The organism is Thauera sp. 2A1 (assembly GCF_009469595.2).
In the GTDB taxonomy this organism is placed as follows: Bacteria; Pseudomonadota; Gammaproteobacteria; order Burkholderiales; family Rhodocyclaceae; genus Thauera.
Window position 1 is genome coordinate 1 of the sequence record NZ_SSXV01000030.1, and the last position, 55,868, is coordinate 55,868.

The 55,868-nt window shown below is 67.9% G+C and carries 53 protein-coding genes and 1 tRNA gene (1 of these 54 running past the window's edge); 27 read left to right on the top strand and 27 right to left on the bottom strand.

All coding sequences use genetic code 11. From position 1 onward, the window contains the following. A partial coding sequence (locus GH664_RS20060) for an LUD domain-containing protein (protein ID WP_194270452.1) occupies positions 1-168 on the top strand: 168 nt, incomplete at its 5' end. A 60-nt stretch (positions 169-228) separates the two neighbouring features. Here GH664_RS20060 and GH664_RS20065 read toward each other — a convergent pair. The 4 genes from GH664_RS20065 to GH664_RS20080 form a co-directional block, all read right to left on the bottom strand. Next, a complete protein-coding gene (locus tag GH664_RS20065) occupies positions 229-1,809 on the bottom strand; it encodes a potassium transporter Kup (protein WP_153169890.1) in 1,581 nt (526 codons plus the stop codon). 693 nt (positions 1,810-2,502) lie between these two features. Next, positions 2,503-3,552 carry a nitronate monooxygenase family protein gene (locus GH664_RS20070; protein ID WP_153169891.1) on the bottom strand — a complete coding sequence of 350 codons (1,050 nt, stop codon included), beginning with the start codon at positions 3,550-3,552 and terminating at the stop codon, positions 2,503-2,505. A gap of 50 nt (positions 3,553-3,602) precedes the next feature. Then, positions 3,603-4,028, bottom strand: coding sequence for a VOC family protein (locus GH664_RS20075; protein WP_153169892.1), 426 nt, complete (start codon positions 4,026-4,028; stop codon positions 3,603-3,605). Positions 4,029-4,324: 296 nt separating this feature from the next. After that, entirely contained in the window at positions 4,325-4,855 is a 531-nt protein-coding gene (locus GH664_RS20080; RefSeq protein ID WP_153169893.1) for a M48 family metallopeptidase, read from the bottom strand. Positions 4,856-4,957: 102 nt separating this feature from the next. On the opposite strand from GH664_RS20080, the gene def reads away from it, so the two are divergent. Together def and GH664_RS20090 are read left to right on the top strand one after the other, a co-directional pair. Then, positions 4,958-5,494 (top strand): peptide deformylase, encoded by a 537-nt coding sequence (def, locus tag GH664_RS20085; protein ID WP_153169894.1) that lies wholly within the window; start codon positions 4,958-4,960, stop codon positions 5,492-5,494. An 81-nt stretch (positions 5,495-5,575) separates the two neighbouring features. Beyond that, complete coding sequence (locus tag GH664_RS20090; protein ID WP_153169895.1) at positions 5,576-6,775, top strand: CaiB/BaiF CoA-transferase family protein; 1,200 nt, start codon at positions 5,576-5,578, stop codon at positions 6,773-6,775. A gap of 72 nt (positions 6,776-6,847) precedes the next feature. On the opposite strand, the gene GH664_RS20095 is transcribed toward GH664_RS20090, so the two are convergent. The 9 genes from GH664_RS20095 to ftsY all read right to left on the bottom strand — a co-directional run bounded on the left by GH664_RS20095 (position 6,848) and on the right by ftsY (position 16,899). After that, positions 6,848-7,762, bottom strand: a complete 915-nt coding sequence (locus GH664_RS20095; RefSeq protein WP_153169896.1) for a toll/interleukin-1 receptor domain-containing protein — start codon at positions 7,760-7,762, stop codon at positions 6,848-6,850. A gap of 1 nt (position 7,763) precedes the next feature. Then, positions 7,764-8,666 carry a hypothetical protein gene (locus GH664_RS20100; RefSeq protein WP_153169897.1) on the bottom strand — a complete coding sequence of 301 codons (903 nt, stop codon included), beginning with the start codon at positions 8,664-8,666 and terminating at the stop codon, positions 7,764-7,766. Positions 8,667-8,748: 82 nt separating this feature from the next. Next, positions 8,749-9,429 carry a histidine phosphatase family protein gene (locus GH664_RS20105; RefSeq protein WP_153169898.1) on the bottom strand — a complete coding sequence of 227 codons (681 nt, stop codon included), beginning with the start codon at positions 9,427-9,429 and terminating at the stop codon, positions 8,749-8,751. Between the two features lie 227 nt (positions 9,430-9,656). Further along, complete coding sequence (locus GH664_RS20110; protein ID WP_194270453.1) at positions 9,657-11,549, bottom strand: ABC transporter ATP-binding protein; 1,893 nt, start codon at positions 11,547-11,549, stop codon at positions 9,657-9,659. A gap of 10 nt (positions 11,550-11,559) precedes the next feature. Further along, entirely contained in the window at positions 11,560-13,314 is a 1,755-nt protein-coding gene (locus GH664_RS20115; RefSeq protein WP_153169900.1) for a diguanylate cyclase, read from the bottom strand. 111 nt (positions 13,315-13,425) lie between these two features. Then, complete coding sequence (gene ahpC, locus GH664_RS20120) at positions 13,426-13,989, bottom strand: alkyl hydroperoxide reductase subunit C (RefSeq protein ID WP_153169901.1); 564 nt, start codon at positions 13,987-13,989, stop codon at positions 13,426-13,428. A 182-nt stretch (positions 13,990-14,171) separates the two neighbouring features. After that, positions 14,172-15,068, bottom strand: a complete 897-nt coding sequence (gene ftsX, locus GH664_RS20125) for a permease-like cell division protein FtsX (RefSeq protein ID WP_153169902.1) — start codon at positions 15,066-15,068, stop codon at positions 14,172-14,174. Next, positions 15,065-15,745: a cell division ATP-binding protein FtsE gene (locus GH664_RS20130; protein ID WP_153169903.1), complete on the bottom strand. Its 681-nt coding sequence runs from the start codon at positions 15,743-15,745 to the stop codon at positions 15,065-15,067. The genes ftsX and GH664_RS20130 overlap by 4 nt, the downstream gene beginning before the upstream one ends. Then, the gene (gene ftsY, locus GH664_RS20135; RefSeq protein WP_153169904.1) at positions 15,742-16,899 is read right to left on the bottom strand and encodes a signal recognition particle-docking protein FtsY; all 1,158 of its coding nucleotides are present in this window, start codon (positions 16,897-16,899) and stop codon (positions 15,742-15,744) included. Before ftsY ends, GH664_RS20130 begins: the two co-directional genes overlap by 4 nt. A gap of 164 nt (positions 16,900-17,063) precedes the next feature. Between ftsY and GH664_RS20140 the strand changes: the two genes are divergently transcribed. From GH664_RS20140 to GH664_RS20160, 5 genes are read left to right on the top strand one after another with little or no spacing between them, the layout of a single operon-like run. Further along, positions 17,064-18,443 (top strand): pitrilysin family protein, encoded by a 1,380-nt coding sequence (locus GH664_RS20140; protein WP_153169905.1) that lies wholly within the window; start codon positions 17,064-17,066, stop codon positions 18,441-18,443. A gap of 40 nt (positions 18,444-18,483) precedes the next feature. Next, on the top strand, positions 18,484-19,890 hold the full coding sequence (locus GH664_RS20145) for a pitrilysin family protein (RefSeq protein WP_153169906.1): 1,407 nt from the start codon (positions 18,484-18,486) through the stop codon (positions 19,888-19,890). A gap of 7 nt (positions 19,891-19,897) precedes the next feature. Next, positions 19,898-20,437: a 16S rRNA (guanine(966)-N(2))-methyltransferase RsmD gene (gene rsmD, locus GH664_RS20150; RefSeq protein ID WP_153169907.1), complete on the top strand. Its 540-nt coding sequence runs from the start codon at positions 19,898-19,900 to the stop codon at positions 20,435-20,437. Continuing rightward, positions 20,434-20,925: a pantetheine-phosphate adenylyltransferase gene (gene coaD / locus GH664_RS20155; RefSeq protein WP_153169908.1), complete on the top strand. Its 492-nt coding sequence runs from the start codon at positions 20,434-20,436 to the stop codon at positions 20,923-20,925. The genes rsmD and coaD overlap by 4 nt, the downstream gene beginning before the upstream one ends. A gap of 32 nt (positions 20,926-20,957) precedes the next feature. Continuing rightward, on the top strand, positions 20,958-21,209 hold the full coding sequence (locus tag GH664_RS20160; RefSeq protein ID WP_153169909.1) for a YfhL family 4Fe-4S dicluster ferredoxin: 252 nt from the start codon (positions 20,958-20,960) through the stop codon (positions 21,207-21,209). Positions 21,210-21,296: 87 nt separating this feature from the next. On the opposite strand, the gene GH664_RS20165 is transcribed toward GH664_RS20160, so the two are convergent. Next, positions 21,297-23,270, bottom strand: coding sequence for a dynamin family protein (locus tag GH664_RS20165; RefSeq protein WP_228111640.1), 1,974 nt, complete (start codon positions 23,268-23,270; stop codon positions 21,297-21,299). A gap of 172 nt (positions 23,271-23,442) precedes the next feature. Next, entirely contained in the window at positions 23,443-24,261 is an 819-nt protein-coding gene (gene mutM / locus GH664_RS20170) for a bifunctional DNA-formamidopyrimidine glycosylase/DNA-(apurinic or apyrimidinic site) lyase (RefSeq protein WP_153169910.1), read from the bottom strand. A 217-nt stretch (positions 24,262-24,478) separates the two neighbouring features. On the opposite strand from mutM, the gene GH664_RS20175 reads away from it, so the two are divergent. From GH664_RS20175 to pth, 7 genes are all read left to right on the top strand, one after another. Beyond that, a complete protein-coding gene (locus tag GH664_RS20175) occupies positions 24,479-26,188 on the top strand; it encodes a tetratricopeptide repeat protein (RefSeq protein ID WP_153169911.1) in 1,710 nt (569 codons plus the stop codon). Further along, positions 26,185-26,796 (top strand): lipoprotein insertase outer membrane protein LolB, encoded by a 612-nt coding sequence (lolB, locus tag GH664_RS20180; protein WP_153169912.1) that lies wholly within the window; start codon positions 26,185-26,187, stop codon positions 26,794-26,796. Before GH664_RS20175 ends, lolB begins: the two co-directional genes overlap by 4 nt. 8 nt (positions 26,797-26,804) lie before the next feature. After that, positions 26,805-27,695, top strand: a complete 891-nt coding sequence (gene ispE / locus GH664_RS20185) for a 4-(cytidine 5'-diphospho)-2-C-methyl-D-erythritol kinase (RefSeq protein WP_153169913.1) — start codon at positions 26,805-26,807, stop codon at positions 27,693-27,695. A 46-nt stretch (positions 27,696-27,741) separates the two neighbouring features. Further along, positions 27,742-27,818, top strand: a tRNA-Gln gene (locus GH664_RS20190). An 86-nt stretch (positions 27,819-27,904) separates the two neighbouring features. Then, entirely contained in the window at positions 27,905-28,855 is a 951-nt protein-coding gene (locus tag GH664_RS20195; protein WP_153169914.1) for a ribose-phosphate pyrophosphokinase, read from the top strand. 87 nt (positions 28,856-28,942) lie between these two features. Continuing rightward, a complete protein-coding gene (locus GH664_RS20200) occupies positions 28,943-29,548 on the top strand; it encodes a 50S ribosomal protein L25/general stress protein Ctc (protein WP_153169915.1) in 606 nt (201 codons plus the stop codon). Positions 29,549-29,589: 41 nt separating this feature from the next. Further along, entirely contained in the window at positions 29,590-30,237 is a 648-nt protein-coding gene (pth, locus tag GH664_RS20205) for an aminoacyl-tRNA hydrolase (protein WP_153169916.1), read from the top strand. A 13-nt stretch (positions 30,238-30,250) separates the two neighbouring features. On the opposite strand, the gene GH664_RS20210 is transcribed toward pth, so the two are convergent. Continuing rightward, a complete protein-coding gene (locus tag GH664_RS20210; RefSeq protein WP_153169917.1) occupies positions 30,251-31,120 on the bottom strand; it encodes a phosphorylase in 870 nt (289 codons plus the stop codon). Between the two features lie 191 nt (positions 31,121-31,311). Between GH664_RS20210 and ychF the strand changes: the two genes are divergently transcribed. The 3 genes from ychF (at position 31,312) to fae (ending at position 33,754) form a co-directional block, all read left to right on the top strand. Beyond that, complete coding sequence (gene ychF / locus GH664_RS20215; RefSeq protein WP_153169918.1) at positions 31,312-32,403, top strand: redox-regulated ATPase YchF; 1,092 nt, start codon at positions 31,312-31,314, stop codon at positions 32,401-32,403. A gap of 357 nt (positions 32,404-32,760) precedes the next feature. Beyond that, positions 32,761-33,168 (top strand): glyoxalase/bleomycin resistance/extradiol dioxygenase family protein, encoded by a 408-nt coding sequence (locus GH664_RS20220; RefSeq protein ID WP_153169919.1) that lies wholly within the window; start codon positions 32,761-32,763, stop codon positions 33,166-33,168. Positions 33,169-33,205: 37 nt separating this feature from the next. Next, positions 33,206-33,754, top strand: a complete 549-nt coding sequence (gene fae / locus GH664_RS20225) for a formaldehyde-activating enzyme (RefSeq protein WP_153169920.1) — start codon at positions 33,206-33,208, stop codon at positions 33,752-33,754. On the opposite strand, the gene GH664_RS20230 is transcribed toward fae, so the two are convergent. Beyond that, the gene (locus GH664_RS20230) at positions 33,642-34,121 is read right to left on the bottom strand and encodes an HD domain-containing protein (RefSeq protein WP_228111641.1); all 480 of its coding nucleotides are present in this window, start codon (positions 34,119-34,121) and stop codon (positions 33,642-33,644) included. The two genes, fae and GH664_RS20230, sit on opposite strands and share 113 nt — an antisense overlap. On the opposite strand from GH664_RS20230, the gene GH664_RS20235 reads away from it, so the two are divergent. Both GH664_RS20235 and GH664_RS20240 read left to right on the top strand, forming a co-directional pair. Next, a complete protein-coding gene (locus GH664_RS20235; protein ID WP_194270457.1) occupies positions 34,012-34,299 on the top strand; it encodes a hypothetical protein in 288 nt (95 codons plus the stop codon). The two genes, GH664_RS20230 and GH664_RS20235, sit on opposite strands and share 110 nt — an antisense overlap. A 134-nt stretch (positions 34,300-34,433) precedes the next feature. Further along, positions 34,434-35,174, top strand: coding sequence for a hypothetical protein (locus GH664_RS20240; protein ID WP_153169922.1), 741 nt, complete (start codon positions 34,434-34,436; stop codon positions 35,172-35,174). 33 nt (positions 35,175-35,207) lie between these two features. Here the strand turns inward: GH664_RS20240 and GH664_RS20245 are convergent, their stop codons facing one another. The 4 genes from GH664_RS20245 to GH664_RS20260 form a co-directional block, all read right to left on the bottom strand. Further along, positions 35,208-35,903 carry a succinate dehydrogenase iron-sulfur subunit gene (locus GH664_RS20245; protein ID WP_153169923.1) on the bottom strand — a complete coding sequence of 232 codons (696 nt, stop codon included), beginning with the start codon at positions 35,901-35,903 and terminating at the stop codon, positions 35,208-35,210. Between the two features lie 18 nt (positions 35,904-35,921). Next, on the bottom strand, positions 35,922-36,263 hold the full coding sequence (gene sdhD, locus GH664_RS20250; RefSeq protein ID WP_153169924.1) for a succinate dehydrogenase, hydrophobic membrane anchor protein: 342 nt from the start codon (positions 36,261-36,263) through the stop codon (positions 35,922-35,924). Beyond that, on the bottom strand, positions 36,260-36,646 hold the full coding sequence (sdhC, locus tag GH664_RS20255) for a succinate dehydrogenase, cytochrome b556 subunit (RefSeq protein ID WP_153169925.1): 387 nt from the start codon (positions 36,644-36,646) through the stop codon (positions 36,260-36,262). The genes sdhD and sdhC overlap by 4 nt, the downstream gene beginning before the upstream one ends. A 105-nt stretch (positions 36,647-36,751) precedes the next feature. Beyond that, entirely contained in the window at positions 36,752-37,864 is a 1,113-nt protein-coding gene (locus GH664_RS20260) for a hypothetical protein (protein ID WP_153169926.1), read from the bottom strand. Between the two features lie 275 nt (positions 37,865-38,139). Here GH664_RS20260 and GH664_RS20265 point away from each other — a divergent pair, with 275 nt between their 5' ends. Continuing rightward, complete coding sequence (locus GH664_RS20265; RefSeq protein ID WP_153169927.1) at positions 38,140-41,871, top strand: choice-of-anchor L domain-containing protein; 3,732 nt, start codon at positions 38,140-38,142, stop codon at positions 41,869-41,871. A 52-nt stretch (positions 41,872-41,923) separates the two neighbouring features. On the opposite strand, the gene GH664_RS20270 is transcribed toward GH664_RS20265, so the two are convergent. The 6 genes from GH664_RS20270 to GH664_RS20295 form a co-directional block, all read right to left on the bottom strand. Next, positions 41,924-43,216, bottom strand: a complete 1,293-nt coding sequence (locus GH664_RS20270) for a sensor histidine kinase KdpD (protein ID WP_153169928.1) — start codon at positions 43,214-43,216, stop codon at positions 41,924-41,926. 18 nt (positions 43,217-43,234) lie between these two features. Beyond that, positions 43,235-43,888, bottom strand: coding sequence for a response regulator transcription factor (locus GH664_RS20275; RefSeq protein WP_153169929.1), 654 nt, complete (start codon positions 43,886-43,888; stop codon positions 43,235-43,237). A gap of 121 nt (positions 43,889-44,009) precedes the next feature. Beyond that, a complete protein-coding gene (locus tag GH664_RS20280; protein ID WP_153169930.1) occupies positions 44,010-45,338 on the bottom strand; it encodes a ferric reductase-like transmembrane domain-containing protein in 1,329 nt (442 codons plus the stop codon). Between the two features lie 151 nt (positions 45,339-45,489). Next, entirely contained in the window at positions 45,490-46,395 is a 906-nt protein-coding gene (locus tag GH664_RS20285) for a DMT family transporter (protein ID WP_153169931.1), read from the bottom strand. Next, positions 46,392-46,943 carry a response regulator transcription factor gene (locus GH664_RS20290; RefSeq protein ID WP_153169932.1) on the bottom strand — a complete coding sequence of 184 codons (552 nt, stop codon included), beginning with the start codon at positions 46,941-46,943 and terminating at the stop codon, positions 46,392-46,394. Before GH664_RS20290 ends, GH664_RS20285 begins: the two co-directional genes overlap by 4 nt. After that, a complete protein-coding gene (locus GH664_RS20295) occupies positions 46,944-48,224 on the bottom strand; it encodes a sensor histidine kinase KdpD (protein WP_228111642.1) in 1,281 nt (426 codons plus the stop codon). A 282-nt stretch (positions 48,225-48,506) separates the two neighbouring features. On the opposite strand from GH664_RS20295, the gene nosZ reads away from it, so the two are divergent. The 6 genes from nosZ to GH664_RS20325 form a co-directional block, all read left to right on the top strand. Beyond that, positions 48,507-50,477 (top strand): TAT-dependent nitrous-oxide reductase, encoded by a 1,971-nt coding sequence (gene nosZ, locus GH664_RS20300; protein ID WP_153169934.1) that lies wholly within the window; start codon positions 48,507-48,509, stop codon positions 50,475-50,477. Between the two features lie 180 nt (positions 50,478-50,657). Beyond that, on the top strand, positions 50,658-52,832 hold the full coding sequence (locus GH664_RS20305) for a NosR/NirI family protein (protein WP_153169935.1): 2,175 nt from the start codon (positions 50,658-50,660) through the stop codon (positions 52,830-52,832). Positions 52,833-52,860: 28 nt separating this feature from the next. Beyond that, a complete protein-coding gene (locus GH664_RS20310) occupies positions 52,861-53,289 on the top strand; it encodes a transcription regulator (RefSeq protein WP_153169936.1) in 429 nt (142 codons plus the stop codon). Positions 53,290-53,431: 142 nt separating this feature from the next. Then, positions 53,432-54,718: a nitrous oxide reductase family maturation protein NosD gene (locus GH664_RS20315; RefSeq protein ID WP_153169937.1), complete on the top strand. Its 1,287-nt coding sequence runs from the start codon at positions 53,432-53,434 to the stop codon at positions 54,716-54,718. A gap of 25 nt (positions 54,719-54,743) precedes the next feature. Further along, entirely contained in the window at positions 54,744-55,658 is a 915-nt protein-coding gene (locus GH664_RS20320; protein WP_153169950.1) for an ABC transporter ATP-binding protein, read from the top strand. A 10-nt stretch (positions 55,659-55,668) separates the two neighbouring features. Then, on the top strand, positions 55,669-55,868 hold the 5' end (the start) of the coding sequence (locus GH664_RS20325) for an ABC transporter permease (protein ID WP_153169938.1). 616 nt of this gene lie beyond the right edge of the window; only the first 200 of its 816 coding nucleotides appear in the window; the start codon lies at positions 55,669-55,671; its stop codon lies off the right edge, out of view.

Below are 55,868 nucleotides of genomic sequence, written 5' to 3' on the forward strand. Positions count from 1 at the left end.
GCCACCGCCGGCCAGCGCCCGCCGCGCAACGTCAACATCATCACCGGCGCCAGCGGCACCACCGACATCGAGGGCAGCCTGGTCCTCGGCGCCCATGGCCCCCGCTACCTGCACGTCGTCATCGTCGATGAACGTTCGCGCATGGGCAAAGCGCAGATGTCTGCATGAGCCGAGTGGATCCGGGCCCTCCACGCGGACCAGGTCGATCGCACCGCGGACGCGGCAAGCTCAGATCACGAGCTGCGTCCCCAGCTCGACGACGCGGTTGTTCGGAATCTTGAAGAAGTCGGTGGCGTTGGTCGCGTTCTTCGCCATGAAGACGAACAGGCGCGCGCGCAGCCAGTGCATGCGGCGCTGACGTATCGTCGGGATGATCGTTTCACGGGACAGGTAGAAGGTCGTGTCCATCGGGTCGAAGCGCTCGCCGAAACGGCAGCACTGCTCGAGCGCGCCGGGGATGTCCGGATCCTCCATGAAGCCGTAGCGGATGATGATGCGCATGAAGCCCTCCTTCATGCGGTGAAGGCACAGGCGCTCCATGTCGTTCACATAGGGCGTATCTGCCGTGGTCACCGTCACCAGCATGACGCGCTCGTGCAGCACCTCGTTGTGCTTGAGGTTGTGCAGCAGCGCCGACGGCACGCCTTCCTTGTTGCTGGTCATGAACACCGCCGTGCCGTTGACGCGGTGAACGTCGCCGATCATGTCGAGGAAGGCATGCACGGGGATGCTCTGCTTGACGAGTTCGTCCTCCACCAGCCGCCGACCGCGCTTCCAGGTCGTCAGCACCGTAAACGCGATCAGAGCCATGGCGATCGGAAACCAGCCCCCCTGCGGAATCTTGATCGCATTGGCGGCGAAAAAGGCGATATCGACCAGCAACAGCGCGCCGACGATCGCGCCCGTCCTGACCCAGCTCCACCGCCACAGCAGCACCATCACGAAGCCGATCAGGATGCTGTCGATCAGCATCGTGCCGGTGACGGCGATGCCATAGGCCGCCGCGAGATTCGACGAATTCTTGAAACCGACGACCAGCGCGACCACCGCGAGATAGGGCGTCAGGTTGGTGAAGGGGATATAGATCTGCCCCTGTTCCTTGCCGGAGGTGTGGACGATCAGCATGCGCGGCAACAGGCCCATCTGCACGGCCTGCCGCACCACCGAGAACGCGCCGGAGATCACGGCCTGCGACGCGATCACGGTGGCCACGGTCGCGAAGACCACCATCGGGATCAACGCCCACTTCGGGCCGAGGTGGAAGAACGGGCTCTCCATCGACGCCGGTTCGTTGAGCAGCAGCGCGCCCTGGCCGAAATAGTTCAGCACCTGCGCCGGCAACACGAAGCCGAACCATGCGAGGCGGATCGGCTGTCGCCCGAAGTGCCCCAAGTCCGTGTAGAGCGCCTCCCCGCCGGTGACCGAGAGCACCACCGACCCCAGCGCCAGAAAGGCCAGCGTGGGATCATGGCGGATGAAGTCGGTTGCATGCAGCGGACTGATCGCAGCCAGCACCTGCGGATGCCGGACGATCTCGACGATGCCGAGCACGCCCAGGATCGCGAACCAGCCGATCATGACGGGCCCGAAAAGCAGTCCGACCGCGCCGGTGCCCTTGCGCTGGATGAAGAACAGGCCGCTCAGCACGAGCAGCGTGATCGGGATGATGTAGGGATCGAAGGCGGGGGTGACGATCCCCAGGCCCTCGACGGCCGCCAGCACGGAGATCGCCGGCGTGATCATGCTGTCGCCGAAGACGACACCGATGGCACCGACGGTCAGGGCCGACAGGGCTTGGCGCGAAGTCATTTGGTCATCTCATCCTTGGTCTTGCAGGCCGCGAGCGTTCCGGACCGAAGGACACGTCGATCCGATTGCGGCAAATGCACAGGCGTCGGTCCGCCTTTCAGGCAATTGTGGACAAGGAAGGAAGCGAGGTCATGACATGACTCGCCCCTCGATCCGTGAGCAGCGCGAAAGATCATCGTGTTCGCGTCGGCATCCATCGCTCCGTCACTGTCGATCCGAAGGCGAACCCGGGACAAGGGCATCGACGATGGATGCGACCGGAACCGGACGGCCGGGACGGAAGGGGACGGAATCGCAGCGCCCCCCGGCGCACGAGAGCCGTCCGACGATGCCCCGCCGGCTGCCTTCGAACTGAGCACCGACGGTTTCCCCATGTCCGACAAGGCAGCGGCCGGCTTATCCACAGGATCACCCACAGGCCTGTCCCCACCGGCTGGGGAAAACGCGTGGCGCTCCCCGCTCGCCCCCTCCCGACCGCCGACCGCACGCGTACCATCGTGAGCAACGACAACCCGCGTCGGAGGCGCCATGGCGCGACGCCCGCTACGCCCGCTACGAACTGGTGATCGCGCGCGCGGAAAGCGTGGCGCCGGGGCCGATCGTCTATCGGCGAACGGACCTGCCGCGCCCGGAGCATGTGCTGGCCGTGCCGGCGGACAGGGCGAGGTTCGTCGGGGCGTCGGGCGCACCCCGTCATCGCGTCACCGACAGTCCGGCAGCCAGTTCGCGCGTCAGCGCACCGGCCGGCATCTCGCGGCAGCCGCTGGTGTTCTGCCCGGCCCACAGCGGCGAGAAGTCGGCGCTGCCGAGGGATTCGGCCTTTGCCCGCAGCGGCGCGATGGCCGCCGTCGCCAGCGGGAAGGCGGGTACGGCGGCGCTGAGCAGCCCCAGCTCGCGCATGATGCGATTGACGATGCCGCGCGCCGGCCGCCCGGTGAACAGGTTGGTGAGCGCGGTGACCCGCCCCGCCTCGCTCTTCAGCGCGGCACGATGCAGCGCACCGGTGGTGGCCTCCGGGCACAGCAGATAGGCCGTGCCGACCTGTACGCCGGCTGCACCGAGCGCCATCGCCGCGGCGACACCGCGTGCATCGGCAATGCCACCGGCGGCGATGACGGGGACGCTCACCGCCCGCGCGATCTGCGGCAGCAGCGCGAAGGTCCCCATCTGGGTGGCCATGTCGTCCGCCAGGAAGTGGCCGCGATGGCCGCCCGCCTCCAGCCCCTGCGCGATGACCGCATCGACGCCGTGCGCCTCGAGCCAGCGCGCCTCCTCGACGGTGGTCGCCGACGACAGGATGCGCGCGCCCCAGCTCCGCACCCGCGCCAGCAGCGCGGGCGCCGGCAGGCCGAAGTGGAAACTCACCACCGGCGGCCGGAAGGCCTCCAGCACGTCGGCGGCCTCGGCGCTGAAGGGCAGCCGCGCCGGGCCGGCTGGGATCGCGCCGCCATCGATCCCCTGCTCGGCGTAGTACGGCGCCAGCGCCGCCCGCCAGCCCGCCTCGCGCGCCGGATCGGGCCGGGGCGCGGCATGGCAGAAGAAATTCACGTTGAACGGCTTCGAAGTCTGCGCGCGGATGGCCGCCAGTTCCTGGCGCAGGGCCTCCATGCCAAGCATCGCGCAGGGCAGCGAACCCAGGCCGCCGGCCTCGCTCACCGCCACCGCCAGCGCGCTGCCCTGCACGCCGGCCATCGGCGCCTGGATGATGGTGAGTTCGATGCCGAGGAGCTGCTGCAGCGTCATGATGGAAACCTCGTTACGGTAGTGCTCGGTGCAGCCGCGCGGTATCGGACTCAGTCACCCTCGCCGGGGAGCCATTGCGGGTTCCACACCACCTCCCACAGATGGCCGTCGGGGTCCTGGAAATAGCCGGCATAGCCGCCCCAGAAAGTCGCCTGCGCCGGCTTGACGATCGTCGCGCCGGCCCGTGCCGCCTGCGCTACGACCACATCGACTTCGGCGCGCGAGGCGACATTGTGCCCCAGCGTGAAGGCCGCAGCGGGCTCGCCTGACGGCAGGCCGGTGTCGTGGGCGATGCTGGCGCGCGGCCACAGCGCCAGCCTCAGCCCGGCCTGCAGATCGAAGAAGGCGACTGCGCCATGCTCGAATTCCTCGCCGACGATGCCGTCGGTCGCCAGTCCAAGTCCGTCGCGGTAGAAACGCAGCGCCCGCTCGAGGTCGGCGACGCCGAGGGTGATGACGCTGATGCGCGGTTTCATGATGCCGCCTCCTTCAAAATGACAGCAGCCGTGCCGCATGCGCCCGCTCGAACACGCGACCAGCCCATCCTGCATCAAGATCGAGCACCGGCCGGCAGCCCTCAGCGGACAAGGCCTGCGCGCGCTTATCCACAGCCTCGCGCACAGGACTGTCCCCAAGGGATGGGGACAATCCGCGGCAACCGGCGTGTGTCCCTGACCAGGCCCTCGCCCGCTCGTCCAGCGGCCTGCGGCCGCGGCATCCCAGCCGCCCGCGAGGCCGCCAACGGACCGATGGCACGGTCCAGACCCGCCGCCTACCGCGGCACACCCTGCCACAGCGCCTCCCCCGTCGCGTCGCGCCACGTCAGATAGGCGCGCAGGTCGAACTCGTACTGGTGGTAATGCGGCTCCATGTGCAGGCACAACTGGTAGAACGCCTTGTCGTGATCGCGCTCGCGCAGATGGGCCAGCTCGTGCACGGCGATCATGCGCAGGAATTCCTCGGGCACGTCGCGAAAAACAGGGGCGATGTGGATCTCGCGCTTGGCCGTCAGCTTGGCGCCCTGCACCCGCGAGATCGTGGTGTGGGTGCCGAGCGCGTTGCGGATGACATGGATCCTGCTGTCGTAGCAGACCTTGCTGATCGGCGCGGCGTTGCGCAGGTGGGCAGCCTTGAGGTCCTGCACGTAGTCGTAAAGGGCGGCGTCGCTGCGCACCGCGTGCGGCCGCGGGTAGCGGCGGCGCAGCACCTCGGCGAAGCGGCCCTGGTCGATGAGGTCCTGCACCTGCTGGCGCAGCGCCGGCGGGTAGCCGGCGAGGTAGTCGGTGGGCGGGCGGGGTTTCATCGTTCGACGACAATCAGGATCCACATGAGGCCAGGCATTATGGCCGGCGGCTTGCGGGCTGACATAATTGCGCTCGTCCCCGCCCGATTTCGAACCGCTCCAATGACCGTCCGCACCCTCCTCCGCATGGGCGATCCGCGCCTGCTGCAGCCCGCTGCCCCCGTCACGGCCTTCGGCACGCCCGAGCTCGACACGCTGATCGCCGACATGTTCGACACCATGGCCGCAGCCGGCGGCGTGGGGCTGGCGGCGCCGCAGATCGGCGTCGGCCTGCAAGTGGCGATCTTCGGCTTCGAGCGCAGCGAACGCTACCCGGACGCGCCGGCGGTGCCGCGGACCATCCTGCTGAACCCGGTGATCACGCCGCTGGACGACGAGATGGAGGACGGCTGGGAAGGCTGCCTGTCGGTGCCCGACCTGCGCGGCGTGGTGCCGCGCCAACGCCGCATCCGCTACCGGGGCGTCGATCCGCAGGGCGCGCCGATCGACCGCGTCGCCGAGGGCTTCCATGCGCGCGTGGTGCAGCACGAGTGCGACCACCTGATCGGCATGCTGTACCCGATGCGGGTGCGCGACTTCAGCCGTTTCGGCTTCACCGACGTGCTGTTCCCCGAGCTGGCCGGCGTGCCGGACGACTGATCCGGCCGCCGCCTGCAGCCCGCCGACAGCAGCCTCCTGCGCCGCCCCCACGACGACACCCCGAACCGGAAAGCACTGCCCATGACCGACACCGCAAAACCCCTCGCCGGCCTGAAGGTGATCGAGCTCGGCACGCTGATCGCCGGCCCCTTCGCCAGCCGCATCATGGCCGAGTTCGGCGCCGAGGTGATCAAGGTCGAAGCGCCCGACGGCGGCGACCCGCTGCGCAAGTGGCGCAAGCTGTACGAAGGCACCTCGCTGTGGTGGTACGTGCAGGCGCGCAACAAGAAGTCGGTGACGCTGAACCTCAAGCATGAGGCGGGCCGCGAGGTGTTGCGCCGGCTGGTGGCGGGCGCCGACATCGTGGTGGAGAACTTCCGCCCCGGCGTGCTGGAAAAACTCGGCCTGGGCTGGGACGCGCTGTCGGCGCTGAACCCGGGGCTGGTGATGGTGCGCCTGTCGGGCTTCGGCCAGACCGGGCCGATGGCGGCGCAGCCGGGCTTCGGCGCGATCGGCGAATCGATGGGCGGGCTGCGCTACGTGACCGGTTTTCCCGACCGGCCGCCGGTGAAGACCGGCATCTCGATCGGCGACTCGATCGCGGCGCTGTGGGGGGTGATCGGCGCGCTGATGGCGCTGCGCCACAAGGAAGTGAACGGCGGCAGGGGCCAGGTGGTGGACGTGGCGCTGTACGAGGCGGTGTTCGCGATGATGGAGTCGCTCGTGCCGGAATTCGACGTGTTCGGCTTCGTGCGCGAGCGCACCGGCAACATCATGCCCGGCATCACGCCGTCGAACACCCACACCACTCGCGACGGCAAGCATGTGGCAGTCGGCGCCAACGGCGACGCTATCTTCCGGCGGCTGATGCAGACCATGGGCCGCGCGGATCTCGCCGACGACCCCGCGCTGGCGGACAACGCCGGCCGCGATGCGCGGCGCGATGAGCTGTACGCGGCGATCGGCGCCTGGGTGGCGGCGCATGACGAGACCGAGGTGCTGGCGGCGCTGGCCGCCGCCGACGTGCCGGCCTCGCGCATCTACTCGGTGGCCGACATGTTCGCCGATCCGCAATTCCTCGCCCGCGGCATGATCGAGATGGTGAAACTTCCCGACGGCCGCGACTGCCGCGTCCCGGGCATCGTGCCCAAGCTGTCGGACACGCCCGGCGGCACCGAATGGATCGGACCGGCGCTGGGCGAGCACAACGAGGCGGTGCTCGGCGGACTCGGCTACTCGTCGGATGAGATCGCCGCCTTGCGCGCGGTCGGCGCAATTTGAGGGCTGCGCGCGCCAGCCGCGGCCGGGCGAAATGGCTGCTGAGGTGGCGCCGAGCCGCGTCTCGCGCCCGGCTCAGGCGGTGCCGGGCATGGCCGCTTCCGCGTCGGCGCCTGCCGGCTCCTCGCCCAGCAACGCCGCCACCAGACGCTCCATGTCGGGCCGGAAATCGGGATCGGGACGCACCGGCAATGCGCTGAGGAAGCTCAGCGGACGCAGCGACCGCGGCAGTGCGTCCTCGCCCGGCATCGCCGCGCCCTGCACCAGCACCGGGATCACGCGCAGGCGGCGCGCAAGCGCGGTCTCGATCTCGATGCGCACCATGTCGTCCGCGTCGTCCAGGCGACGCAGGCCGCCGGGGTCGGCGATCGTCAGCCAGCGCATGCCGATCACCACCAGCACCACGTCGGCCTGCTGAAGCGCGCGGCCGATCACCACCCGGTAATCCTCGCCGGCGGCCTGGCGATCGACGTCGAGGAAGATCCTCTGCTCGTCGAAACCTTCGCGCAGATGGTCGTGGATGCGGCCGACCGTCTCGCGGCTGTCGTCGCGGCGGTAGGAGATGAAGATGCCCAGTTCCGCCTTCGGCTCGTCCCGCACGGCGGCCGGCCAGCGCACCAGGCGGTGGGCGGCGAACGCCGCGTAGGCGAGCAGCACCAGCGTCCACCCGACGAAGGCCGCGGCGGATTCGGGCACCGCGACCGCCAGCAGGCCGAACAGCAGCGCGGCGATGAAGGCCATGGCCACGAGGAAGAAGCCCAGCCGCCTTGCACGCGGCTTGCGCAGGCTGATCATGACGCCGAAGGCAAAGGCGGACGCGCCGACCAGCAGCCCCACGCCGACGACAATGCCCTGCCCCGAGCTGGCGGCATAGGGCAGCAGCATCAACGCCGCCGCGGTGGCGAGCAGGCTGGCGACCGCGAACAGCAGGGAGACCTGCGCCAGCCGGCGCAGGGCGGTCACGCCGTCGGCGGAAAGCTGGGCGCCCATGTCATTGCGCCGCCAGCGCCTGCCACAAGCCGGCGCGCTCGAGGTGCGTGCGGCCCTGCGAGTCGCTCGGCAGGCGCAGGCTCGCCTCCGGCTGGTCTGCGCGGCGCTCGAACTCGTAGATCAGCGCGGTGGTGTAGTGCTGCGCCGAGTACGGCAGCGCGCCGAGTTCCGCCGGCAGGCGCAGCGCACCACCCGATGCCCAGCGCCGGGCATCGGCCTCGGTCGGCGGCTCCTCGCGCGCGGCGAAGTCGCGGTCGGTCACCGCGAACACGATCACGCGGTAGTAACCCGGCGGCGCGTTGAACAGCGCACGGATGATGTCGATGAGGCCCTCGCGCATCGGCGGCGTCGCCACCGTCCAGCGATCCGGCGGCGCAAACGGGGACGCGTCGGCGCGGATCTGCTCGATGCGCGAGGCGAGCGCGAAGCCGCCGGGAATGCGGTAATAGCTGCGCTCGCCGTAGCCGGCGGCATCGAAGGCGCGCTCCAGCCTGGCCGCCGCGGAGCCCAGCGTGGCGCCGGCTGCCGGCGCGACCCATTCGCGCTCGATGCTGGAGAACGCGGAATAGCGCGGCGGCGGCCACGGGAAGGAGGGCAGCGTCGGCGCGCTGTGGCCGTCGCCTGACACGGGATGCCCGTTTCGTGAAGGCGGACGCACATCGGGCGCGGGGGCCGGTGTCGGAGCCGGCGCGGGAGCAGCCACGGACGGGGGCGGCGGAGGTTGCGGCATTGGCGTTGGCGACGGCGGCGCAGGTGCGGTAGCGGGCGGAGGCGCCTCCTGCTTGAGGCCGCACGCCCCCAGCATCGTCGCCAGCAAGGTGATGAGCACCAGGACCAGCGAACGCAGCCTTGCGGGGACCATGCCCGCGTCCGCCTCGATCGGGCTCGAGCGAGTGCACCCCATGCCATGTCTCCCCTCTTGGGCCGTGGCGCGACTTGCGCCTCTGTCATTCATGCTAGATCAAAGCGGAAAGCACCGCAGCAACTCAGACGCGCGATGGATCGGCCAGGCCGGGGCGGGATGCATCGCGGTAAGCGGCGGTGAGCCCCGCCTCGTCGCGCCAGAAGAATGCGCCTTCGAGATAGCGCGGCCAGGGCTCCGGCCCACGGGGCGGTCCGAGGAAACGCGCGGCGGTGGCAGCGAGCAGGATGTCGTGGGTGACGAAGACATGCAGGCCCGGCGCATCGGCCGCGACATCCAGCATGTGCCGCACCAGCTTGCGCGCGCCGACGTCGGGATGTTCCGTGCCCGGCAACGGATCGTCGCGGAACGCGAGGTGCGCCATGATGCCGCGGCTGCCCATGGCCAGCCAGTTGCGGCCGGCGAGTTGGCGGTCGATCACGTAGGCGCCGGGATCCCCAAGCATGCGGTCGGGCACGGTATCGAACGCGGCACCGGCCGCCTCGCCGATCAGCGCCGCCGTCTCGACGCAACGGCTCACCGGGCTGCTGCGCAGGCTGCGCACACGTCCGCGCATCGCCGCGCCAAGGCTGCGGGCAAGGCGCACGCCCAAAGGGTTGAGCGGTAGCTCGTAGCCGATGTCGTCGTGTGGCAACTCGTCGCGCACCGAATGCCGCACCAGCAGCGCCACCGGTCGGTCGGCAGGCACTTCGGAAATCCAGCGGAACATCGCCGGCGGGACGGCATCCTGGGCGGGGTCGTTCATGAGGCAACGGGCCTGAAATGAGCCGCCACGGGCGTCGTCTCGCTCCCGCACGGCATGCTCGGCTTGATCCAAATCAATTTGATTGCATCTAGCAACAGTTTCTACTTGCAACTTAATGGCCGCACCGATATAGTTGCATCCGTCTCCTCCTCTCGAACCCCTCGAGATGGTTCAAGCCTCGTGGCAACACGAGGCTTTTTTTTGCCTGCACCGAGCTGCCGCCCCCTTCAGGCCGACGTCGCGAGGCGGTCTTGCGGCAGTTCTCCCGCGTCTTCGTCCTCCGCCTCCTCGCCGAGGAAGCCACCACTCTGATGCGCCCACAGGCGGGCGTACAAGCCGCCCTTCGCCAGCAGGCTGCGGTGGTCGCCCTCCTCGACAATGCGTCCCCTGTCCATCACCACCAGCCGGTCCATCGCGGCGATGGTCGACAGCCGGTGCGCGATCGCCACCACCGTCTTGCCTTCCATGAGCCGGTACAGGCTGGCCTGGATCGCCACTTCCACCTCGGAGTCGAGTGCGCTGGTGGCCTCGTCGAGCAGCAGGATGGGGGCGTCCTTCAACATCACGCGGGCGATGGCGATGCGCTGGCGCTGGCCACCAGACAATTTCACGCCGCGCTCGCCGACATGCGCGTCGTAGCCCTGGCGGCCCCTGGGGTCGGTCAGCGTCTGGATGAAGTCGTGCGCTTCGGCGCGCTTGGCGGCGACGATCATCTCGGCGTCGCTGGCGTCCGGCCGACCGTACAGGATGTTGTCACGCACCGAGCGGTGCAGCAGCGAAGTGTCCTGCGTCACCATGCCGACCTGCGCGCGCAGGCTGTCCTGGGTGACGTGGGCGATGTCCTGGCCGTCGATCAGGATGCGCCCTTGCTCGATGTCGTAGAAGCGCAGCAGCAGGTTCACCAGCGTGGATTTTCCGGCACCCGAGCGCCCGACCACGCCGATCTTCTCGCCGGGGCGGATCACCAGCGAGAAGTCGTCGATGACCTTGCGCGCCTGCGCGCCGGTGGCGCCGTAGGCGAAGCTGAGGTTCTCGAAGCGGATCTCGCCCTGGCGCACCACCAGCGGCTTCGCCTCCGGCCGGTCGCGCACCAACTGGTGGCGCGACAGCGTGTTGATGCCGTCCTGCACGGTGCCGACATGCTCGAACAGCGAGGCCATCTCCCACATCACCCAGTGCGACATGCCGTTCAGGCGCAGCGCCATCGCGGTGGCCGCCGCCACCGCCCCCACGCCCACCTCGCCGCGCGTCCACAGCCACAGCGCGACGCCGGCGGTCGACAGGATCAGCAACATGCTCAAGGTGTGGTTGACGACCTCGATGCCGCTCACCAGCCGCATCTGGCCATGCACCGTGACCATGAACTCCTTCATCGCCGAACGCGCATAGGCGGCCTCGCGGCCCGCGTGCGAGAACAGCTTCACCGTGGCGATGTTGGTATAGGCGTCGGTAATGCGCCCGGTCATCAGCGAGCGCGCATCGGCCTGCGCGCGCGACACGCGCGACAGCCGCGGCACGAACCAGCGCAAGGCGATGACGTAGAGGCCCAGCCAGCCGAGGAAGGGCAGCAGCAGCCAGCCGGCGAAACTGCCCACGACCGCGGCGATGGTGACGAAGTAGATCACCACGAAGACCAGGATGTCGGTCAGGATCATCACCGTGTCGCGCACCGCCAGCGCGGTCTGCATGACTTTCGCCGCCACCCGGCCGGCGAACTCGTCCTGGTAGAAGCTCATGCTCTGGCCGAGCATGACGCGGTGGAAGTTCCAGCGCAGCCGCATCGGGAAATTGCCCGCCAGCGTCTGGTGCTTGAGCATGGTCTGCAGGGCCACCAGTGCGCTGCTGCACAGGATGATCCCGCCCAGCAGCAGCAGGCGCCCGCCTTCCTGCTCCCACAGCCGCGCCGGCTCCACATGCGACAGCCAGTCGACGATGCGGCCCAGCATGGCGAACAACAGGGCCTCGAACGCGCCGATGGTGGCCGTGAGCAGCGTCATCGCCAGGATGAACGGGCGCATCCCGGCGGTTCCCGCCCACAGGAAGGCAAGAAAGCCACGCGGCGGCGGTGACGGCCGGATGTCCGGGTACGGATCGACCCGGTTTTCGAAGTATCGGAACACGTGTTTCCTTCTAGTCGGCCAGCCCGTCGCCGGGCGGCGCATGAACGCAATGCCGGTTGCGCCCGCTGCGCTTGGCCCGATACAGCGCATCGTCGGCAAACTTCTGCAGCAAATCCAGGCCGGACGCGTGATCGGGATAAAGTGCGATCCCCACCGAGGCGGACACCGTGGCCTCGCCTTCCTTCAGCAGGAAGGGCTGCGCCAGCAGGCCGCACACCCGCCTGGCCACCTGCTCGGCCTCGGCGAGCGCATGGACTTCCTGCAGGATCAATGCGAACTCGTCCCCGCCCAGGCGCGCCACCGTGTCGGTCGCACGCACGCAGGTGAGGAGGCGCTGGCCGGCTTCCACCAGCAACGCGTCTCCGGCTGGGTGGCCGAGGCGGTCATTGGTCTCCTTGAACAGGTCCAGATCGACCATCAGCAACGCAAAACGGTTCCCGTGCCGCCGCGCGAAGGCGAGCGCCTCATACGCGCGGGCATTGAACAGCACCCGATTGGCCAGCCCGGTCAGCGCGTCGTGATGCGCCAGGTGGAGGACGGCCGCCTCTGCCTCCTTGCGACGGGTGATGTCCGAGAAGATCGCGACATAGCCTTCCTGCTCGTCGCCAAGGCGCTTGATCGACAGCCACTCCGCGAAGATCCCGCCATCCTTGCGGCGGTTCCAGATTTCGCCCTGCCAATGCCCGGTACGCAGCAGGGCGGACCACATGGACTCGAAGAAGGCAGCGTCGTGACGGCCCGATGTCAGCACGCGCGGATTCTCACCAAGGACGTCTTCGGCCGCATAGCCGGTGATGGCGGTGAAGGCCGGATTCACCTGCAGGATGCGGCCGTCGTGATCGGTCACGAACATGCCTTCGGCCGCATGCTCGAACACCGCACGATGACGCAATTCGCTTTGCTGCAGGCGCTCCTGCGCATCGCGTCGTTCCTCGACCTCGCGCGCGAGGCTGGTATTGGTCAGCGCAAGCTCGCGGGTGCGCTCGGCGATGACTTCGTCCTGCGCCCGCGTCAGGCGCTGGATCGCCTGCAGCCGCCGGCGATCGGACCACAGCAGCAGATGCACCAGCCCGCCCGCAAGCAGGAAGGCCCCGCCATGGAGCCACAGTGCACGCCGCCGCTGCTCGTCACGCACCGCCAGCAAACCCGCTGCCGGCACGGTCACCGAGATGCCTCCCCTGACATCACCGACCTTGTAGCCCTGCGCAGCGTGGCAATGCAGGCAGGCGGGCTTGACTTGCAGCGGTGCCATGTAGCGGAACACCGGCACACCGCCTTCCTCGACCAGACGCAGGACTTCCTTGCTGCCATGCTCGAAGGACCGCAAGGCCTCCTCCTCCCACGGCTCGGGCCGGTTCGCCGGACGGATCGGCTTCAGGCTGGTGATGTGCAGCTTGATGCCCTCGGTGCGCTCGGCCAGTTCGCCGATCTGCCGGGTCATGAAAGCCGGATTGACCAGCGTCAGCTTCGTGCCGTTGGTGGCCGTCAGGTCGCGCTCGGGGTGATCGAGATACGGGTTGGGCTGTGTCGCCGCGGTGACCGGCACATACACGCCCTTGTGCGAAGCGTTCCAGTCGCGCGCCAGCTCGATGAGCCCGAACAGGTCTGCGCCGCGACCACGCGCGATGAAGTCCATGCGCGCGTCGATGCGCTGCAGGTCGAGCACCAGCAAACCGCCGAACAGCAGGCCGAACAGTCCATAGGACAGCGCCAACTGCAAGCGATACGGAATGCCGCGTCCGAAGGGAATGGAACCGACGTTCATCACTGCATTCTAGCGATGCACTCCCGCCTGCTGTGGCGTGAAAAAGCCGGCGCATGGCCGGCTTTGCATCGCTTGGCCCGGGCAGCGGGTGCCCGGGGCTTGTGGCGAGGCTCAGATCTTGCCGACGAGGTCCAGCGACGGCGCCAGCGTGGCGTCGCCCGGGGTCCACTTGGCGGGGCAGACTTCGCCCGGGTGCGAGGCGACGTACTGGGCAGCCTGCACCTTGCGCAGCAACTCACTGGCGTCACGACCGATGCCCAGGTCGTGGATCTCGGCAACCTTGATCTCGCCTTCCGGGTTGATCACGAAGGTGCCGCGCAGCGCCAGGCCTTCTTCCTCGATCATGACGTCGAAGTTGCGGCTGATGGTGCCGGTGGGGTCGCCGATCATCGGGTAGTGGATCTTCTTGATCGTGTCCGAGGCGTCGTGCCAGGCCTTGTGGGTGAAGTGGGTGTCGGTCGATACCGAATAGCACTCGACGCCCAGCTTCTGGAACTCGGGGTACACGTCAGCCAGGTCGCCCAGCTCGGTCGGGCAGACGAAAGTGAAGTCGGCCGGGTAGAAGAACACGACGGACCACTTGCCGAGCAGGCTCTCGTCGGAAACCGGGACAAACTTGCCGTTATGGAAGGCGGTCGCCTTGAAAGGCTTGATTTTGCTGTTGATCAGGGGCATCGCATTTCCTCCGGGTGGTTGATGGAACGACTTCGTGAAGCTCGATTTGAGAGTGTAGGGCTGAGCGAAGAATTGACCCAATTGATTATCAAGATGAGCTCTATTGTCGCAAGCTATCAGACGAGCACAAGGCATCGCATGTGCCGCAGACCTTCATTCAATTGGTGGCAGATTGCAGAAATTCAAGCCCCCGCGAGATGGCGGCGCACCGAAATCGCCGCCCCCAGCCAGCCCAGGAAGGTGGCGAAGGCGACGATGACCAGCGACTCGGGCACCCCAGGCCCGCTGAGCGCGAACACCGCGCCGTAGGACTCGGCCAGCGCCGCGACCGGCGCTGCCAGCGCCTCCACGCCCAGCCAAACGGTGCCCAACGCCACCAGGCCGCCGAGCGCTCCCTGCAGGCCGCCGAACCAGTAGAACGGCCGCCGGATGAAGGGGTCGGTGGCGCCGAGCAGGCGGCTGACCTCGATCTCCGGGCGCTGGGTGAGAATCTGCAGGCGGATGGTGTTGAAGGTGACGATGACCAGCGCGAAGCCGAGCAAGCCGGCCAGCATCATGACCGCCGAGCGCCCCAGGCCAAGCAGCGCATGCAGGCGCTTGACCCAGGCGGAATCGAGCTGGACATGGGCGACCTTGGGCCAGCTCCGCATCGTTTCGGCCAGGCGCTCGAACACCGCAGGATCCTCGCCGCGCGGCGCGGCCACGAAGGCGTCCGGCAGCGGATTGGCGCTGAGCCCGCCGAGCACGTCCCCCAGCCCGCCGCGCTGCAACTGCTGCAGCGCCTCGTCGCGCGGCACGTAGCGATAGCTGGCGAGTGCCGGCTCGGCCTTCAGCCTCCGCTCGATCAAGGCCACGTCCGCCGCGCCGGCGCCCATGTCGAGAAACACGCTGATCTCCGGCGTGCCGGAGACACCGCGCGCAAGCGAGGCGACGTTGTCGAGCAGCAGGTAGCCGCCGCCGGGCAGCGACAGGGCGATGCCCACCACCAGCGCCGACAACAGCGTGCCCAGCGGCTGGCCAGCGAGGCGGCGCAAGGCGTGGGCGATGGCGCGGCCGTGCAGGTAGAACCAGTTCATCATGCCGCCACCTCCACCGCAGCCTCGTCGCCGACCAGCAGGCCCTTGCCCAGTACCAGCCTGCGCGGCCGGCTGGCGGCGAACAGGCTGGCGTCGTGGGTGGACACCAGCACGGTGACGCCGGCGTCGTTGAACGAGCGGAACAGGTCGGCGATGTCGCGCGCGTAGTCCGGATCCAGATGGGCAGTGGGCTCGTCGGCGATCAGGATGGACGGCCGGTTGACGATGGCACGCGCGATCGCCACGCGTTGCTGCTCACCGCCCGACAGGCCGGCCGGACGCTCCTTGCCGCGGCCGTCGAGGCCGACGCGCTCGAGCGCTGCCGCCACGCGCCGCGCGGCATCGCGCGGTGGGTGGCCGGTGATCACCAGCGGCAGCATGACGTTGTCGAACACGCTGCGGTCGTGCAGCAGGCGGATCTCCTGCAGCACCAGCCCGAGGTTGCGGCGCAGGTAGGGAATCGCCCGCTGCGGCAGGTGCGACACATCCTGGCCATTGATGCGGACGGTGCCCGCGGTGGGGCGCTCGATCACCGGGATGAGCTTCATCAGCGTGCTCTTGCCGGCGCCGGAATGGCCCGACAGCACCACGAGTTCGCCATGGCGGATCTCGAAACTGACGCCGGCCAGCGCGGTGTAGCCGCCGGGGTACCGCTTTACCACTTCCTCGAAGACGATCATGCGCGCCCGCCAGCCTCCCCGCCTGCCTTCACCGCGCCCGGCACGGGCTCGAACAGCGCGTCGACGAACTCGCGCGCCTTGAAGGGCTGCAGGTCGTCGATGCCTTCGCCGACACCGATGAAGCGCAGCGGCTTCGGACATTGTCGCGCGATCGCCGCCAGCACGCCGCCCTTGGCGGTGCCGTCGAGCTTGGTGACCACGAGGCCGGTGACGCCGACGGCCTTGTCGAAGGCCTTGACCTGTGCCAGCGCGTTCTGGCCGATGTTGGCATCGAGCACCAGGATCACCTCGTGCGGCCCGCTCGGCTCCGCCTTGGCGATGACGCGCCTGACCTTGGCGATCTCGTCCATCAGGTGCAGTTGCGTCGGCAGGCGGCCGGCGGTGTCGGCCAGCACGATGTCGATCCGGCGCGCACGCGCGGCGTTGATCGCATCGAAGATCACCGCCGCGGCGTCGCCGCCTTCCTGCGCCACCACGGTGACGTTGTTGCGCTCGCCCCAGGTCATCAACTGCTCGCGCGCCGCCGCGCGGAAAGTGTCGCCGGCAGCCAGCAGCACGCTCTTGCCCTGGGCCTGGAAATACTTGGCGAGCTTGCCGATGGAGGTCGTCTTGCCCGAGCCGTTAACGCCCGCGATCATGATGATGTAGGGGGAGTGGCCCGACACGTCGAGCGGCTGCTCGAGCGGCGCGATGATGGCATGCAGCGCATCGGCCAGCGTCTGCTGCAACTGGTCCGCGGTCTCCAGCTTGTCGCGCTTCCAGCGCGTGCGCAGCTCGCCCAGCAGATGCTGCGTGGCCTCGACGCCGCAATCGGCCATCAGCAGCGTGGTTTCCAGCTCCTCGAGCAGGTCCTCGTCGATCTTGCGACGACCGAACAGGCTGGCAAGACCGCCGCCCAGTTGCTGGCGGGTGCGTGCGAGGCCGGCCTTCAGGCGCTCGGCCCACGAGCGCTTCGCTGCGGGGACGGGTTCGACGACCGGTGCGGCTGGGGCAGCCGGCCGGATTTCAGGCGCTGCGACGGGTTCGGACGCGGGCGCCTCGGCCACCGGGACGACAGGCGCAGCAGCCGAATCTGCCGCGGCAGATTCGGCGCCCGCGGCGGGCACTGCGGTATCGTCGGACGTGCCGCGTTTTTTCTTCAAGAAACCAAACATGGAAAGCTCGAGTCAGAGGAATCGTTTCGCTGCGGACGCGGCATGCGCCGGGGCCGTGGGCACCCGATCCCGATCACGTTAAGATGCGGCTCCGCATCGCGCCGGCCATCAGCCGCCAGCCCCTGCGAAGTGCCGCGGATTTTATCAGATGCAGGACATCCCCCATGTTTCGCCAGACCTATAGACAAGCCTTCGGCCGCGCGTTGCTGATCGGCGCGACGGCGTGCGCTGCCACGACCGCACAAGCCAACCCTTTCGAGACGACCCTGCCGAACGGCATGAAGCTGATCGTCAAGGAGGACCACCGTGCGCCGTCCGCGGTGCACATGGTGTGGTATCGCAGCGGCTCCATGGACGAGGCCGAGGGCGTGTCGGGCGTCGCCCACGTGCTCGAGCACATGATGTTCAAGGGCACGAAGAAGGTCGGCCCCGGCGAATTCAACAAGCGCGTGGCCGCCATCGGCGGACGTGACAACGCCTTCACCACCAAGGACTACACCGCCTATTTCCAGCAGGTGCCGCCGCAGCGACTGGGCGAGATGATGGCGCTGGAAGCCGACCGCATGAAGAACCTCGTCATCTCGGACGACCAGTTCCGGCGCGAACTCGAAGTCGTCAAGGAGGAACGCCGGCTGCGCACCGACGACCAGCCGCGCTCGCTGGTGTATGAGCAGATCGCCGCCACCGCCTTCCAGGCCCACCCATACCGCCGCCCGGTGATCGGCTGGATGACCGACCTCGACACCATGCGCCCGCAGGATGCGCGCGACTGGTACCGGCGCTGGTACACGCCCAACAACGCCTATCTGGTGGTCGTGGGCGACGTCGACCACAAGGCGGTGTTCCGCATGGCGGCCGAGCATTACGGCAGGATCTCCACGCAGGAACTGCCGGCGCGCCGCGTATCGGCCGAACCCGAACAGCTCGGCCCGCGCGAGACGGTGGTGAAAGGCCCCGCCGAACTGCCCTACCTGGCGCTGGCCTGGCACGTGCCGGCGCTGCGCAACCCGGCCTCGGACCGCGATCCCTACGCGTTGCAGATGCTGGCCGCGGTGCTCGACGGCTACGACGGTGCACGCCTCAGCCGCCGTCTGGTGCGCGACGCGCGGCTGGCAGTGTCGGCCGGCGCCAGTTACGACGGCTCCGGCCGCGGCCCGTCGCTGTTCTATCTCGACGGCGTGCCCGCGCCGGGCAAGACCGTCGCCGAGCTTGAAGGCGCGCTGCGTGCTGAACTGCAGCGCATCCGCGACGACGGCGTGAGCGAAGCCGAACTCGCCCGGGTGAAGGCCCAGGCCGTCGCATCGCGCGTGTACAAGCGCGACTCGCTGATGGGCCAGGCGATGGAGATCGGCTACCTGGAATCGGCCGGCCTGTCGTGGCGCGACGAGGATCGCCTGCTGGAAGGCCTGCGCGCGGTCACCGCGGATGAGGTGCAGGCGGTGGCGAAGCGCTACTTCGGCGACGACAGCCTCACCGTCGCGCGACTCGAGCCACAGCCGGCAACGGCCACCCGCCCCCGCCCGGCCCAGCCGCTGCGCCACTAGCAGGCCGCCCGCCGTTTGCTGAACCGGATACCGAATCACCATGACCCAGAAACTGACTTTCCGCCTGACCCGCTTCCATGCCGGCACGCTCCTTCAGGGCCTGTTGCTCACCGTCGCGCTCGCCCTGCTGCCCTCGCTTGCGCGGGCGAACCCGCACATCGAGGCATGGACCGCGCCCACCGGGGCACGCGTGCTGTTCGTCGAAAGCCATGCCCTGCCCATCGTCGACATCCAGATCGACTTCGCCGCCGGCAGCGCACGCGAGCCGGCGGACAAGGCCGGGCTTGCCGGCCTGACGCGCAGCCTGCTCGAGGCCGGAGCAGGCGCGCTCGACGAACAGGCGATCGCCGACCGCAGCGCCGACATCGGCGCGCAGATCGGCGGCGGCACCGACGATGATCGCACCAACCTCAATGTGCGCAGCCTGTCCTCCGAGGCGGAGCGCGACGCCGCAATCGAGCTCGCGGCCACGCTGCTGGCGCAGCCGACCTTCCCCGCCCAGGTCCTGGAACGCGAGCGCGCACGCGCGATCGCCGGCCTCAAGGAGGCGCTCACCAAACCGGCGACGCTGGCGGAGCGGCGCTTCACCGCGCTGAGCTATGCCGGCCACCCCTATGGCCAGCTCACCACGCCGGAGAGCCTCGCAGCGATCAGCCGCGACGACCTCGTCGCCTTTCATCGCCGGCACTACGGCGCGAGCAACGCCTCCATCGCCATCGTCGGCGATGTCGATCGTGCCACCGCGGAGCACATCGCCGTCCGCCTGACGAGCGGGCTGCCGCCGGGCGAAGCCGCCACCCCCCTGCCGCCGCCCGCGCAGCCGCGCGCCGAGCGCGTGCATGTGCCCAACCCTTCGGCGCAGGCCCACATCCTGGTGGGGCTGCCCGGCATGGCGCGCGAGGACGCCGACTACTTCCCGCTGCTGGTAGGCAACTACGTGCTGGGCGGCGGCGGCTTCGTGTCGCGGCTGACGCGAGAGGTGCGCGAGAAGCGCGGCTACGCCTACAGCGTGTACAGCTACTTCATGCCGCAGCAGGTTCCCGGCCCGTTCCAGATCGGGCTGCAGACCAAGGGCAGCCAGGCCGAGGATGCGCTTCGCGTGGTGAACGACACCCTGGCCGGGTTCATCGCCCGTGGCCCCAGCGCAGCGGAACTGCAGGCCGCCAGGGACAACCTCGTCAACGGCTTCGGCCTGCGCCTGGACTCCAACCGCAAGGTGCTCGACTACGTGGCCATGATCGGCTTCTACCGCCTGCCGCTGGACTGGCTCGACCGCTATCCGCGCAAGGTGGCGGCAGTCACCGCCGAGGAGGTGCGCGATGCCTTCGCACGCCGCGTGCGGCCGGAGCATCTCGTCACCGTGATCGCCGGTGGCGACGGCGATCGCGCGCAGGCCACGTCCGCCGCGCCGGCGGCTGCGCCCGCCGAGGCGCCTGCACGCGAATGAGGCGCCAATGAGCCGCGTCCGCATCGTCGGCGGCGAGTGGCGCTCGCGACTGCTCGACGTTGCCAGCGTGCCCGGCCTGCGGCCCACGCCCGACCGGGTGCGCGAAACGCTGTTCAACTGGCTCGGCCAGGAACTCGACGGCCTGCGCTGCCTCGACCTCTTCGCCGGCACCGGAATCCTGGGCTTCGAGGCCGCCTCGCGCGGCGCCTCCGAGGTCGTGCTGGTCGAGCGCGACCCCCACGCGCTCGACGCACTGCACAAGGCCGCAAAGACCCTACAGGCGGCGCAAGTAGAGATCGTGCGCGGCGATGCGGTAAGATTCCTCCAAACTACCCATCGCAAGTTCGATGTGGTCTTCCTCGACCCCCCTTACAGGCAGGGCTGGATCGAGCGCGTGAGCCCCCTGATCGATCGGGTCCTGGAGCCCGATGGCTGGCTCTACCTCGAGTCGGAGGCGCCTCTGACTCAGCTGGGCCGCTGGCAGGTCGTCAGGCAGGGACACGCGGGACAGGTGCATTTCCATCTTCTGCGTGGGAGGCAGGAATGAGGGAAGGTGTAGCAATCTACCCGGGAACGTTCGACCCGTTCACCCGCGGCCACGAGGATCTCGTGCGCCGCGCCGCACGGTTGTTCGACCGGGTGGTTGTGGGCGTGGCGACAAGCAGCGGGAAGAACCCGATCTTCTCGCTGGAAGAGCGGGTGGACATCGCGCGCGAGGTCACGGCGCCGATTCCCAATGTGACGGTGGTCGGCTTCGACGGGCTGCTGATGGACTTCCTGTCGTCGCAGAACGCGCGCCTGATCCTGCGCGGCCTGCGCGCCGTCTCGGACTTCGAGTACGAATTCCAGATGGCGGGCATGAACCGCAAGCTCTTCCCCGACGTCGAAACGGTGTTCCTGACGCCGGCCGACGAGTTCATGTTCATTTCCGCAACGATGGTGCGGGAAATCGCCCGCCTCGGCGGCGATGTCAGCAAGTTCGTGCATCCATCGGTGCTTGCGCGCCTGCACGACAAGGTCAACCACCGCAAGTAATTGCAAAAGCGAAAGGCAAGGAAGCGAAAACCATGGCTCTGATGATTACCGACGAATGCATCAACTGCGACGTCTGCGAACCGGAGTGCCCCAACGGCGCCATTTCCCAGGGCGACGAAATCTACGAGATCGACCCGAACAAGTGCACCGAGTGCGTCGGCCACTTCGACGAGCCGCAATGCCAGCAGGTGTGCCCGGTCGACTGTATCCCGCTCGACCCCAACCACAAGGAAGACAAGGAACAGCTCATGGAGAAGTTCCTCAAGCTGACCGGCAAGGCCTGACCCCGCGGCAGGCCCCGCCAGATGACGAAAGGCCGGCGATCGCCGGCCTTTCTGACTTACGACTTACGCGCGAGCTTCGCCAGGCACTCAGGCCGCACGGGCCTGCTGCGGGGCCTCGCTCGCGGCGACGCCCAGCGCCGCACGGATGCCCTCCTCCAGCGCGTCGAGCTCGGCGATCAGCGCCAGCACTGCCTCTTCGCCCTGTTTCAGCTCCTCGACGCGGTCTTCCAGCGTGTCGGTGGCCTGGTGGATGCGCTTGACGCTCTCGAGCCGGCGCTTGAGCTGGATCTGGTACTCGCGCACCTGCGTCTCCAGCGGTGACATCACCGCGCGCAGCCATTGTTCGATGTCGCGATTGGCCACCTCGAAGGTCTGTCGCGCCTGCACCGCGATGGTTTCGAAGAACTTCTGCGTCAGCGCGTGCTTCTCGGTGGTGACGAGGGTCAGCGCGGTGTTGATCTGGCGGTTGAAGGCCGCTTCCAGGCGGTCGATTTCCTTTTCGTAGCGCAGCGTCGAGAAGCCGACCGGAGAAGCGAGCTTGAGCCCGTGCTCGATCGCGAAGCGCCTGTACATCGCGTCCAGCATGCGGGTGATCTCGCCGATCTCGTCGGTGGAGCGGCGCAAGTTGTCGCGCAGGTGGGTGAAGAATCCTTCCATCGCATCGCGCAGGCCCCTGGTGAAGGTCGAATCGAGCATCGCCTCGCGCGTGCGCCGCGTCTCGTCGCGCAGCGCATCCATGCCGATGTGCGCAAACAGGCTGTTGGTGAGGTCGGAGAACACCGAGCGCACCGCGTAGTACTTCTGCAGGCCCTGCTCGAATTCGTCCTTCTCGGTGCGGATCTTGCGCATCATGTATTCGATGACGCTCTGGTTCTTGCCGCGCAGGTCGGTGAGCTCCTGCAGTTGCTCGCGCAACCCGGACAGCCGCGCCTCCAGCAGCACCCGCGTCTGCCGCGCGACGTCGCGGGTTTCGCCCAGCGTGTCGTCGCGCACGATGTCCTGCTTGGTCGGCAGCAGGTCTTCGGTCAGCGCGCGCTCGAGTTCGGGCAGGCGGCTGCGCGCCAGCAGCGCGGCATCGTCATTGACGCGCGCGACGAGCCCCTTCTGTGCCGACACCGGGAACACCGTCGCGCGGTCGATCTCCAGCGTGTCCGACACGGCGCGCACCTGGCTGTCGATCTCTTCGCCGATCTGCTCGTCGTCGCGCAGGCCGTCCCACAGCCCGTCGATCTTGTTCAGCACCACCAGCCGTCCCTTGCGGCTGGCCTGGCCGGGATGGACGTATTCGCGCCATACCGCCAGATCGCTTTGCGTCACACCGGTATCGGCAGCGAGGATGAACAGCACGGCATGCGCATTGGGCAGCAACGACAGCGTCAGCTCGGGCTCCGCACCGATGGCGTTGAGGCCCGGCGTGTCGAGCACCACCAGCCCCTGCTCCAGCAGCGGATGCGGGAACTGCACCACCGCATGACGCCAGCTCGGGATCTCGACCTTGTCGTCGCTGCCCGGCTTGAGGCCGGTCTCGCCCTTGGGGTCGATCCTGAAACCAAGCTGCACGGCCTCGGCCTGCGTCACCCGCTCGGTGTCGCCAACGCGGGCGAGCGCCACCTGCAATTCGGTCGCCTCCAGCGAGCGCAGCGGAAACACATGCCACTCGTCGGCAAAACGCTTCAGCTCGCTGACCGGCGCCCGCAATGCGCGCGTGCGGATCGGCAGCAGGCGCACTTCGGGCTGCGCGTCGCGCGTCCATTGCAGCTCGGTAGGGCACATCGTGGTGCGACCCGCGCTCGAGGGCAGGATGCGGTCACGATAATTGGCGAAGAAGATCGCGTTGATCAGCTCCGACTTGCCGCGCGAGAACTCGGCGACGAAGGCGACGGTGAGCTTGTCGTCGCGCAGGCGTTCGAGCAGGTACTGCAGCCGCAGGTCGGCCTGCACGTCGCCCACCTCGTTGCGCGTGAGCCAGTTGCGCAGCCTTGCCACCGCATCGGCGGCGCCGCTGCGCCAGCGGCTGTAGGAAGAAAACTGGTCGGCCAGATTCACGATCGGAGCGTTCATTGCGCAGGCTACGGCAGGGTTGGGAACACGACGCGGCGGACGGGGCTCGCACCGGATACAGCGTCAGCATAGCCATGTTCGCGCTTGCCGGCCATGCTCGCCGCGCGCGCCGCGGACCGGCGGCGCCGAGCGTCCGACGAGCGCTCGCGACCGCCGCCGCGGCTCGATGCCCTCAGCCGCGCCGCTGGCAGTGCGGACAGAAATACGTCGCGCGCTGGCCGCTGACGACGCGGCGGACCGGACCAACGCAGATGCGGCAGGGCTCGCCGTCGCGGCCATAGACGAAATACTGCTGCTGGAAATAGCCCGGCTTGCCGTCGCCGCCGACGAAATCGCGCAACGTGCTGCCACCGGCGGCGATCGCCGCGCGCAGGGTTTCGCGCACCGCCTCGACGAGGCGCGCGCAACGCTGCGGCCCGAGCCTGCCGGCAGCCGTCATCGGGTGGATGCGGGCGCGGAACAGGCTCTCGGACGCGTAGATGTTGCCCACACCGACCACCCGCCGGCTGTCCATCAGCACGTGCTTGATCGGCGCGCGCAGCCCGCGCGTGACGCGGTGCAGCCAGGCCGCATCGAACTCGTCGCCGAGCGGCTCGGGACCAAGGTGCGCGAGCAGCGGATGCGCGTCCGCGTCGCCCGGCTGCCACACGACCATGCCGAAACGCCGCGGATCGCGCAGCCGCAGCGCAAGCTCGCCGAACACGAAGTCGACATGATCGTGCCTCCCCGGCGGCTGCGCAGCCGGCACCACGCGCAGGCTGCCCGACATGCCCAGGTGGACGATGACCACGCCGGCGCCGAAGTCGAACAGCAGGTACTTCGCGCGCCGCGACACGCCCTGCAGCCGCGCGCCGACGATGCGCGCCGGCAGATCCTCGGGCACCGGCTGGCGCAGGCGCGGGTTGCGCACCACCAGCGCGCTCAGCACCCGGCCCTCGGCGTGCGGACGCACCCCATTGCAGGTGGTTTCGACTTCGGGCAGCTCGGGCATGACGGTCCGGAACGAATGCAGGCGGCGGGGACGGGAGGCTGGACGCAAGCACCCCAGCCCAGCCACGCGAGCGCGGCTGGCTTGCAGGCGCAGCGTCAATCTGCCTAACATGAAGCGAACTGAATTCTAGTTCAGCCATCCAACGGCCGTCATCGCCCGGCCGGCTTGTCCGTCCAGACAAGCGATGCGCCTCGATCTCGTCCGCCGGACCGTATTCATGACTTTCAAGTTTGCCCGCTTTGCCCGCCGGACGGCTCTGGCCATCGCAATCGGCCTGGGCTCCGCCGCATCCATCGCCGCCGACAAGCCCAGGGCCGCAGACCCACTGCCCGCGCAGGAGCTCACGGCGCGCACGCTCTACGAGCTGTTGCTGGCCGAGATTGCAGGTGCGCGCGGCCAGATCAGTCTTTCCACCCAGCTCTACCTCGACCTCGCCCGCAATACGCGCGACCCGCGCATCGCCCGGCGCGCCACCGAGGTGGCGATGTTCGCGCGCAACCTCGAGGCGACGAGCCAGGCTGCACGGCTGTGGGCGGAAGTCGCGCCCGATTCCGCAGATGCGCGCCGCATCCTTTCGAGCATGTCGGCCGGCACCAATGGCAGCCTGGAAGAAGTCCAGGCACAGCTCGCGCGCGCCCTCGCCTCGCACCCCGAGCGCCTCGCGCAGAACCTGCTGAGTCTCAATCGCGCGCTGGCGCGCATCGACGACAAGCAGGCGGTGCAGGCGATGATCAACCGCCTGACCGACCCCTACCTCGATCTGCCGGAGGCACATTTCGCGCGCGCCCAGGCTGCGATGGTCGCGCAGGACCCGATGGAAGCGGCAGCAGCGCTCGACACCGCGCTCGGGCTGCGCCCCGACTGGGAGCCTGCCATCCTGTTCAAGGCGCAGGTGCTGCAGCACAGCGGCGCAGCAGAGGAGGCGCTGCGGCAGATCGAATCGGCGCTCGCACGCCATCCCGAGAGCCGCAACCTGCAGGTGGCGCGCGCCCGCGCCTTGGTGGGCGTCAAGCGCTACGAGGAGGCCCGCGCCGAATTCCGCCGCCTGCTCGAAGCTGCGCCGAACGACGGCGATCTGCTGTTCGCCGCGGGCCTGTTGTCGGAGCAGCTCAACGACACGGCCGACGCCGAGGCGCAATTCACCCGCGCGCTCGCTGCCGGCCACGCCGAACAGGACTTGATCCGCCTGCACCTGGGGCAGCTCGCCGAGGGCCGCGGTGATGGCACCACCGCGCGCAAGTGGCTCGATGAGGTGCGCTCGCCCGAACACCGCGCGGAAGCGGTGATCCGCAGCGCACAGAGCCTCGCCCGCGAGGGCCGCATCGACGAGGCGCGCCAGCGCCTGAAAGACGAGCAAGGCGACGGAGCCACCCGGCGGCGCTACGTGCTCGCCGAAGCCCAGTTGCTGCGCGACGCCGAGCGTCCCGCGGAGGCGCTGGAAGTGGTGGACGCCGCGCTGCGCGGCTCGCCCGACGATGTGGACCTGCTCTACGAGGCGGCGATGCTGGCCGAACGCCTCGACCGCATCAAGGTGATGGAAGCCCGCCTGCGCCGCGTGATCACGCTCAAGCCCGACCATGCCCACGCCTTCAACGCGCTTGGCTACTCGCTGGCCGACCGCGGCCTGCGGCTGAAGGAGGCCGAATCCCTGATCACACGCGCGCTGGAGCTGTCGCCCGACGATCCCTTCATCCTCGACAGCATGGGTTGGGTGCGCTTTCGCCGCGGCGACGGCGCCGGGGCGCTGGGCCATCTCGAGCGCGCCTATCGCATGCGCCAGGACCCCGAGATCGCCGCCCACCTCGGCGAGGTGTTGTGGAGCCTGCGCCGGCGTGACGAAGCCAGCCGCCTGTTCGACGAGGCGCTCGCCGCCCATCCGGACAACAAGCAGCTTCGCGACACCGTGCGGCGCCTGCGCAGCCGATGAGGGCAGCCATCCAGAGGACGCCGGGCCGACTGCGCGCCGACGCGCTTCGGCTGCTCGCCGCGCTGCTGGCCGCGGCCACGCTGTCGGCCTGTGCGCCGCTGCAACCGTCCCACGCTCCGGTCGCGGAACGCCATGCGGCAACGGCCTTCGAACTCGAAGGCCGCATGTCGGCCAGCGACGGCAGCCGCGCCGCGAGCGGCCGTGTCGAATGGCAGCACGCGCCTGCCTCCGACACCTGGACGGTGTTCACCCCGCTCGGCCAGATCGCCGCGCGCCTGCAAAGCGATGCCGGCGGCGCCCGACTGACCGATGCCAACGGCCAGTCGCTCGATGCCTCCCACGCCGACGCCCTGCTGCCCCAGGTGCTGGGCGTGGAAGTGCCGGTCGCCCGACTCCCCGACTGGGTGCAGGCGACGCCCGCCGACGGCGCGGAAGTTCGCGGCCGCGACGCGGTCGGCCGCCCCGCGCTGGTGATCGACCAGGGCTGGCGCATCGACTACCTCGAGTACGCGGGCCCCGGCGCGGAAGCGCCCCCCGCGCGCATCGACATCTCGCGTGGCGACGCACGCATCCGCCTGATCGTCGACACCTGGACGCCACTGCCCTGAACACGCGCGTGAGCCACGCTTCCCTCCCCCACCCCCTTGCCCCGCCGCGCACCGACCTTTCCGGTCGGCTCGCGAGCTGCCCCGCGCCGGCCAAGATCAACCTCTTCCTGCACGTGGTCGGCCGCCGCGCCGACGGCTACCACCTGCTGCAAACCGCGTTCCGCCTGCTCGACTGGGGCGACACGCTGGATTTTGCGCGGCGCGAGGACGGCATCCTGCATCGGGTGAACGACGTCGCGGGCGTGCCGGAGGCGGACGATCTCGTCATCCGTGCGGCGCGCCTGCTGCAGCAGGCCAGCGGCACCCGCCTGGGTGCAGACATCACACTGCACAAGGTGCTGCCAATGGGTGGCGGCATCGGCGGCGGCAGCTCCGACGCCGCCACCACGCTGATCGCACTCAACCGCCTGTGGAACACTGGCCTGTCGCGCACCGAGCTGCAGGCGCTGGGCCTGCAACTGGGCGCCGACGTCCCAGTCTTCATCTTCGGCCAGGATGCCTTCGCCGAAGGCGTTGGCGAGGCGCTGCAGCCCCTGGCACTGCCGCCAGCCTGCTATGTGATCCTCTTTCCACGCGTCGGCGTGCCCACCGCTGAAATTTTTCGCGCGCCGGAGTTGACGCGAAACACGACACCCATCAAAATAGCGGACTTCGTTACGAGCGCGACACGAAACGATCTGCAGCCAGTGGCGTGCAGCCGTTTTCCTGAAGTCAAGCGCGTGATCGACTGGCTTGCGCATCATGCGCCGGCGCGGATGACAGGCTCGGGCGCCTGCGTCTTTGCGGAAATTGCATCGGAAGCCGATGCCGACCGCATCGTCGAAAGCTGTCCGGCAGTCTGGCAGGCCTGGAAAGTTCGCAGTCTGGCTCGCCATCCGCTGTACGAATGGTTACAATAGCGGCCGTTCTCGGATCGACACGCAAACGATAGCGAAAAAGGTTTCTTGGGGAGTCGCCAAGTCGGTTAAGGCACCGGATTTTGATTCCGGCATTCGAGGGTTCGAATCCTTCCTCCCCAGCCATACAACGACGGGCAGGCCCAGGTTTTTCCCGGAGCCTGCCCGAATCGTTTCTGCGCGATGATTCTTACGGCATCGGAGTAGCGGTAATGCCCCACGGCAGCCTGATGGTCTTCACCGGCAACGCCAACCCCAAGCTCGGCGCGGATGTCGCGCGGCGTCTGGGGATTTCACTCGGAGCCGCCACCGTCGGCCGCTTCTCGGATGGCGAGGTCAACGTCGAACTGCTCGAGAATGTCCGCGGCAAGGACGTCTTCGTGCTGCAGCCCACCTGTTCTCCCACCAACGAGAACCTGATGGAGCTGCTGATCATGGTCGACGCGCTCAAGCGCGCCTCGGCCGGCCGCATCACCGCCGCGATGCCCTACTTCGGCTACGCGCGCCAGGATCGCCGGCCGCGCTCGGCCCGCGTCCCCATCACCGCCAAGGTCGTCGCCAACATGCTGCAGGCTGCTGGCGTCCAGCGCCTGCTGACGATGGACCTGCACGCCGACCAGATCCAGGGCTTCTTCGACATCCCGGTCGATAACGTCTATGCCGCGCCGGTGCTGCTGGCCGACCTCGACAAGCAGAAATACGACAAGCTGCTGGTGGTGTCGCCTGACGTCGGCGGCGTGGTGCGTGCCCGCGCGTTCGCCAAGCGCATGGAGTGCGACCTGGCGATCATCGACAAGCGCCGCCCCAAGGCCAACGTGTCCGAGGTGATGAACATCATCGGCGAAGTCGAAGGCCGCACCTGCGTGATCATGGACGACATCGTCGACACCGCCGGCACGCTGTGCAAGGCCGCCGCCGCGCTGAAGGAACACGGCGCCAAGCGTGTGCTGTCGTACTGCACGCATGCGGTGCTGTCAGGCGCCGCCGTGTCGCGCATCAACGATTCGGAGCTCGACGAGCTGGTCGTCACCGACACCATCCCGCTGCGCGAGGAAATGCGCGCCTGCAGTCGCATCCGCCAGGTCTCGGTCGCCTCGCTGCTCGCGGACACCATCCTGCGCATCAGCAACGAGGAGTCGGTGTCCTCGCTGTTCATGGAATAAGTTTCAGCCCGTGGCCGCCTCGCGCGGCCGCGGGCCTTACCCCCTCCGCCTGGTCGCGGGCGGAGTCTTCAACTCAGGAGCAACACAATGCAGATCGAATTCAAGGCCACCAAGCGTGACGCTCAGGGTACGGGTGCGAGCCGCCGCCTGCGTCGCGCCGGCCAGCTTCCGGGCATCGTCTATGGCGGTGCGGGCGATGCCCTGCCGGTGCAGATGGACCACAACGAGCTCTACCACCTGCTGCGCAAGGAAGCCTTCCACTCGTCCGTGCTGACCATCGACGTCGATGGCAACAAGCAGACCGTGGTCCTGCGCGACACCCAGTGGCACCCGTTCAAGCAGCAGGTGCTGCACATCGACTTCCAGCGCATCGACGCCAACGAGAAGATGCACCTGAAGGTGCCGCTGCACTTCGTCAATGGCGACGCGTCGCCGGCCGTCAAGCTGGGCGGCTGCATGATCGCCCACCCGATCAACGAGATCGACATCCAGTGCCTGCCGGCCAACCTGCCCGAGTTCATCGAGGTCGACCTGTCCGCACTGCAGGCCGGTGAGACCATCCACATGTCGCAGCTCAAGCTGCCGGCCGGCGTCGAGATCGTCCACCATGGCGAAGGTGACCCGGTCGTGGCCAACGCCACCGTCGCCAAGGGCGGCGCGGCCGAAGCCGAAGAAGGCGAAGCGGCGGCCTGAGTCCGTCCGCCTGCCCCACGGATGCCCGGGATCGACACACGATGAGCTCCGCGCCTGCGCGTCCGCCTCGTCTCATTGTCGGCCTGGGCAATCCGGGGGCCGAATATTCCGAAACCCGGCACAACGCCGGGTTTTGGTTTTGTGAGCGGCTCGCCGACAAGCTCGGCGCGCGCTTCTCGCACGAATCCCGCTTCCACGGCCTGGTTGCCAATGCGCGCGAAGCCGGTGTGTGGCTGCTGATGCCACAGACCTTCATGAACCGCTCCGGCCAGGCGATCGGCGCGCTGGCGCGCTTCTACCGCATCGAGCCGTCCGAGATCCTCGTCGTGCATGACGAGCTCGACATCCCGCCCGGCCAGTTGCGCCTGAAATTCGGCGGCGGGCTCGGCGGCCACAACGGGCTGAAGGACACCTCGGCCCACCTCAACACCCACGACTACTGGCGCCTGCGCATCGGCATCGGCCATCCGGGCGACCGCAACGAAGTCGTCAACTTCGTCCTGAAACCGCCACGGCGCGAGGAGCTGGCGCTGATCGACGAAGCCATCGACAAGGCCCTCGCCGCCTGGCCGCTGATGGCCCGCGGCGAGCTCAACACCGTCGCCACCCGGCTCAATGCCCGTCCGGCGCCACCCAAGCCTCCCAGACCGCAGAAGCCGGCACCGTCGGCGGACGGCACCGGCTGCTAAAGGCCAGCGCGCCTCAACAGCCCACAGCCGCCAGCGCCTGCAGCGGGCCGACGCGGCGAATCGACTCGATCTGCTCGCGTTGCCGGGTGTACAGCGTGCCGCCGTAACAGATCGCGCTGATCGAAATCCCCTCGAAACATTCCTGGCTGCGCGGAATCATCATCAGCCAGCCATCCCCCGCCAGCAGGTTGCACGGCGGCAGCAATCCGTCTGCCCCCGGGAACAACCCCAGCTCGTCGCACGCACAGCGATAGCCGGCGAACAGGCTGTCGGCCGCTTCGTCCACCCCCACGCCACGCCCGCAGCGGACGCGGATGAAGACATGTTTCATCGGCAAGGCCGGATGGCGTGCCACACCCTGTTCGGGCAGGCCAGCCGGCAGGCCGGCGCCGAACAGCTGCAGGCTGGCGTTGCCTTCTGCCTCCGGCAGCCACTGCACATGCTTGTGGCGCTGGCTCGCGCCCGCGGCCGTTCCACCGTTGTACAAGCCGAGGCCTCCCGCCTCGGCCATGATCGTCGCCAGCGCGGCAAAATCACTCCGCGCCAGCGGCACCAGTTGCTCCTCGAACGCGCGGCGGGCAAGCACCAGATGGCGGTCGCTCAGGGGAAACTTGTTCAGGATCACGACATGCGCGTCCCCCAGCAGGCCCACCGTCAGCTCGGGATCGGGATTGAGGAAAGGATTGAAGTTCGGGTCGCGCGGACCACCCGGGATTGCCACCTTGGCCGCATCCTTCACCGCGAGCGATGACACCCAGCGTACGGTGAAGCCGATGCCCGCGTCCTCCATTTCGGTCTGCTCGGCCTGCACCGGCTGCAGCGCCCCCGACGCTCGTGCCTGCGCGCTGCGCGCGTCGACGGCCTCCATCCAGCTTTCCTTCATGTCTCCACCTCTGCAGATCGTGTTCACGCAAATGCGTGATCGGGATTGTAGGCCGGCAGCATGCGTTTTGACCCGTCCCCCAGCCCCGCTTTTGGAAGCATGAGCCAACACGCTACAATTCAGGGTTTTCCACACCGGATCAAGGCAATAGCGCGCTCGCGCAATACCTCGCCGGAACGACAAGGATACTCATGAGCCTGAAATGCGGAATCGTCGGCCTGCCCAACGTCGGCAAGTCGACCCTATTCAACGCCCTAACCAAGGCCGGCATCCAGGCCGAGAACTACCCCTTCTGCACCATCGAGCCCAATGTCGGCATCGTCGAGGTGCCGGATCAGCGCCTCGCCGCGCTGTCCGAGATCGTCAAGCCGCAGAAGATCCAGCCTGCCATCGTCGAGTTCGTCGACATCGCCGGCCTGGTCGCCGGCGCCTCCAAGGGCGAAGGCCTGGGCAACCAGTTCCTCGCCAACATCCGCGAGACCGACGCCATCGTGCACGTGGTGCGCTGCTTCGCCGACGACAACGTGATCCACGTCTCCGGCAGCGTCGATCCGATCCGCGACATCGAGGTCATCGATACCGAGCTCGCGCTCGCCGACCTCGCCACGGTGGAAAAGGCGATCAACCGCTACAAGCGCCCCGCCGCCTCCGGCGACAAGGAAGCCAAGATCCTCGTCGCGGTGCTCGAGAAATGCTTCGCCCAGCTCGACCAGGGCAAGGCGGTGCGCGCGCTCGACCTCTCCAAGGAAGAATGGGCCGCGCTGAAGCCCTTCTGCCTGATCACCGCCAAGCCGGTGCTGTACGCCGCCAACGTCGCCGAGGACGGCTTCGAGAACAATCCGCACCTGGATGCGGTGCGCGCCCACGCCGCCGCCGAGGGCGCCGAGGTGGTCGCGCTGTGCGCCGCGATCGAAGCCGAGATAGCCGACCTCGACGACGCCGACAAGAAGGACTTCCTCGCATCCATGGGCCTCGAAGAGCCCGGTCTCGACCGCCTGATCCGTGCCGGCTACAAGCTGCTCGGCCTGCAGACCTACTTCACCGCCGGCGTGAAGGAAGTGCGCGCATGGACCATCCACGTCGGCGACACCGCGCCGCAGGCCGCCGGCGTGATCCACACCGACTTCGAACGCGGCTTCATCCGCGCCCAGACCATCGCCTACGAGGACTTCATCCAGTACAAGGGCGAAGCCGGCGCCAAGGAAGCGGGCAAGATGAGGGCGGAAGGCAAGGAGTACGTGGTGAAGGATGGGGACGTGATGAACTTCCTGTTCAACGTCTGAGCGACGCGTCCCCCTCCCTCCGCGAAGCCCCGCCCTGTGCGGGGCTTCTGTTTTTCGCCCACCCCTGGGGGAGCGGATAGCTCGACGGCGCGCCAACGGCGGCCCCGGTGGCGCCTGCGCGTCGTCGTGCCGCCTGACCATCACCCTGTCGGAGGAGCGCTATCGGGCGCTCAAGGAGGCGTCCGCGCAACGCAACAAGACCATCGGGCAATTGATCGAAGAGAGCCTGGACTTCTATGGCATCAAGTCGCGCGACAGCGCCCGCGAACGCGTGCGCCGCGCCCGAGACCGCGCCGCGCTGAGCGACAAGGGGCTGTGGCTGGAACCCTGTCGTCGTCCGACCCGAGGACCATTGCCATGAGCGACGTATCGCACCCCACCGACCCCGCCGTGATGAAGGGCGTGATTCCCTACCTGTCCATGGCGGGCCGCACAGCCGAAGCCTGCGATTTCTGCGCCCGCGCCTTCGATGCGAAGGAGCTGGACCGCATGCCCTTCCCCGACGGCAAGCCCGGATTGATCCACGCCCAGGTCGAGATCAACCGCGGCGCGCTGATGATGACCGAGGCGCTGGCTGCGAGGGGTGAGGCTCGTGGCACGGGCCGTTGTTCCTGGCTATTTTTCGACAATTCATGTCCGGCACAGGACAACAGGGCCGTAAGCCCGGCACTAGAGTCCGGAACTGGATCGATGGCCCGATGCGGTCATCGATACGGCATTTCCCGGCCCGGGTCGAGTCTGCAGGCCGGCGCACGGGACGTGTAGACGATTCGACATCCCATCAAATGAAGGAGACCCACTCATGTCCGAACGCATCCTCTTCCGCAGTGGCGAAGCGCTGGTCGTCGCGGGGCAAGCCGTCACCGCGGCCGAGCCCGAAGTAATCATCGGCGAGCTGGATGGCCCGGTTGGCACCGCGCTGGCCACGCTGACCGGCGATCAGGTCAAGGGCCACACGCGCGTGTTCGCCATTCTGAACACCGACATCCAGGTGCGTCCGCTGACGCTGATGGTGAGCAAGGTCACGGTGAAGGACGAGCGCTACACCAACATCCTGATGGGCACGGTTCAGGCGGCGATCGCCAACGGCGTGCTGGACGCCGTGCGTGCGGGCTATATTCCCCGTGAAAGGGCCAATGAACTCGGCATCATCGTGTCGGTGTGGCTGCACCCGCAGATCACCTCCGTCAAGGACCTCGACCATGCGGCGCTGTTCGACATCCATCGCGAGGCCATGCTCAAGGCGATCCGGAAGGCGATGAGCAATCAGCCCGACATCGACTGGCTGCTGGAAAACCAGGACAAGATCGTGCACAAGTACCACCAGATGGGGCTGGACGGGAAGATCTGACTTCCGCGCCGGTCGCCGGTCGCCGGTCGCCGGTCGCAGCCTTGTGCAGCATGGGCTGGAAACGGTCGAGCGCTTTCGCAAATTTGGCGTCGTCGCTTTCGGCGGCCTCGAACTCACACCACAGTTCGCGGAATTCGGCGGCCTGCGTGTCCGGCAGCAAGCCGAAGAGGCGCTCGGCGGCCAGCCGTTCGCGCTCCTCCTGGCCGGCATGCGTCGCCGGTACGTGGAAGGGGACGTCACCCGCGTCGATTTCGACGATGTCGTGGATCAACAGCATCTTCACGACACGCAGCACGTCAACCGAACCGGCGCAGGCCATGCAGGCAGCCTCCGAGATCATGCTGGCGTGGTGGCGGCTATGGGGCATGCTGGCGCGGCTGGACACGGCGATCGAGAACGCCGGAGGCAGGCTTCCCCAGGCCCTTGCGACCGGCCTCGACGACATCGAGACCCGCGAGCTGATGGAAACGCGCGACATGCGCCTCGCTGCGGCGCTGGTGCACAAGGGGCTCGAGAACAAGGGGTTCGTGATGCTTGCCGCCTGATCCCTCACCGCCGCCACCATGACGGCCCTGCAGCCGGCTCGCTTTTCCGCGACGCGTTCCTTTACTTCAGCACGTCCGCCCCGCCGCGCCCACCAGGCCCTGTGCTATGTTGCAAAAACAGTGGAGGGCAAGCGATGAAGATCCGTCAGGCCATGCGCTGGGAGTGGGACGCGATCGCCGGCATTACCGCGGCGTTCGTGGCGATGGTGCTGCACCTGCTGCACATCGTCGATGAGGCGGTCGTCCTCCCGATCCTGCTGGCGCTGGTTGGCCTGCTGTTCATCAATTTCATGCGCCACAGCCGCAACAACGAGCTGACCGCCGAGCAGGTCGAGCGTACGGCGCACACGGTCGACGCCCTGCAGGCTGCACTCGAACATCCCGGCCTGGCCCTCATCGGACCGCGCCAATTGCAGACGGAATGCCACCGCTTCCTGCTCGCGATGAGCGGAGACTCCATCTGGTTCAACGTGTGCCTGTCGATGTACCGCACACCCGCGCTGTTCGATGCCCTGCTGCGCCCGGCGGTCGACAATCCGGCGGTCGGTTCGATCCAGTTCGTGCTCGATGAAAGCCAGCGCGCGCTCTGGGACAGCACGATCGCGCCGCAGATCGCCACCTGCGCCGGTCATGCGCGTGTGCGCCCGCCGCGCTGGTGCAAGCTGGAGCGCACGCTTTCCTTCATCCTCGCAGATAGCCAGCACAGCGGCGGATGCGAGGCCCTGCTCAGCTTCTGGGGCGAACCCTTCATGGCCCAGACAACCGGGCGGGATGTGCCACGCTTCGTATTCCACGTGCACAAACACTCCGAGCTGCTGCCCCACCTGCTGGAACTCGAAGGCTGCAGCGCCCACTTCCGTTCGCGCATGCAGTGAATGAATGGATGGATCGCAGCCGCGCGTGCCGTGTCAGGACGAACGCCGAAGCAGCGCCAGCCGGATGCGCTCGATCGCGTGCGAGGGACTCAAGCCCTTCGGGCAGACCTCGGTGCAGTTCATGATCGTGCGGCAGCGGTAGAGGCGATAAACGTCGTCGAGGAAATCGAGCCGCTCGGCGGTGGCGGTGTCGCGGCTGTCAGCGATGAAGCGGTAGGCCTGCAGCAGGCCCGAAGGCCCGATGAACTTGTCCGGATTCCACCAGTACGACGGGCAGAACGCACTGCAGCACGCGCACAGGATGCATTCATAGAGCCCGTCCAGGCGCTCGCGCTCGGCCGGGCTCTGCAGCCGCTCGCGCTCCGGCAGGGGCTCGCCGTTGATCAGCCAGGGCTTGATCGAGTGGTAGTGGGCAAAGAATTGCGTCATGTCGACGATCAGATCGCGGATCACCGGGAAGCCCGGCAGGGGGCGCAGCACCACCGGCTCTTTCAGGCCGTCGAGCGCAGTCAGGCAGGCGAGACCGTTGCGTCCGTTGATGTTCATCGCGTCCGAGCCGCACACCCCTTCGCGGCACGAGCGCCGGAACGACAGGCTGTCGTCCTGGACGCGCAGGCGCATCAGCAGGTCGAGCAGCTTCTTGTCGCCCGCCTCCGGACGCACCTCGTAGGCCTGCATCCGCGGCGGATTCCCGCCCTCCGGGTCGAAGCGATAGATGCTCAGTTTCATGTCCCGTCCCTTCGCCGCTCAAGCGGCGAGCGTCACCGCGGCCAGGCTCAGCAGCACACGCACGAGCACGCCGAGCAGCACGACCGCGATCAGGCTCAGTACGAAGAAGCGCAGCCCGCGCGGCTGGACGTAGTCGAGCACGATGTCGCGCATGCCGACCCACGCGTGCGCGCACAGAGCGCCGAACAGCAGCGCGATCAGCGGTCCGCCCAGCACGCCACCGGCGAAGTCGCGCCATGCGGAGAAATCGAGCGGCGCCGCAAAAGGCAGCGCGAGCGCGGCGAGCACGATCAGCACCAGCAGCAGCAAGGCGCTGATCCGCTGGATCACCCATGCCCGCTGACCGTCGAACAGCCTCATGACAGCCCCCAGACCAGAAAGAGCAGCGCGAGCAAGGGTGCGGCGAGCAGGACCACCCGCGCACTGGCGCGCGCCCGGGCAAGCTCGCTCCCTACGCCGACGTCCATCAGCAGGTGGCGAACACCGGCCAGCACGTGATGCACGAGCGCCCACACCAGCACAGTGGCCGCGACGACGTAGAGCGGCGACGAGAGCAGCTTCCGCAGCGAAGCGAAAACGTCCTCGGAGCGCAGCGACGCATCGAGCACAAGGGCGATGACGGGCAGGGTGATGAACAGCAGAACGCCCGACACGCGGTGTGCGATCGAGGCGATCGCGCCGACCGGGAAACGGATCTGCGCCAGATTCAGGAACATGGGCAAGCGACGAGAATGTCTGTCCATAGCGGCTCCTGCCCAGTTCAAACCTCCGCCCCGCCGACTGCGGCGGCGCGAGTCATACCCGAACCGTAGACCAAAGATCGGCGCTGCGGTGGCTCCGCTCGCAGCTCACTTCGCCGCCGCGTCGTTCTTCTTCTCGAGCATGTTCGCACCCACCGAGCGCACCGAGGCGACCGACTTCAGCACGTTGAACCAGAACGGCGCACCCAGCGCCAGCGCGAAGGCCGACAGCAGCAGGCCGACCAGCTTCTCGAAGCCCTCGCGCGAGAAGAGGTCGCCAATCCATTCATGGAACTCGTCCTCGTCCCAGCCCAATGACAGGCCTGCGCCCGTCAGGGTGTCGATCTGATCGACGATGCGCTCGTCCACCGCTGCCCGCTCCTCGTCCAGGGCATCCCGCAGCGCTTCCTCGTTGTCGAGGGCGGCCTGCAGGTCCGGGTGCGACTGCAGACATTCCTCCGCAGGCCCCTCGCCGCCTGCCTGTAGCGGGCAGCCCGCGGCCTGCTCCGCCTGCCTGCGCGTGGCGACCGCCTTGTCGTAGGCCTCCTTCGCCGCGTCGCGCGCGGTCGTGTCCATCAAGGCCTGCACCTGCGAGCCCTGTTTCACCAGCTCCTTGCGCAGGGCGGGGTCGGCCGACAACTGGCGCGCGATGTCGATCGTGTCGACGTTCATCGCCACCGCGACGAACAGCGACAGGCCGACGACCACGTACTGCGTCTTCTGCCGGTACCAGGCGGTGAGCTGGTCCTCGAAGGTCTTGAACCAGGCGTCGAGCAGCTCCTGGAACTTCGCCAGGTCGCCATTGGCGCGCGCACAGAGGTCGATGAGGATGCTGCGGATCGGCGACTTGTCGTCGAGCTTTTCCGCCAGCGCGCGGATGTCGCTCACGCGGGCGAAGGCATCGGCCCTGAAGCCGTCGACGGTTGCGAGGACGCCCTGAATCAGGGGCCATGCCGACACGTAGCTCGCGCGGAAGGTCTTGAACAGGCCCGGCGTGCCCATATGGGACAGGAAGGGCGAATCGAGCACCTGGTCCGCCTTGCCCTCGGCCAGCGCCTTCGGATCGGAGGACAGCAGGCTGGCGATGCCCTTGCGCAGCCAGCGCGCACGGCTGCTGAGCGCCGCGGCGACGAACTCGTTGATCGACGTGACCGCGAGCGCGAACACCAGATAGACGAGCGCCAACCCCAGCAGCACGTCCAGCGCAACAAGGAAATCCATTTCCACCGCTCCGACTCGATCATCGTCCCCCCGCCGCCCGGATGCCCGGGCTCCGCATGAGGCCCCTGAACGCCGGATCGACGCACCGTCCATGCAATTAAGATCGGGGCGATTCGATTGTCAAGGGACAGCCGCTCGCCGCAACTCGCCAGAATGCCATTCGACTTCAGCGGGGCTTCAGCCTGCGGTGATAGCGTGTCGCGTCAAGTCGCCGCCCCGCGTGGGGCAACGCGACCGCCCGTCACTGCCGCCCCCTCAGTCGCAAGGAGTTCGCCATGGCCACCTTCACCGCCTATTCGTCTGCCTCCACGCCCGACGATCTCGCCACGGCGCTGCTCGCCGCCAACTCGGGCATCCAACTGCTCTCGCCCGTCACGCTTCATGCCTCGAGCTTCGATGCGGTCAATTTCTACGACGGCTCGCTCGCGAGCAGCCTGGGCATCGGCGCCGGCCTGCTGCTGACCTCGGGCTACGCCCCGGGCACGAGCAACACGATCGGCTGGGACGGACAGGACAACAGTGGCGTCAGCGGCTTCTACAACGGTGACGCGGACATCGATGCCGTGGTGAACACGGTGTTCCAGACCCAGTCCTACGACGCCACCACGTTCGAGTTCGACTTTAGCGCCAGCGATCCGAACGCGACCTCGATCAGCTTCGACCTCGTGTTCGGCTCCGAGGAATACCCCGAGTGGGTGGACGCCTTCGTCGACTGTGCGGTGGTCATCGTCAATGGCCAGAACTACGCGCTGTTCAACCACGACCCGAAGGCGCCGCTGAGCGTGATCAGCCCCAACCTGGCGGCCGGCTACTTCCAGGACAACGCGGCCGGCCTGTTGTCGATCCAGTACGACGGCGTGAGCCAGGTGCTGAAGATCGTCGCGCCGATCAACGGCAACGGCGCAATCAACCACATCAAGATCGGCATCGCCGACACCGGCGACCACATCCTGGACAGCGGCCTGTTCATCGCCAACATGACCGCCGGCAACATCCCCGGCTCGGGCGTGGTGTCCAATCCCGGGGGCGGCACGACGGGTGACGACACCGTCGTCGGCTCGGCCAAGAACGAATATTTCGACCTGCAGAGCGGCAACGACGTGGCCTACGCGGGAGCCGGCGACGACATCGTGGTGGCCGGAGCGGGCAACGACACCGTCTACGGCGGCAGTGGCGCCGACGACATCGAAGGCGACGCGGGCAACGACTACCTGGACGGCGGCGCCGACATCGATACGGCGGTGTTCACCGGCAACAAGGCCGACTACGCGCTGAACGTCAGCGGCACGACGGTCCAGGTCGTGTCCGCCGCGGAAGGCAGCGACACGCTGGTCAACATCGAGCAGTTCAAGTTCAAGGACGGCCTGTTCGCCCTCGTCGGCGGCACCCTCGTCGCCGTGGACACCAATCCCCCGGGCGGCCCCAACAGCGCCGGATCGGTCGTCATCAGCGGCGTCGCGATGGCCGGCAAGACGCTGACGGCGATCGTGATCGATGCCGACGGCGTCCCCACGGACTCCGGCGCGATCACCTATCAGTGGCAGACATCGACCGATGGCAACACGTGGACCAACACCGGCGTCACGACCAGCAAGTTCGACCTCGCGGACAACGCTGCCGGGCTGCAGGTGAAGGTGGCAGTCGCCTACAGCGACGCTACGGGCACGCCCGAAAGCCCGGTCAGCGCCGCGGTGACGGTGGCCCAGACGTCGGCCGACATCGTCATCGCGCCGATGCTGATCACCGCGCCGGCGGGCGCCTCGGTGCAGGATCCGCTGACGACGCTGGTGCAGGACGCCACCGGCCTGGGCTACACCCCGGCCGAAGCGTCGCAGATCATCAAGCAGGTGCTGGGCATCGACCCGGCGGTGGACCTGGCCCACTACGACGCGCTGGCGGCGCTCGCCGCCGATGCGACCGATGCGGCGGCGCTGAGCTTCCTGAAGATCGCCGCGCAGGTGGCCATGGCCGCCTCGGTGTCGGACCCGAGCGGCATGAACCTGACCCTGGCCGTGCTCAACGCCAGCGCGGCCAACGCCACCCTGGACCTCACCAGCGCGGCGGATCTGACCAGCGCGGGCCTGGATGCAGGCTCGCTTGCCCTCGTGCAGGGGCTCAACCTCGACATGGCGGATGCGCCCGATTTCGACACGGCCAAGAAGGTCTGGAACGACTGGGCCGGCCAGGCGGACAACCTGAAGCCCTTCCTCGATCACATCGAGGTGATCAGCGTCCATATCAACCAGGCGCCCACCGGCGTGGCCACGGCCGAATTCCAGACCCTGCAGGACACCGCGCTGACGATCGCCAATGCCGACCTGGTGGCGGGATTCAGCGATGCCGATGGCGGCATCCTCGCGGCTGCAGGCCTGCAGGTCGACCAGGGCGGCAGCATTGCGCTCAATGCCGACGGAAGCTGGACCTTCACGCCGGACCCCGGCTTTGCCGGCCCGGTGGAACTGTCCTGGTCGGTCGGCGATGGGCAGGGCGGTGTGGCGACCGCCGCCACCCTGCTGATCGTGCAGCCCGTCGTGCCGCCGGTGGATCATCCGGCGACCGGGTCGCTGAGCGTCTCGGGGGTGGCGGAGGAAGGCGGCAGCCTGCTGGCCCTCGCGAACGTGACGGACCCCGACGGCCTCATCGGGACCAGCTTCCAGTGGCAGGAGAACATCGGGACGGCGGACGCGCCCGTGTGGCAGGCGATCGCCGGGGCGACGGGCGCGACGCTCGCCATCGCGGACGACCAGAGCGATGTCGGCAAGGTGGTGCGGGTGGTGGCCACCACTACCGATGCGCTGGGCGGCACGACCGATTTCGTGAGCGAAGCCCGGACCATCGCCAACGTCAACGACCCCCACACCGGCACGGTCTCCATCAGCGGCACCGCGCAGGACGGCCAGACGCTGACCGCCAGCAACACGCTGGCCGACGCCGACGGCATGGGAGCGGTCGCGTACCAGTGGCGCGCCGCCGGCGTCGACATCCAGGGCGCCACCGGCAGTGCGCTGACGCTGACGGCGGCTGAAGTCGGCAAGGCGATCACCGTGTTCGCGTCCTACACCGACGCCTTCGGCACCTTCGAATCCGAAACCTCGGCCGCGACCGCTGCGGTCGTGGCGCGCGACCTGAACCTGCAGGGAACAAGCGGCGCAGACACGCTGACCGGCGATTCGGGCAACGACACCCTGTCCGGCCTGGCGGGGCAGGACAGCCTTTACGGGCTGGCCGGCAATGACATCCTCGACGGCGGCGCGGGCCGCGATCTGCTCGACGGCGGCGAAGGCTCCGATCTGTATCTGGTGCATCAGTCCAAGGAGCACGGCAGAGCCGAATTCAGAGATACCGGCATGACCGGTGTCGATGAAGTCCGCTTCTCCGCGACCAAGGCGAGCACGCTGAAGATCTACGCGGCGGATACCGGCATCGAGCGCGTCGTGCTCGGCACCGGCACCGGCGCCGTTGCAGACACCACGGGCACCACGGCGCTGAACGTCGACGCGTCAGCGGCGGCCAACGGCCTGGTCATCATCGGCAATGCCGGCGCCAACACGCTGACCGGCGGCCAGCACGGCGACAGGCTCGAAGGGGGCGCCGGGGCCGACAAGCTGCTCGGCGGCGCGGGCGCCGACGTGCTCGCCGGCGGGACGGGGAAGGACCTGCTGACCGGCGGCGGCGGCGCCGACCTGTTCGTGTTCGACACCGCGCCCAACGCCTCGACCAATGTCGATACCCTCACCGACTTCACCCATCTGACGGACAAGCTGGGGTTCAGCATGGCCGTGTTCGACGGCCTGGGGACGACCGGGACGGCGGACGAGTTCTGGGCCGCCGCGGGCGCGAATACGGCGCACGACGCGACCGACCGGCTGATCTACAACACCTCGACCGGCGCCCTGTACTACGACGCCGACGGCACGGGCGACATCGCCGCCATCCAGGTGGCGCTGGTGGGCACGGGCAAGGCGCACCCGACGGTGGATTGGACCGACATCCAACTCATCGCCTGAGTGCTTTCAGGCGCGCGGGCCTGCGGGCCCGCCGTCTCCCAGGCGATGGCCCTCAGCCGACGATCGGCCAGCTCAGTTCGATGCGAAAGCCCTCATCGACATCGCGCAATTCGAGGCGGCCATGGTGCGCACGCACCACGAGATCGGCCAGGATCAGCCCGAGCCCCCTGAGCGGACTGCCAGGGCCGTAGTCCTGGCGGTCGAGCGCATCGCGCAGCCCCTGCAGGCGCTCGCTGGGACAGCCCTCGCCGTCGTCCTGCACCCAGAGCCGGTTCCATCCCGCCGCGGCGGTGACGCCCAGGCGCACGCAGCGGGCGTGATGGCGCAGCGCGTTGTCGAGCAGATTCATCAGCACGGCGGACATCAGGTCCGGGTCGGCATGCAGCGGTGCATCCTCGACGACTTCGAGCCGAAGCGGATCGAAAGGCAGCGGTGCGAGCACTTCGGCGAGCGTGACCGCCTGTCGCGCCGGCTCGATGCCGCTGCGGAACATCGTCAACAGCGCCTGCATGACGCGGCTCAAGCGCGTCGCCGCTTCACGGATCCGACGCAGCCGCGGTTGAAGGTCGGCGGGCGCCTCCTTCAGCGCGATCGCCAGTTGCGCATCCATGCCGGCCAGCGGGGTGCGCAGCGCATGGGCGGCATGCGCGGTGAACGCGCGCTCGCTGACGATGCGCAGGGCGAGGCGCTGGCCGAGATCGCGCACCGCCTGTTCGATCGGCTCCAGCTCGGCCCGGCTGCTCGTGTTCGGCGCCGTGCCGGGCAGCAGCGGGTCGTAGCGCTGCACGGCTGCCGACAGCTCGATCAGGGGACGCAGTTCACGATGCAGGCGCGCGTTGGCCAGCAGGTAAGCCAGCAGGCTCATCATCAGCGCGCTGCCGAGCGTGTACAGCAGTGCCTCGGTGCGTGCCTCGCGGCGCTCCCACTCGCTCTGCGCCACCAGCAGGAAGCGGCGCGGCGCCGAGTCGAAATCGAGGGTGACCAGCCGCCACTGACCATCGGCCGTGTCGGCAAAGCCGGCTGCGGCCTCGGTGCGCAGCGCGACGGCCGGCGCCTTGTGCGAGCGGCGCAGCACCGCACCGCTGTCGCGGTCGACCAACTGCCAGACGAGATAGTCCTCGTACTCGGCGTGCTCCTGCGGAACGCGCTCGTCACGCCCGTCGTCCGGCGCGATGGCCAGGATGTGCTGGAACATCTCGGCCGATTCGCGCAGCCGATGGTCCATCAGCTCGTCGATCTCATGACCGATCACCCACCACACTGCAGCGGTGATCAGCACACCCCAGACGACGGCGCTGAGGAGCAGCGTACGGGCGACGCGTTTGCGGAGGGAAGGAAGCGGCATCGCAGCGGCAGTCGGGGGTCAGGCCAAGGGGACGCGATAGCCGAGGCCGCGCACCGTGTCGATGAAGCTGCGTCCGAGCTTGGCGCGCAGCTTCGAGACATGGACCTCGATCGAGTTGCTTGCGATCTCGCTGTCGAAACCGCACACCAGGCTCTCCAGTTCGCTGCGCGACACGATGCGACCGGCGCGCAGCACCAGCGCCTCGACGATCGCCCATTCGCGGGCGGTCAGCTCCACGCCTTGCCCATCGACGCAGACGGCTCTGGCGCCGAGGTCGACCGTGACCGGCCCGAAGACCTTCCGATGATCCCCGCCGGCGCTGCGACGGGCGACCGCGCGCAGTCGTGCGCACAATTCCTCCGGCGCGAAGGGCTTCACCATGAAATCGTCGGCACCGCCGTCCAGGCCTTCGATGCGATCCTTCACCTGATCGCGCGCGGTGAGCACCAGTGCCGGCACCTTCATGCCGCGGGTTCGCATGCGCCGCAGCCAGTCGATGCCTGAGCCGTCAGGCAGGTTCCAGTCGATCAGCCAGGCGTCGTAGGTCTCGCCGACACAGCGGTTCGCCTTCGCCAGCGTATCGACCCAGTCGACGACATGCCCTTCGCTGCGCAGGAAGTCGCGCAGGCCCTCGCCGATGATGGGATCGTCTTCGAGCAACAGCAGGCGCATGGGGGAGACACTCTCGCTGGTCGGAGCCTGAGCCAGGCAGGGAGGATGACGCCCTGCCCGCGTTCGCCTCGAAGCTTAAGCCTTGCCGGGCACCCAATGCCAGACATGTGCCGAGTGCCGCCTAGCGCATGTCGAACAGCTCCTGATGGAAATCGCCTGGCTGCAACCCCCTGGCCGTGAAGCCCTCGCGCAGCGCCTGGCCGAAGCCCGCCGGGCCGCAGAACCAGACGTCGGCCTGCGCCCACTCGGGCACGGCCTGGCAGATGCGCGCCACGTCGAGCCGCCCGTCCTTCGCCGTGACCAGCACGTGCAGCCGCGCCCTTGCGGCCTCCGCGGCGCGGCGCAGGCGGGCGATGAAGACCTCGTCGGGCGCGCTGGTGCTGTAGAAGAGATCAACCGGCCTGCCATCCGCTTGCACCGCGAGCGCCTGCAGGCGGGCGATGAAGGGCGTGATGCCGATGCCGCCGCCGACCCAGATCTGCCGCGGCCTGCCGCCTGCGAAGGCGAAGCGGCCATAGGGCCCCTCCACGGTGACGGTGTCGCCGACGCGCAGCACTTCCGGCAGGCGCGACGTGTAGTCGCCCAGGCCCTTGATCATGAAGACGAGCCGTCCGTCACCCTGCCAGCCCGAGGAAATGGTGAAGGGATGCGCCCCTTCGGCCGCATCGAAAGTCACGAAGGCGAACTGGCCGGCCTGATGGCCCGGCCACTGCCCCTGCAGGCGCAAACCGACCTTGAGCACCTGGTTGTCGCGGAAATGATCGAGTTCCTCGATCTCCGCCACTACCTTGCGCTGCTCGCCCACCTTGCGCAGCAGGGACACGACCGCGCTCGCCGAGCCGCCCGCCATCAGCAGCACCATGACCGGGCCGATGCCCTGCGTCCAGTAGCCGACCGGAATCAGCACCACCGAGTGGAACACCAGCGCCAGGTACGCGATCGCCAGCAGGCGATGGGTCTTGACGAACAGTCGGTAGGGGAAGCGCTTCACCAGCGCCAGCACGATCAGCACCACGGCGGCATAGAACGCCCACTCGCCGACGCTTTCGGCCAGCCCGCGCTGCTGCTGCAGGAAGCGCAGGATGGGGTCGGTCTGCTCCGGTCGCGGCCCGCGCGCCGGCTTCACCAGCCAGCCCCAGCCCACCGCCCACTTGGTGCCCTGCGCCCACAGCCAGTGGATGATGGCGACCACCAGCCCGGTGACGCCCAGCCACTTGTGCAGGCGGTAGGCCTTGTCCATGCCGCCCAGCAGCGGCTCGAAACTCACCGGGCGCAGCGCCAGCAGCATGCCGGCGCTCATGACGCCCATGGCGAGGACGCCGGTGTAGTTGATCGCCACCGTGCGCAGCGCGAAATACTCGTAGCCCTTGGGCAGCAGCGGATCGGCCATCCACCACAGCAGGCTCAGCAGCGCGAGCAGCCCGGCATAGGCGAGCTTGATGTTCTTCATTTTCGACCTCCCTTGCGCACGCAGGCGATGCGGTCTGCATCGATGAAGCCGGGCGCATGCTCGTTCAGGTCTTCATTGTGTCACCTGGGCACCCGCGTTTTGTATCGGAAGTTGGATTCCGGCGCAGGCGCAGCGACCGGTTGGAATCCGGTCAGCCGCTCGCGCGTGCTTCGAACCACGCGCGGAACAGGCCGCGCATCCAGCTCCAGCGGCTGATCAGCAGGGCGGCGAAAATCAGCGTGCAGCCGACGAGCTGCAGCGCCGTCATCGTCTCGGCAAACCACCACGCGGCGAGGATCGCCGTCCATACCGGTTCCAGCATCAGGATGATGGCGGCGTGGCTCGGCGTGGTCAGGCTCTGGCCGTGGAGCTGCAGCAGGAAGCGCAGCGTGGTGGCGATCAGCGCACTGGCGGCGAGCCAGCCCAGCACCGGCCCCGCCACCTGGTCGGGCCAGCGCTCGAACCACAGCGCGATCGGCAGCACCAGCAGGCCCACCACCAGCATCTGCAGCGTGCTCAGCACCAGCACCGGCACATTGCGCACGACGTGCGAATTGACGTTGAACAGCAGCGCGAAGACCACCGCCGCACCAAGGAAGAACCACTGCCCCGGCTCGACCCGGAAACCATGCGCCAGCGACAGGCAGGCGAAGCCCGCCAGCGCCAGCGGCAGCGCCGCCCAGGTCGTCGCCGGCGGCCGCTCGCCGAAGAAGAGCCGCGCGAACACCGGCACCAGCACGATGCCCAGGCTGGCGATGAAGGAGCTCTCGCCGATGTGCCGGGTGTGCTGCAGGCCGAGGATCCACAAGGCCATCGCCGCGGCGAACAGCGCGCCGACGAGCAGCCCGCTGCCATAGCCGCGGCGATCGAGCGCGCGCAGTTGCGCCACCGAGAATGCCGCCAGCACGAGGCCCGCGATCAGGAAGCGCGTGCCGACGAACAGCAGCGGCGGCAGCCCGCCCAGCGCCTCCTTGGAGAAGATCCACCCCGCGGCGGCGATGAGGGTGGTGAGGACCAGCAGCAGGTCGGCCTTGAGGTGGTGTGCCGGCGCGCTCACTGCTCACCCTGGCCGGGCGGACGCGCCAGCTTGCGCTGCAGCGTGCGGCGGTGCATCTGCAGCGCGCGCGCGGTGGCGGAGATGTTGCCCTCATGCTCGGCGAGCACGCGCTGGATGTGCTCCCACTCGAGCCGGTCGACCGACATCGGCGCCTCCGGTGCACGATCGTCGATGACGACATCCTCGGCCTTGAGCGCCTTGATGATGGCGTCGACCTCGGCCGGCTTGGCCAGGTATTGCGTGGCGCCCAGCTTCACCGCATCCACCGCGGTGGCGATGCTGGCGTAGCCGGTCAGCACCAGGATGCGCGCGCCGGGGCTGGCCTCGAGCAGGGGGCGGATCAGCTTGAGGCCGGATTCACCGCCGATGTTGAGGTCGAGCACGATGAACTCGGGCGTGTGATCCTGCGCCAGTTCGACCGCGCCCTCGCTGTCGGTGGCGCCATAGCAGTCGAAGCCGCGCTGGCCCAGGGCGCGCACCAGCACGCGATTGAAGGCGGGGTCGTCGTCGACCACCAGCAGCGTGGGGGCCTGATCGGGAGAACTCATCTATTGCTTGTCCTGCAGGGCGAGGCTGAAGCGCACAATGGTGCCACCGCCCGGTCGTGGACGGAACGTCAGCGCGCCGCCATGATGCTCGATCGCCGCATGGGCGAGGAACAGGCCCACGCCCATGCCCGCGGGTCGCTCCTGCAGCGGCCCGCGGCGCACCACTTCCAGCACCTGCGGCGCGATGCCCGCGCCGCGGTCGGCCACCTCCACCACCAGGCCCTCGGCGGCAAGCATCGCCGTGACTTCCACCGGGGCATCCTCCCTGCCCGCAGCGATGCATGCGTTGGCCGCGTTGTCGATGAGGTTGTGCAGCGCCTCCCCCAGGCTGGCGTCGGCGACGATGCCGACCGCGCGCGCATCGGCATCGATCGTCAGCGCGGCGCGCGCGTGCGGACGCAGGCTGCGCCAGCGTTCGACCACGGCATCCAGCCAGTCGCCCGCCGCCACCACGCCGCCGCCTTCGGCGCGCTGCTGCCCCGCCTCGCGGCTCAACCCGCCAAGGATGGCCTTGCAGTGCTCCACCTGCTCGCGCATCAGCGCCAGATCCTCCCGGCAGTCGGCGGGCATGTCGGCGCGGCGATCGAGTTCGTCCACCAGGATGCGCAGCGTGCCCAGCGGCGTGCCCAGCCGGTGGGCGGCGCCAGCGGCGAGCTTGCCCAGGCCGACGACGTAGGCGTCGCGCGCTTGCGCCTCTCGTGCCCGCGCCAGCGCGTGGTCGCGGCGGGCGATCTCCACATTCAGGCGCGACACGAACCACACCACGGTAAGCGCCGACACCGCAAAGCCGAGCCACATGCCGGCGAGGTGCCAGCGCATCGCCGCATCGTCGTCGGCCAGGTTCACCGGCAGATGGAAGCGCCACAACAGCGAATACTCGGCCACCGCCAGTGCGGCGAGCGCCCACGCCAGCCGCGCCGGCAGGATGGCGGCGCCGACCGCGACCAGCGGCAGCAGTAGCACGGTCGCCGGGTTGGTGACACCGCCGCCGAAATACAGGAAGACGCCCCACGCGCACAGGTCGACCAGCAGTTGCGCGAACGCCCCCCGGCGCCCCGCCAGCACGCCGGCCAGGAGGCTGCCGGCGACGGCGAGCAGCGCGAGGTTGACCGCCGCCAGCAACAGCACGACGGCGAGCAACGGCTCCACCGCGTGCTCCGGCGCGAGCAGCGGAAAGGCGATGCCGGCCACGCCGGCCATGGTGGCCACCGACAGCCAGCGCAACTGCGACAGGCGCAGCGGGTCGGCGGCAGCACGGCGCGGCGGCTGCGTCGTGGACATGGCGCGCGACTCGGGAATTTGCATGTGAGACCTCGGCAGCAGGCGCAGGCCGTGCGGGACCGGCCGCGATGACGGCCTGGCACGATCCGCGTCCCCGTTTGATTGAGCTTTAAGCTAGATCAAAGTTTGCAGGGGGCGCCCCCTCTACAGTGCACCTGCGACAAAACGCCACAGGACATATTGTCGCAGGCCTCGAGCCTGAACCGCGGCAGCACGTTCTGCGCCGCAGCGGGCCTGAAGACTGCACGAAAACGATCACGCCAGACACGGGAGCGACAGATCATGAAAGACGACATCCAGATGAATCAGGTCGATGCGATGCCCGACCCGAGCCGCCGCCGGTTCCTCAATACCGCCGCACTCGCCGGCTTGGCCGGTGCCGGCCTGTCGGTCGGTCTGTCGGCCTGCAACAAGCAGCAGCCTGCCGCCCCCGCCGCGGCGCCTGGCGCGCCGGCGCCGGCCGCCGCACCGGCCGCCGCACCGGCCGCAGCCACCAGCGACATGCACATCCACCTGAAGCCGGGCGAGCTCGACACTTACTACGGCGTGTGGTCCGGCGGCCACTCGGGCGAGGCGCGCGTGTTGGGCATGCCCTCGGGGCGCGAGATCAAGCGTATCCCGGTGTTCAACATCGACTGCATGAGCGGCTGGGGCATCACCAACGAATCGAAGAAAGTCATCGGCACGCGCCCGGACGGCCAGCTCAAGTACAAGACCGGCGATACGCACCACATCCACGGGTCCTACACCGACGGCGTCTATAACGGCAAGTATTTCTGGGTCAACGACAAGATCCACGGCCGTATCGCCCGCATCCGCGGCGACGTGTTCGAGTGCGACGCAATCACCGAACTCCCCAACGTCCAAGGCTTCCACGGCATCTTCCCGGACAAGCGCGACCCGGTCGATCAGGCGGTCAACCACACCACGCGCGTGTTCTGCGGCAACGAGTTCCACATCCCGCAGCCGAACGACGGCCACGACGTCGATGATCCGAAGAAGTACTACTGCCTCTTCACCTGCATCGATGCCGAGACGATGGAAGTGCGCTGGCAGTGCAAGATCGACGGCAACATGGACCTCGTCGCCACCTCGTACGACGGCCGTTTCGCCGCTGCCAACCAGTACAACACCGAAGGCGGCGCGCATTACGAAGACATGATGTCGGCCGAGATGGACGCCTGCGTGTTCTTCGACGTCGCCCGCATCGAAAAGGCGGTGAAGGACGGCAAGTCCTTCACCATCGGCGCCTCCAAGGTGCCGGTGGTCGACGGCACCAAGGCGGCCAACCCCGATCCGAAGACCGCGCTGACCGCCTACGTGCCGGTGCCGAAGAACCCGCACGGCGTCAATGCCAGCCCGGACGGCAAGTACTTCATCTGCTCCGGCAAGCTGTCGCCGACCACCACCACCATCGAGCTGGCCAAGGTCGCCGATTTCCTCGACGGCAAGCTGGACGACATCCGCAAGGCGGTGGTCGCTGAAGTCGAGGTCGGCCTCGGCCCGCTGCACACCACATTCGACGGCCGCGGCAACGCCTTCACCACGCTGTTCCTCGACAGCCAGATCGTGAAGTGGAACATCGACAAGGCGATCGCGTTCAGCGCCGGCGACAAGAACGCGCAGTACGTGGTCGACCGCCTCGACGTGCATTACCAGCCGGGCCACCTGAGCGCGACGATGGGCGAAACGAAGGCGGCCGACGGCCAGTTGCTCGCGGTGGGCTGCAAGTTCTCCAAGGACCGCTTCCTGCCGGTCGGTCCGCTGCACCCGGAAAACGAGCAGCTGATCGACATCCGCGGCGACAAGATGGTGCTGCTGGCCGACCACCCGGTGCATCCCGAGCCGCACGACTTCGTCATGGTCAAGCGCGACCTGATCAAGACCAAGCAGGTCGGCACGCTCGAAGATCATCCGATGGCGCTGAAGGATCCGAAGGAATCCGGCGTGTTCCGCGAAGGCAAGAAGGTCACGGTACGCATCGCCTCGCAGGCGCCGGCGTATTCGCTGCGCGAGTTCGAAGTGAAGGTCGGTGACGAGGTGACGATCTACCTGACCAACCTCGACAAGGTGGAAGACCTGACCCACGGCTTCGCGATTCCGAAGTACGACATCAACTTCATCTGCAACCCGTATGAGACGAAGTCCGTCACCTTCAAGGCCGACAAGCCGGGCGTCTTCTGGTGCTATTGCACGCACTTCTGCCACGCGCTGCACCTCGAAATGCGCAGCCGCATGATCGTGCGTGCCTGAGCCAGGCAGTGTTGCACGGGGCCGGCAGCACATCGGCCCCGCCTGAACGGATCGGGGGGCTAGGCCCCCCGATCGCTTTTGGTGGCCGGAATTCATCGCCCTGCATCGAATTGACGCGGAACAAATACATCGATGGTCCCGGCGCCTAGACTCCATCACGGTTCTCTAATGGAGTGCGCCATGAAGTCCCTCTCCGCCCTGCGGGGCGCAGCCATGGCGGCGTTGTTCGCCGTCACCTCTTTGCTGTCCCTCCCAGCAGCAGCCGAGTCCGCCTATGAGGCGCCGCTGCCTGCCGAAATCAACAGCGATCCCGATCTGTGCAAGCATGTGCCCTGCGCCGAAGTGGTGCCCGGCGCGGACAGCTTCTCGCCGCGCAAGGGCAAGCCCGCCTACGTCGAGGCTTACCGCAGCGAGGGCGGGCAGAAGACGCTGGTCGGCTATGCCTTCCTGTCCACCGACATCGTCGACATCCCCGCCTACTCGGGCAAGCCGGTGATCACGCTGATCGGCATGGACACCAAGGGCATCATCACCGGCACCAAGATCCTGCGCCACAGCGAGCCCATCCTGCTGCTGGGCATTCCCGAAAGCGTGCTGACCAAGTTCATCAAGCAATACCTCGGCAAGTACGTCGGCGACAAGATCGAGATCGGCAAGGCGCGCGAAGGCGAAGCCATGATCGGCCTCGATGCCATCACCGGCGCCACCGTCACCGTGATCGCGCAGAACCAGGTGATCATGCGGTCAGGCGTCGCGATCGCGCGCCAGGTCGGCATCCTGAAGGTTGAGCCGAAGCCGCAGATCAAGTTCGCGGCGGTCAACGACACGCTGAGCTGGGCGCAACTGGTCGACGAAGGTAGCGTGCGCCGCCTCACCGTGCAGCCCGAGCAACTGGGCATGCCGCGCGCGGCCGAACCCTATGTCGACATGCAGTACGGCTACCTGAACACGCCGTCCGTCGGCCGCAGCATCCTGGGCGACAACGGCTACCAGAGCCTGATGACGCAGCTCAAGCCGGGCGAACATGCGATCTTCATCATCTCCAACGGCTCCGACAGCTTCAAGGGTTCCGGCTTCGTGCGCGGCGGCATCTTCGACCGCGTGCAGGTCGGCCAGGACATGGACGCGTACACCTTCCGCGACCTCGACTACCTGAACCTGTGGGGCGTGAAGGCGGCCGGCGCACCGGCATACAAGGAATCGGCGATCTTCATCATCCGCGATCCCGGTTTCAGCGCCGCCTACCCGTGGAACCTGGTCTTCCTCGCCAACAAGCGCGACCGCGAAACCGGTCACCGCGACTTCGTCAGCTTCAGCGACGAATACTGGGTGCCGGCACGCTACATCGAAGGTGGGAGGCCCAAGGTGGTCAAGCCCGACGCGCCGTGGCTCAAGGTGTGGAAGGCGCGCGCGGTCGAGATCGGCCTGTTCGTCGCGCTGCTGGTTGCAGTCGCCACCGTCTATGCCAATCGCGATGCGCTGACGCGCCGCTCGACACGCAAGAACAAGTGGCCGGTGAATGCCTTCAAGTACACGTTCTGGATCATCAGCATCGGCTTCGTCGGCTTTGGCATGCTCGCCCAGCCGTCCATCACCCAGGTGCTGACATGGTTCCACTCGCTGCTGTTCAAGTGGCAGTGGGAGTTGTTCCTGACCGATCCGTTCATCTTCCTGTTCTGGATCTTCATCATCCTCACCACCTTCGTGTGGGGTCGCGGCCTGTTCTGCGGCTGGATGTGCCCGTTCGGCTCGCTCTCCGAGCTGATCTACAAGGTCGCCGGCGCCATCGGCCTGAAGCGCTTCCAGTTCGCGCTGCCGATGAAATGGCACAACCGCCTGAAGTGGATCAAGTACGCGGTGTTCTTCGGCCTGCTCGCGGTGTCGGTGTTCTCGATGGGCCTGGCGGAGATGCTCGCCGAAGTGGAGCCGTTCAAGACCACCTTCCTCGTCGGCATGTTCAACCGCGCCTGGCCCTACACCCTGTTCGTGGCGGTGCTGCTCGGCCTGTCGATCTTCATCGAGCGGCCGTTCTGCAAATATCTGTGCCCGCTCGGCGCCTCGCTCGCGATGCCCTCCACGTTCCGGTGGTTCGGTCTCAAGCGCAAGCAGGAGTGCAACACCTGCAAGGCCTGCGCAGTGGGATGCGGTTCGCTGGCGATCGACGAGCACGGCCGCATCGATCATCGCGAATGCATGCACTGCCTCGACTGCATGGTCCTGTACACCGACGAGCACGCCTGCCCTCCGCTGGCGCAGGAGCGCAAGCGCCGCACCAAGGCTGGTCTGCCGCTGACGCCGATCGGCAAGGACGGCTACTACATCCCGATCAAACCGGTGCCGGCCGCCAAGGCCTGAGCGCCGTCACATCGACGAGGAGCGCATCATGATCGATCCCCGCAGCATGACCGAACCGGTGACACCGCCCTATGTCGGCGGTGGCGCCCTGGCGCACATCGGCGCCGAAATCTGGGACCACCTGTGGCCCTGGAGCCGCAGCGGCTTCCAGCGCCAGCGCGCGATCCAGGCTGCGGGCCTGGCGCTCGCGCTCGCCGCCACCCTGGTCTGGGTGCTGGCGGCGCTGGGCAACAATCTCACGCCCGGCGCAATCATCGGCTGGTGGTTCGGCTGGAGCGTGTTCGAAGTGGTGGTACGCCTCGGCTCCAAGCCCTATGTGAAGGAGGGCCCGTGGTGGGGCCAGCGCTACCGCAAGGCGAGCGTGATGGACATGATCTGCTACGTCGGCTTCAAGAACCTGCTGATCGGTGCGACGCTGTTCATCGGCTTGAAGAGCCTCGGTCTGCTGGTGATCTGAAGCCGTCGCCCGCCCAGAAGCCGCCCGCTCGCGGGCGGCTTTGCTTTTCTGCGCCGGGCCCGGCGGGGCGCTTTACCTGGATCAAGGCAGGATGCGACATTACGCCGCACACTTCATTTCACGCTCTCATCCGGTCTCCCCGATGCCCTCCCGCTTCCACGTTTCGCGCTTTCTTGCGGTGACCGCCCTGCTGGTCGCGCTGGCTGCACCGGCCGCCGCAGCGAGCTGGCGCGTGGCACCGGGCGAGTCGGTGCAGGCCGCGATCGATCGCGCGGCACCTGGCGACGTCGTCGAGGTCGCCCACGGTCGCTATTCGGGCCCCCTGCATATCGCAAAGGCGTTGACGCTGCGCGGCATCGAGCGACCGACGATAGACGGCGAGCTGAAGGAAAACACCATCAGCGTGAAGGCCGAGAACGTGACGATCGAAGGCCTGATCATCGCCAACTCCGGCGGCGACACGCTGCAGCAGCACGCCGGCGTTTACATCTACCCCGGCTCGCACCGTGCGGTGGTGCGCAACTGCGACTTCTCCTACACCCTGTTCGGGCTGTGGATCGAGGGCGCCAACGACGTGCTGGTGGAAAACAACCTCATCACCGGCAAGCGCGATTTCGATTCGCCCAAGCGCGGCAACGGCATCCAGCTGTACAACACGCGCCGCGCCCGCATCATCGGCAACAACGTCAGCTTCGTGCGCGACGCGATCTATGTGGACGTTTCCCACGACGCCCTTTTCCGCGGCAACAAGCTGCACCACAGCCGCTATGGCACGCACTACATGACCTCCTACCGCAACGTGTGGGAGGACAACGAGACCTGGTACAACCGCGGCGGCCTGGCGCTGATGGAAGTACGCGACCAGGTGGTGCGCAACAACCGCGCCTGGGGCAATTCCGACCACGGCATCATGTTGCGCTCGATCCAGGATGCCGTGATCGAGAACAACGTCGTCGCCGGCAACCAGCGCGGTTTCTTCATCTACGACGCCGAATACAACGTGATCCGCGGCAACTCGGTCATCGACAACCACGTCGGCATCCACCTTTGGGCGGGCTCCAAGAACAACCAGGTCGAAGGCAACGACTTCATCGCCAACCGCGAGCAGATCCGCTACGTCGCCGCACGCGACATGATCTGGGGCGAGAAGGAAGGCAACTACTGGAGCAACTACCTCGGCTGGGACCGCAACGGCGACGGCATCGGCGACGTGCAGTACGAGGCCAACGACATGGTGGACCGCCTGTCCTGGCGCCACCCGATGATGAAGCTGCTGCTGGCGAGCCCGGCGGTGCAGACGCTGCGGCTGGTGGGCCAGCAGTTCCCCCTGCTGCGCGCGCCCAGCATCGTCGACCCGAAGCCGCACATGCAGCCCTTCCACCCCGACTGGAGTCAATGGCGTGGCAGATATTTCCCTCGCTCCGAATGACGACGGCTCGCCGCGAGGCGAACCGGTGATCGTCGCCCGCGGCGTGCACAAGCACTACGGCGCGATTCACGCGGTCGATGGCGTCGACCTGGACGTCCGTGCCGGCGAGCTGTTCGGCCTCATCGGCCACAACGGCGCCGGCAAGAGCACGATGTTCAAGATGATGCTGGGCCTGATCCCGGTCACCGCCGGCGAGATCCGCATCGACGGCGCGATGGTCGCCGGCCACGGCGGCGCCAACGGCGATTTCCGCGCGGTGCGGCGCAAGATCGGCTACCTGCCGGAAAACGTCGTGCTCTACGACAACCTCACCGGACTGGAGACACTGCAGTTCTTCGCCAGGCTGAAAGGCGTGTCGCAAGCCGACAACCACGCCCTGCTCGAGCGCGTCGGCCTCACCCATGCGGCCCGGCGGCGCGTGCGCGAATACTCGAAGGGCATGCGCCAGCGCCTCGGCTTCGCCCAGGCCCTGCTCGGCAAGCCACGCATCCTGTTCCTTGACGAACCCACTACAGGGCTGGACCCGGAGGCGATCCGCGGCTTCTACGCGATCCTGCGCCGGCTCAAGGGCGACGGCGTGACGATGGTGATCACCTCGCACATCCTGGCCGAGATCCAGGAGCGGGTGGACCGCCTGGCGATCATGGCCGCCGGCAAGGTGCAGGCCTGCGGCACGGTGCAGTCGCTGCGCGAACAGATGGACTTGCCGCTATGGTTCTCGGTGCGGGTGGCGCCGGAGGATTTCGAGGCGGTGCGCGCCGCGCTCGGCCACCTGCCCGTCGGCGCGATCGAGGCGCACGACGACCATATCGCGGTGCAGTGCCGGCGCGAAGCCAAGATGGCGGTGATCGCCGCGCTGGCGACACTCGACGGCAAGGTGCGCGACCTCGGCGTGCATGAACCTTCGCTCGAAGACGTGTTCTTCGGCTTTTCCGACTGAGGGGCGGGACATGGAATTCGCACAAATCGCCACTGTCGCCGGCAAGGAGTTCTGGGACCGCATCCGTAACCGCTGGGTGCTGGCGGTGGCGCTGGTGTTCACCGCCTTCGCGCTGTCGATCGCCTACTTCGGCGCCGCGCAGCAGGGGACGGTGGGCTTTCGCTCGATCGAGGTCACCATCGCCAGCCTGGTGAGCCTGGTCATCTACCT

Excerpts from the sequence above, each read along its gene's own strand:
- GH664_RS20065 (WP_153169890.1), bottom strand. The coding sequence starts at position 1,809 with ATGACTTCGCGCCAAGCCCTGTCGGCCCTGACCGTCGGTGCCATCGGT.
- GH664_RS20070 (WP_153169891.1), bottom strand. The coding sequence starts at position 3,552 with ATGACGCTGCAGCAGCTCCTCGGCATCGAACTCACCATCATCCAGGCG.
- GH664_RS20075 (WP_153169892.1), bottom strand. The coding sequence starts at position 4,028 with ATGAAACCGCGCATCAGCGTCATCACCCTCGGCGTCGCCGACCTCGAG.
- GH664_RS20080 (WP_153169893.1), bottom strand. The coding sequence starts at position 4,855 with ATGAAACCCCGCCCGCCCACCGACTACCTCGCCGGCTACCCGCCGGCG.
- def (WP_153169894.1), top strand. The coding sequence starts at position 4,958 with ATGACCGTCCGCACCCTCCTCCGCATGGGCGATCCGCGCCTGCTGCAG.
- GH664_RS20090 (WP_153169895.1), top strand. The coding sequence starts at position 5,576 with ATGACCGACACCGCAAAACCCCTCGCCGGCCTGAAGGTGATCGAGCTC.
- GH664_RS20095 (WP_153169896.1), bottom strand. The coding sequence starts at position 7,762 with ATGGGCGCCCAGCTTTCCGCCGACGGCGTGACCGCCCTGCGCCGGCTG.
- GH664_RS20100 (WP_153169897.1), bottom strand. The coding sequence starts at position 8,666 with ATGGGGTGCACTCGCTCGAGCCCGATCGAGGCGGACGCGGGCATGGTC.
- GH664_RS20105 (WP_153169898.1), bottom strand. The coding sequence starts at position 9,429 with ATGAACGACCCCGCCCAGGATGCCGTCCCGCCGGCGATGTTCCGCTGG.
- GH664_RS20115 (WP_153169900.1), bottom strand. The coding sequence starts at position 13,314 with ATGAACGTCGGTTCCATTCCCTTCGGACGCGGCATTCCGTATCGCTTG.
- ahpC (WP_153169901.1), bottom strand. The coding sequence starts at position 13,989 with ATGCCCCTGATCAACAGCAAAATCAAGCCTTTCAAGGCGACCGCCTTC.
- ftsX (WP_153169902.1), bottom strand. The coding sequence starts at position 15,068 with ATGATGAACTGGTTCTACCTGCACGGCCGCGCCATCGCCCACGCCTTG.
- GH664_RS20130 (WP_153169903.1), bottom strand. The coding sequence starts at position 15,745 with ATGATCGTCTTCGAGGAAGTGGTAAAGCGGTACCCCGGCGGCTACACC.
- ftsY (WP_153169904.1), bottom strand. The coding sequence starts at position 16,899 with ATGTTTGGTTTCTTGAAGAAAAAACGCGGCACGTCCGACGATACCGCA.
- GH664_RS20140 (WP_153169905.1), top strand. The coding sequence starts at position 17,064 with ATGTTTCGCCAGACCTATAGACAAGCCTTCGGCCGCGCGTTGCTGATC.
- GH664_RS20145 (WP_153169906.1), top strand. The coding sequence starts at position 18,484 with ATGACCCAGAAACTGACTTTCCGCCTGACCCGCTTCCATGCCGGCACG.
- rsmD (WP_153169907.1), top strand. The coding sequence starts at position 19,898 with ATGAGCCGCGTCCGCATCGTCGGCGGCGAGTGGCGCTCGCGACTGCTC.
- coaD (WP_153169908.1), top strand. The coding sequence starts at position 20,434 with ATGAGGGAAGGTGTAGCAATCTACCCGGGAACGTTCGACCCGTTCACC.
- GH664_RS20160 (WP_153169909.1), top strand. The coding sequence starts at position 20,958 with ATGGCTCTGATGATTACCGACGAATGCATCAACTGCGACGTCTGCGAA.
- GH664_RS20165 (WP_228111640.1), bottom strand. The coding sequence starts at position 23,270 with ATGAACGCTCCGATCGTGAATCTGGCCGACCAGTTTTCTTCCTACAGC.
- mutM (WP_153169910.1), bottom strand. The coding sequence starts at position 24,261 with ATGCCCGAGCTGCCCGAAGTCGAAACCACCTGCAATGGGGTGCGTCCG.
- GH664_RS20175 (WP_153169911.1), top strand. The coding sequence starts at position 24,479 with ATGACTTTCAAGTTTGCCCGCTTTGCCCGCCGGACGGCTCTGGCCATC.
- lolB (WP_153169912.1), top strand. The coding sequence starts at position 26,185 with ATGAGGGCAGCCATCCAGAGGACGCCGGGCCGACTGCGCGCCGACGCG.
- GH664_RS20195 (WP_153169914.1), top strand. The coding sequence starts at position 27,905 with ATGCCCCACGGCAGCCTGATGGTCTTCACCGGCAACGCCAACCCCAAG.
- GH664_RS20200 (WP_153169915.1), top strand. The coding sequence starts at position 28,943 with ATGCAGATCGAATTCAAGGCCACCAAGCGTGACGCTCAGGGTACGGGT.
- pth (WP_153169916.1), top strand. The coding sequence starts at position 29,590 with ATGAGCTCCGCGCCTGCGCGTCCGCCTCGTCTCATTGTCGGCCTGGGC.
- GH664_RS20210 (WP_153169917.1), bottom strand. The coding sequence starts at position 31,120 with ATGAAGGAAAGCTGGATGGAGGCCGTCGACGCGCGCAGCGCGCAGGCA.
- ychF (WP_153169918.1), top strand. The coding sequence starts at position 31,312 with ATGAGCCTGAAATGCGGAATCGTCGGCCTGCCCAACGTCGGCAAGTCG.
- GH664_RS20220 (WP_153169919.1), top strand. The coding sequence starts at position 32,761 with ATGAGCGACGTATCGCACCCCACCGACCCCGCCGTGATGAAGGGCGTG.
- fae (WP_153169920.1), top strand. The coding sequence starts at position 33,206 with ATGTCCGAACGCATCCTCTTCCGCAGTGGCGAAGCGCTGGTCGTCGCG.
- GH664_RS20235 (WP_194270457.1), top strand. The coding sequence starts at position 34,012 with ATGTCGTGGATCAACAGCATCTTCACGACACGCAGCACGTCAACCGAA.
- GH664_RS20230 (WP_228111641.1), bottom strand. The coding sequence starts at position 34,121 with ATGCCCCATAGCCGCCACCACGCCAGCATGATCTCGGAGGCTGCCTGC.
- GH664_RS20240 (WP_153169922.1), top strand. The coding sequence starts at position 34,434 with ATGAAGATCCGTCAGGCCATGCGCTGGGAGTGGGACGCGATCGCCGGC.
- GH664_RS20245 (WP_153169923.1), bottom strand. The coding sequence starts at position 35,903 with ATGAAACTGAGCATCTATCGCTTCGACCCGGAGGGCGGGAATCCGCCG.
- sdhD (WP_153169924.1), bottom strand. The coding sequence starts at position 36,263 with ATGAGGCTGTTCGACGGTCAGCGGGCATGGGTGATCCAGCGGATCAGC.
- sdhC (WP_153169925.1), bottom strand. The coding sequence starts at position 36,646 with ATGGACAGACATTCTCGTCGCTTGCCCATGTTCCTGAATCTGGCGCAG.
- GH664_RS20260 (WP_153169926.1), bottom strand. The coding sequence starts at position 37,864 with ATGGATTTCCTTGTTGCGCTGGACGTGCTGCTGGGGTTGGCGCTCGTC.
- GH664_RS20265 (WP_153169927.1), top strand. The coding sequence starts at position 38,140 with ATGGCCACCTTCACCGCCTATTCGTCTGCCTCCACGCCCGACGATCTC.
- GH664_RS20270 (WP_153169928.1), bottom strand. The coding sequence starts at position 43,216 with ATGCCGCTTCCTTCCCTCCGCAAACGCGTCGCCCGTACGCTGCTCCTC.
- GH664_RS20275 (WP_153169929.1), bottom strand. The coding sequence starts at position 43,888 with ATGCGCCTGCTGTTGCTCGAAGACGATCCCATCATCGGCGAGGGCCTG.
- GH664_RS20280 (WP_153169930.1), bottom strand. The coding sequence starts at position 45,338 with ATGAAGAACATCAAGCTCGCCTATGCCGGGCTGCTCGCGCTGCTGAGC.
- GH664_RS20290 (WP_153169932.1), bottom strand. The coding sequence starts at position 46,943 with ATGAGTTCTCCCGATCAGGCCCCCACGCTGCTGGTGGTCGACGACGAC.
- GH664_RS20295 (WP_228111642.1), bottom strand. The coding sequence starts at position 48,224 with ATGTCCACGACGCAGCCGCCGCGCCGTGCTGCCGCCGACCCGCTGCGC.
- nosZ (WP_153169934.1), top strand. The coding sequence starts at position 48,507 with ATGAAAGACGACATCCAGATGAATCAGGTCGATGCGATGCCCGACCCG.
- GH664_RS20305 (WP_153169935.1), top strand. The coding sequence starts at position 50,658 with ATGAAGTCCCTCTCCGCCCTGCGGGGCGCAGCCATGGCGGCGTTGTTC.
- GH664_RS20310 (WP_153169936.1), top strand. The coding sequence starts at position 52,861 with ATGATCGATCCCCGCAGCATGACCGAACCGGTGACACCGCCCTATGTC.
- GH664_RS20315 (WP_153169937.1), top strand. The coding sequence starts at position 53,432 with ATGCCCTCCCGCTTCCACGTTTCGCGCTTTCTTGCGGTGACCGCCCTG.